Raw genomic sequence first — 57,150 nt, 5'->3', positions numbered from 1 at the left:
ACAGTGATCACGCGGCGAACGTTCATGTTCTCACCGATTTTCGCAACAAGTGTTTCGCGAACTTCTTCAACGGTACCACCGTCGATAGCAGTTGCTTTCAACTTCTCAACGTCAGTTTCTTTGTTAGCGAATGCTGCTTCGATAACTTTGCCGCCAAATGACAAGAAGTTCTCGTCACGTGCAACGAAGTCAGTTTCACAGTTCAATTCAACCAAAGTACCTACGTTGCCTTCAGTTTTCGTCAAGATCACGCCTTCTGCTGCCACGCGACCAGCTTTCTTAGCTGCTTTCGCTTGACCGCTCTTACGCATGTTCTCAATCGCTGCATCGATGTCACCATTGGTTTCTTGCAAAGCTTTTTTGCAATCCATCATGCCAGCGCCAGTGCGCTCGCGCAGTTCTTTAACCAGAGCTGCTGTAATAGCCATCTATCTCGTCCTCTTGGTGGGTGTCTTATTCAGTTTCTTCCGCTTCAACGAAGTCGTCAGCTTTACCTTCGGTTACCGCGCCACGAGCGTCGTTAACTGAAGTTGCTGCAGCGTTCAAGTACAACTGTACTGCACGGATCGCATCGTCGTTACCAGGAATAACGTAATCAACGCCATCTGGGTTAGAGTTAGTATCAACTACCGCGATAACTGGAATACCAAGGTTGTTAGCTTCTTTAATAGCGATGTGCTCGTGATCAGCGTCGATAACGAACAATACGTCTGGCAAGCCAGCCATATCCTTGATACCACCTAAGCTTTTCTCAAGCTTTTCCATTTCACGGGTGTTCACCAAAGCTTCTTTCTTAGTCAGCTTCTCGAACGTGCCGTCTTGGCTCATGGTTTCAAGTTCTTTCAAACGCTTGATTGATTGACGTACGGTTTTCCAGTTCGTCAACATACCGCCCAACCAACGATGGTTTACGTAAAACTGGTTGCAGTTTGCTGCTGCTTCTTTTACCGACTCAGCTGCTGCACGCTTAGTGCCCACAAACAAGATTTTACCTTTGTTTGAAGCAACGTGTTGCAAGAAGTTCAACGCGTCGTTGAACATCGGTACAGTTTTTTCCAAGTTGATGATATGGATTTTATTGCGAGCACCGAAAATAAAAGGCTTCATTTTCGGGTTCCAGAAACGGGTTTGGTGGCCGAAGTGCACACCAGCTTGAAGCATATCACGCATTGATACGTTAGCCATAATTCTCTTTCCTTTTAAGGGGTTATGCCTCCATACATCCCATAGTTCGACCCGCAACTTACGCCTTGGGCACCCCGACCTATGTGTCGATGTATGTGTGTGGTTTAATAAATTTAAGTTTAGAGCAATCGAAATTGCGGGCGCTTTATATCATGAAAACCCTTGTCTGCGCAAGTTTAATTGGCGGTTCGCGACTTCCCCCGAGGTCCTGCAAATGCTACTATGAGCGGCATTGCAATCGCACCTGATGCGACCCTTCAGTAGCACATAGGACAAGGCATGAGTATTACCATTAAAACACCCGAAGAAATCGAAAAAATGCGCGCTGCTGGCAAGCTTGCCGCTGACGTTCTAGAAATGATTGAACCGCACATCAAAGCGGGTGTAACCACTGACGAAATCAACCAAATTTGTCATGACTATATTGTCGCCCATAACGCTGTACCGGCACCGTTGAATTACCACGGTTTCCCTAAGTCAGTCTGTACCTCATTGAATCATGTGGTATGCCACGGCATTCCAAATGAAAAGCCATTAAAAGAAGGCGACATCCTGAACCTCGACGTGACGGTTAAACTCGATGGCTATCACGGTGACACGTCGAAAATGTTCGTGGTAGGTAAACCAAGTATTCTTGCGGAACGATTGATTCGCGTCACCCAAGAAAGCCTATACATGGCAATTAAAATGGTTCGTCCTGGCCTACACATTGGTGATTTCGCAGCTGTTATCCAAAAACATGCAGAATCACACGGCTACTCGATCGTACGTGAATATTGCGGCCACGGTATCGGCGCGATTTTCCACGAAGAACCACAGATTTTACACTACGGCACTCCTGGCACAGGTGACGTGCTCGAAGCTGGCATGTGTTTCACCATCGAGCCGATGGTCAACGCCGGCAAACGTCATACCAAATTAATGCGTGACGGTTGGACGGTACTGACTAAAGACCGCAGCCTCAGTGCACAATGGGAACACACTCTCCTCGTCACCGAGAATGGCGTCGAAGTACTGACGTTACGTAGCGACGAAGATTTGCCACGTATCATCGAACATCCTGCAGGCGCTTAATGAGCGCCTCGGTATCAGGCATTACTTGGCCCAGTCCACTGACCATTGCGACTGGGCGAGCATGTTTAGAGCGTTATCAGCATTGGTCCGCGGAAGCTTTTGTCACCGCTGACATTGAAAGTCTGTTACGTGATCGTTCGGTAATGATTGATGCCCTATTGCAACAGCTGTGGCAACACTTTGAACTGACCGAACAGCCACTGACGTTAATTGCCGTTGGAGGTTTTGGTCGGGGCACCTTGCACCCCCACTCCGACATTGATTTACTGTTCTTGCATCAAGGTCCGCTCAGTGCGCAGGCCAGTGCTGCCATCACACAGTACATCCAGTTTTTGTGGGACCTTCACCTTGATGTTGGTCACAGCGTGCGGACGCTTGATGATTGCGTACGCGAAGCGCAAGCCGACGTCAGTGTCGCCACCAGCTTACTCGAGCAACGCTACATTTGCGGCTGCGCCGATCTTGAGCGCGACTTTCGACAATTCCTGCACAGTGACTTCCCTTGGAGCAGCAGCGAGTTCTACGAAGCCAAGCAAGCCGAGCAAGATCAGCGTCACACGCACTACCACAGCACCTCATATAACCTAGAGCCGAATATTAAAAGTAGCCCCGGAGGGCTGCGTGATATTCAGACCATAGGCTGGATTGCTAAGCGCCACTTTCATACGCAAAGCGACGAAAGTCTGGTGCAGTACAACTTTATTACCGCGGCGGAATTGCTTGAGCTTAGAGATTACCAAGAGTTTCTCTGGCGGATTCGCTTCGCGTTACATCTTGAGGCCAATAAGAAAGAAGATCGACTGCTGTTTGATTATCAACCTGCAGTGGCTGCGCGCATGGGCTACAACGAAACCGGTAAAGCCGCGGTTGAAGCCATGATGAAAGACTACTTTAATGCGGTCGTGGGCGTGAACGAGCTCAACGACATGCTGTTGCAATTCTTCGCGCAAACCATTTTAAGTAACGCCAACGAGCTGGAAAGCTACGCCATTGATGCGAATTTCAAAGTACTGGGCAAAAGTATCGCCGCTCAGCACGACGACGTGTTCGCGCAGCCGGCAACCTTGTTGCGCTTTTTTATTGCAATCGCCAACCATCCCGAAGTGCGTTATGTTCGCGCACACACAATTCGCCTGCTCCGGAACGCTCGTCGTGAACTCACCCATCCACTGAGTGATGATCCTGAGTGTCGACAGCTGTTCCTGCAATTGCTACGTCATCCGAACGGCTGTGGCCTTGCGTTTGAGCGCATGCATCGCCACAAAATTTTGGCGCACTATTTACCGCAATGGGCGCAAATTGTCGGACAAATGCAATTTGACCTTTTCCACGCCTATACCGTCGATGAGCATACCTTCCGTTTAGTACGGAACTTATACAGCTACAATGACCCTGCACTAGCCGATGACTTTCCACTGTGCGCTGAGATTATGGCGGACATGGAAAAGCCAGAGTTATTGTATTTAGCCGGTATTTTTCACGATATCGCCAAAGGTCGTGGCGGCGACCATTCTGAACTCGGCGAGCATGATGCGCGTAATTTCGGGTTGCAACACCAACTGTCTGAGGCAGACACCGACCTTATTGCTTGGTTGGTACGCCACCATTTAATTATGTCGGTGACGGCGCAAAAACGTGATATTCACGATCCTGAAGTAATCGCAACGTTCGCGGAAACGGTAGCGACAGTTGAGCGACTCGAATACCTGTACTGTCTTACCGTGGCCGATATTCGCGCCACCAACAGCAGCCTTTGGAATAATTGGAAAGCCGCCTTATTAGAGAATCTGTATAGCGCAACGCGAGCGGCACTTGAAGAGCAGCAACCGTCCGCCCAACGGCAAGTGCGCCAACGCATCACTGAACATAAGTCACATGCAATGGCGTTACTCCTCAGTGCTGGTTATACCGTCCAACGGATCCAAGAACTCTGGTCACGCTTCACCGCGGACTACTTTCTCCGCCACCAGCCGGAACAGATCGCTTGGCACTCGCAACATATTCTCAGCGTTACCGATGATGACGTGCTGCCACTTATTCTGATTGGTGACGAAAACCGCCAAGGCACCACAGAGCTCTTTATTTACCATCTTGAACATGAGCATTTGTTTGCTGAAGTTGCCGCAGTGCTCGATAATCAGAACCTGAGTATTCATGATGCGCAAATCCTCGCCACCCGCGATGGCTTCGTGATGGATACCTTTGTGGTATTGCAAGATGACGGTCAACCGCTGACCGAGCCACGGCGTATTGAAAGCCTCAAGCAAGACTTACACGACGTGTTACGAGGACGTCGTCCGGCACCAAGCGGTCAACGTCGCTTGCCACGACGCTTGCGCAGCTTTAAAGTCCCGACGGCGGTTACTTTTGTACCCTCGAAGAAAAGTCATCGCACGGCATTTGAATTAACCGCGTTGGACCGCCCAGGCCTCATCGCGCAAATTGCGCGGGTGCTCCAACGCCTTGAATTGAATATTCTTGCCGCCAAAATCACCACTGTTGGTGAGCAAGCCGAAGATTTATTTATTATTGCCACGGAAGACAATACCGCTCTGGATGATGAGCAAAAGGCGCAGCTGCGCCGCCAATTGATAACGACTCTTGACGATGTTTGACCCATTTAGGGTTTTAGCCAAAGGAAATTTTCATGACTGAATTGCAAGCCCGCATTGAGAGCGCTTTTGAACAGCGCGCGAACTTGACTCCTGAAACCATTAGCGCCCAACTCCGTGACGACCTGAACGCCACGCTTGCAGGAATTGACGCTGGTGAACTGCGCGTTGCAGAAAAGATTGACGGTCAATGGCAGGTGCATCAATGGCTGAAGAAAGCCGTCTTGTTATCGTTCCGTGCCAACGACAACGTCGTGATGGAAGGTGGTGAAACGCGCTTTTTCGACAAAGTAGCCAGTAAATTTGCCGACTACGACAATGCCCGCTTCCAAGCGGAAGGCATGCGTGTAGTGCCGCCGGCGATGGTGCGTAAAGGCGCTTACATCGGTCGCAACGTCGTGTTGATGCCATCGTACGTAAATATTGGTGCGTTCGTTGACGACGGTACTATGGTCGACACTTGGGCTACCGTAGGCTCTTGTGCTCAAATTGGTAAAAATGTGCACTTATCTGGCGGCGTCGGTATTGGCGGTGTACTTGAGCCACTCCAAGCGAACCCTACCATCATTGAAGACAACTGCTTTATTGGTGCGCGTTCAGAGATCGTCGAAGGTGTGATTGTGGAAGAAGGCGCAGTGATTTCTATGGGCGTTTACATCAGCCAAAGCACCCGTATTTACGATCGCGAAACCGGTGAAATTCACTTCGGCCGGGTGCCAGCAGGTGCGGTTGTCGTACCTGGTGCCCTCCCAAGTAAAGACGGCACGCACAGTTTGTACGCAGCGATTATCGTGAAGAAAGTCGATGCCCAAACACGCGCGAAAGTAGGCGTGAACGAACTTTTACGTAACGTCGAGTAAGTCTTCGCAAGGAACGCGCGCCTTACGCAAAGGCGCGCAATAACGGTTCTGGAATTGGCAATTGTACTTCCACACGCTGTCCGCTATGCGGGTGCTGAAACGCCAAATAGGTGGCCGCAAGCAATAACCGCTGGCAGTCAAAATGTTCCCGGAAAAAGCGGTTATGGCGGCCATCGCCATGATGGCTGTCACCAATAATCGGGTGCCGCAAATGGGACATGTGGCGACGCAACTGGTGCTTACGCCCCGTCACTGGCCGCAATTCCATCAATGAATAACGACTGGTTGGATGGCGCTTTCCGACCGCGTAAGGCAACTCAATTTGTTGCAAACAGCGATAATGGGTTTGCGCCGGTTGCGCTTCTTTATCTTGATTGGCTTGTTTATCCGCAATTTTGTCGAGTTCTTCACGCAACGGGTAATCTAAAAATCCGTCACCTAAATAGCCTCTTACCACCGCATGGTAGCGTTTCTCAACCTGTCGCTCAGTGAACGCTGTGGTCAGTGCCCGTGCGGTATCAGCATCTTTGGCAAACAGCAACACCCCAGAGGTGGGCCGATCTAAACGGTGGGCTGGGAACACATGTTGACCAATTTGGTCGCGCAGCATTTGCAGCGCAAACTCCTTGGCATCTTTGGCAAGCCAACTACGATGGACTAACAAGCCGCTCGGCTTATCAATCGCGATTAAGCTGTCATCCTCATAGAGGACGCTTAACTCAGACATCGTCAGCCAGTGGATCAGCACCACTGAGCAAGATATCAAACTCACGTAAGCTGGCGATCAAGGCTTCGTGATTCTCCAATTCTTTGCGGTAAACATGGGCCGCCATTGGGCTCACGGCGATGTTCTGCGGCAACGGGTGTTCACCATCAATCACATCCCACATGCGCGGCAACATGATAAATTGCAACCATTGATGAAAATCGAGCTTGTCGATGGCAAAGGGTTCGCGACTTTGCAGTTCATGTGGCGCTGGGCATTCGGTCTGCCACAGGCCTAAACAATGCAATTCAGCTTCGATGCGTTCAAGTAAACGTGCAGCACGTTGTCGTTGGTCCATTACTACCTCCACGACGAGAAAATCGTTATAATGGCGCACATCTTTCAGCAAAATGACCTTTGATGCAAGTTTAATGAGCATTTCTACTCTTTCAGAATTACTTCATGAAGGCCAAAGTGCCTTTCTGTGTTACGACCTTGGTCGCCGTGTGCAGCCGATCAGCACCAATGTTTTCCAAGCCGTCGAACAGCAACGCACGCCCTACCCTTACCCGGTGCAAGGTCACGCCTGCTTCGCGTTGGTATTTTGGCCGCAATTGGCCACCTCTGAACAGGACCCTTATCTGTGGTTTTTAAAGTTTCCGCTGGATGAGCGCGGCTTACTAGAAGCCAGTCACGTCCAACAGTTTATTACCTCGGTGATTACCTTGCTGGGGCAACAAGTGACGCATGCGCTCACGCCAGAGCAAGAACAACAGATACAGCAATCGCCTTATCTCTTTACTCCGATTGAGGCAAAACGTGCCGCCTTGCACGCGCAACTGGCACAAGTGTGGCAACGGCCTGCTTCGGTACACTACGAATTAGCACTCACCGCCTTGCAGCAACCGGAGCACTGGCAGCAGGTCGGTGTGCAAGGTCTACATGATGTCGCAGCTCGCTTAGCTGAACAAACACAGGTCTGTGACGCTATCGCCACGCAATTTCTGACGTATCCGCAGCCGCTGCGCCAAGCGTTGGCCGCAGCCCTTGAGCATCAGCAGCTACCGCCTGGGTTAGCGCAGTCCCTCGGACGGCAACTACAACAGTGCGATGCTGACGCCGCCCGTGTCGATCTGCTTCGCAGCGTCGCAGGTGGTATCGACAACGCCGAGGTCGTCGCCGGGATCCAACATATACTACAACAGCCAAGCCAAGATGAAGTGATTGTGTGTACCGCACGGCTTTGGGATGCCTTTGATCCAGTGCGCCAACATGCGGTGCCATTGCAGCAGCTACTTGACGCTATGGCTCAATTACCGGCAGATTATTTTGCTGGCTTACTCAGCGATCTGTTGCGGTTACCTATGCTGCGTCCGCACCTGCTGAGCACCTTGCAACGCGACGACTTGCCACAGCAGATCAAAGCCGCATGGCAACACTTTACAGGAGTCGCTACGCATGCTCAGTGATGCCATTTTACTGATTGGGGTGTGCTTTGTTGCCATGCTGTTTTGGCAGGGCCGCCGCCAAGCTGAGTTGGCGCGTTTTCACGCCAAACGTTATTGCGAACAACATCAATTGCAGTTGCTCGATATCGCTTGGCTCAATGGTCGTCCACGTCGTATGGGTGGTCATTGGGGCTGGTTCAGCCGCTACCAATTTGCCTTTAGTAGCGACCGAGAACACCGCTATGAAGGTGAAATCCATATGCTGAACTTGCGCTTACAGCATATCGAAACACCGGTCTATCGCTTACCAGACTGAGTCCGTTTTCCCGTCAGTGTACGCTGCCAAAATTCGGCGTACATGACCCAGTCGCCTAACAAGGAATACCAAGGGTGTTTGAAGGTGGCTGGCTTGTTGTGTTCAAAAAAGAAATGCCCCACCCAAGCAAAGCCGTAACCCAGCACGGGTACGGCCAGCAACCACCACCATTGCTGGGTGATCAGCACCGCCACCAAGACCACCAACACCAGGCTACTTCCGATATAATGCAAGCCACGACAGGTCGGGTTGCTGTGCTCTTTTAAGTAATAGGGATAAAACTCTTTAAACGATGCGAACTGCTTAGCCATTCGCCACCTCTGCTGACTGCGCTTGGGCAGGATAAAACAAGAGTTCACCGTTGACAGAGCCGATGGTGAGTTCCTGCACTCGTCGATAACCATGCTGCAAAAACAGTTGCTTATGATGTGGTTGGGTAATGAGCACGGCGATACCTTGCGAGTTAGGTGCATCGGTTAAGGCTTGTTGCGCAGCCCGCACCAGCATATCCCCCCAACCTTGTTGCTGATATTGCGGACCTACCGCAATAAAGGCGAGCATATGATAATTTTCCAGGCCCAATTCTGCTGCAATAAGCGCTTGAATGCGTTCTTCTTTCTCCACCAACTGCTTGGTGCTGACATAACCGGCCGTAAGCAGCATTTTTAAGCGCCAGTGCCAATACCGTCCCGGCCCGAAGCTTTTGCCTGGTTCAGTAAGGCAGACCACCCCCAAGAGCGTATCGCCGCTGAACAAGCCAATCATCGGTTGTTCAGCTTCCCAAAACGCATTGAGTTCTTCACGAATCGCGGCGCGTAAGCGCTTCTCATAATCAGGTTTATCCGCCTGAAACAGCGACATCAATAACGCATCGTCATGGTATGCAAGATAAAGCAGTGATGCCGCTAATTTAAGTTCCGCAGAGACCAAATAACGTAATTCGCCTTGTAGCGTCGGTTCGGTAGCTTGTGTTGTTGTCATTAGTGTACCTTTGAGGTCTGTAGTAATGATTACAAACTAGCCGATTGCTGGTTAATTATCTAGCACTCTTGGCGTGGATTTTTGTAGAAACTCGGTCAGGTTGCTTGCCAACTGCTCGTGCTGGGAGCATCCAACAAACTCTAAGCCAACGGCACCCGTGTCATTATCAAGCGTGATCAGCAGATCATCGGAGGTTTCCGCGAGCCCAAGAAACAAGGTGATCGGTTGTTTTAAACGACGCTTCATCAACACGTGCCCCGCTTGATTTGCGAGCATTCGTTCAGCATCTTCATCGCCGTGCATATGCAACAACCACAATGGATGACCGTCCCAGTCCACCGCTAAATCAGCACTGAACCAACGCGAAAAATAGCTGACAAAGTCCTCATGAAAGGGCGCCTCAAGCGCATTCATTAAATCGGTGAAGTCGAGCGCTTGTTGCTGCCGCACGGGTTGCCAACGCACGCTGTCATCGTCACGTACCGCACCAACATAGATAGGGGCTTGCCAGTCGCCATTGGCCTCGGTCACCAGTGGCACTTCAGCGGCAGTGTAGGCGGCAAGGTAACGGTCGATAAGGTCATCGAGAGCGGTAGTGATCGTCATGGTATCCTCTTTCGTACAAAACGGTTGAACAGCGGCATCGTGCTGGCATCTCGCGAAGTGTGGCGGTATGATGTACGACTGGCTGAAATTTAGAGAAGTGTAACAAGGTAATCCCAAGCAATGAAGCAATCTCCTGCTGATCATCCCCTCGCCCACCTAGAATTAGGTCAAGCGACCGAGTATCCCGAACATTACGACGCCAATTTGTTAAAACCTGTCCCGCGCCAGCTGAATCGTACTCCGATTGGTATTGCTTCAGGCCAGCAATTGCCGTTTCACGGTGACGATTATTGGACCGGATATGAATTGTCTTGGTTATTGCCCAACGGGTTACCACAAGTGGCGATCGGGTACTTTAAAGTACCTGCGAGCAGCCCTAACTTGATCGAATCGAAATCGTTCAAGTTATATCTCAACAGTTTTAACGCCAGCCAATGGCCATCATGGCAAGCGGTGGTACAAACGCTTGAGACAGACCTATCTGCTTGTGCAGGTGGACCTGTGCGTGTGCAATTGCAGCCTGTCGACCATGTCAACGCCCATCAAGTTGGCCAATTTAGCGGGCACAGTATTGACGCCACAGATGTTGCCATCAGTACCTATGACTACGCGCCTGAATTGCTTCAGCACGCAGGTCATGAGCGTGTCACGGAAGTGTTGTACAGTGATTTATTAAAGTCGAACTGCTTAATCACCAATCAACCGGATTGGGGTTCGGTGTACATTCACTACCAAGGACGAGCCATCGACCGGGCAGCACTGCTGCGCTATATTGTCTCGTTCAGAAATCACAACGAGTTTCATGAACAGTGCGTGGAACGCATCTTCATGGATCTCACCCAGCGCCTCGACATCGACAAGTTGTCGGTCTATGCGCGCTACACACGACGCGGCGGGCTTGATATCAACCCGTTTCGCTCGAACTTTGAGGCGGCCCCGGAACTGACAAGATTAAGCCGCCAGTAGGTATAAGAAGAGAAAAGAAAGAAGGAACTCGAATGAAAATAACTATTTCACCTCGCGGTAGCATGAGTTTGCTGTCGCAATTGGAAATTGACCGATTACAAGCCTCAAGTGACGAACAGCTCTATCGCCTTTTCCGTAACTGCTGCCTCGCGGTATTGAATGCGGGCAGTACCACTGATAGCAGTGAAGAAATTTTTAATAAATACGACGATTTTGACGTAAACGTGATCAAATGTGAGCGTGGCGTTCAACTTGAACTGATTAACCCACCAGCCGAAGCTTTTGTTGACGGTAAACTCATTGCCGGTATGCAAGAGTTGGTCGAAGCCGTATTGCGCGATATTTTGTTTACTGGTGAGCGTTATAACGCGCAAACCCTGGAAACCGCTGATACGCATACACTTACCCACGTTGTCTTCGATATTTTGCGTAACGCCCAAGTGGTGCAGCCGAATCTCGATCCGAATATCGTGGTCTGTTGGGGTGGTCACTCAATTAACGAAATTGAATACAAGTACACCAAAGAGGTTGGCTATCATTTAGGTCTGCGTGCTCTGAATATTTGTACCGGTTGTGGTCCTGGCGCAATGAAAGGCCCGATGAAAGGCGCAACCATTGGTCATGCCAAACAACGTATTCCTGATGGCCGCTATTTAGGTTTCACTGAACCAGGCATCATTGCTGCTGAGCCACCGAACCCTATCGTCAATGAACTGGTGATCTTGCCAGATATTGAAAAACGTTTGGAAGCCTTCGTTCGTTGTGCCCATGGTATCGTGATCTTCCCAGGTGGTGCGGGTACAGCTGAAGAGCTGCTTTACCTGCTAGGTATTTTGATGCACCCAGCGAACGAGCGCCAAGTGTTCCCAATCGTGTTGACCGGTCCAGCAAGCAGCAAAGGTTACTTCGAGGCCATTGATGACTTTATTGTGGCGACCCTCGGTGAAGAAGCCTGCAAGCTGTATGAGATTATCATTGACGATCCTGTCACTGTGGCGCGCAGAATGTGTGAAGGCACTCTCGCGGTCAAAGAGTACCGTCGCGCAACTGGCGACTCGTACTGCTTCAACTGGACCTTACACATTGATGAGCCGTTCCAACGTCCGTTCGTGCCAAATCACGACAACGTTAAGAACCTCAACTTACATCGTGAACAAGAACCGCAACTCTTGGCCGCTGACCTCCGTCGTGCGTTCTCCGCAATCGTTGCCGGTAACGTGAAAGATGAAGGTATCCGTGCCATTCGTGCCAACGGCGTGTTCGAAATTCATGGTGAACGTGAGATGATGCGGAAACTCGACGTGTTATTGCAGGCGTTCGTCGAACAAGGGCGAATGAAATTGCCGGGTTCGGTTTATCATCCATGTTACCGTGTGATCACTGACTAAAGCTGTCGTCAGTTGCGAGCTAGATAGAGCAAAAGTAAGAGGCGTTGTTATGTCAAAAATGGCGAAAATTGTCATCATTGGGTTTCTCATTTACCTAGGGCTAACAGCGCTTATCTTAGCAACCTATCAAGCAGATCCGGACAACATGAGTTGGCAGGAAAGGGAAACCTTTAACCTGAAGCAAATAGGTCGTTTCGACCTGGGCTTGCTAAAAGATGATGTGATTCGTCTGTTGGGGTCGCCCGATATTAGCGAAGCCAAAGCAACTGCAGATGGTGAAGAGGTGTTGGTGCTGTTTTATCGCACCCATCATGTGAAGTCTGACGGCATCACCACCCGTGATGAATGCACGCCATTGTTATTTAAGAACGGCTCCCTGATTGCATGGGGAGCCGATGCTTACGAAGATTACCAAAACTTTTAGCGTATTCCGCCGGCGTTAGAGCCAGCGGATGTGTACGGTAATCTCTTCGCGGTCGTGATAAAGCTGCTTAGCTTGTAGCTCAAAGCGTCCACGCCCCTGCTCCATCAGCGTTTGCTTGATGTGCTCAAGGTACTCCGACACCGCTGCATAACGGCGCTTCATTGGTAACTTGAGATTGAAGATCGCTTCTTTGCAGTCCTCAGTCAATAACCAATCGGTCATCAACTCACCCACTCGTGCAGGTTTCTCGACCATATCGCAAACCAACCAAGTGACGTTCTTTTTCTTTGGACGGTACTTAAAGCCGTCTTCTTGAATGTGTTTCACTTGCCCAGTTTCCATCAGCGATTCCGCCATCGGGCCATTGTCGACCGCTTGCACCATCATGCCACGGCGCACCAATTGATAAGTCCAACCGCCTGGCGCAGCGCCTAGATCAACTGCATTCATACCTGAGGTAGCACGTTCTTCACGTTCATGTTCAGGAACAAACACTTGAAAGGCTTCGTCGAGCTTCAAGGTTGAGCGACTTGGCGCGTCACTTGGCATGCGCAAGCGTGGAATGCCCATCAACCAAGGTGACTGATTAAAGCTAAAGGAAAAACCCAAAATCACCGTCTGACTCGACAGGAAAAACGCGTGCAATGTAGGGCGACGATCGCTCTCTTTCGCGGTCATCCAGCCAGCCTGACGAAGGCCCTGCCGTAAGGGCACGGTAAACTTTCGGCAAAACTTCGACAGCTCTTTGCCCTCGTTGGTATCTGGCGTTTCCACTCGCAAGGCTCCAGCTGGTTTAATACTGGCAAACGCTTCGGTGACCTGTTCATCCAGCAACGCCATTTGAATCGCTGAGACGCGATCTTGCGCAGGTAAATCATTGATTTCGGCCAAAATCGTAATAAATTGACGGGTAAAAATAAGGTCTGACAGCGCCAACTTTTTCGCTAAATGCTCAGATTCTTCAACCGCACAACGGTACACCACGTAGCCTTGTTGAGGTTTCGTCTGGCAGTAGCCAAAACTCCCCAACACCGCGGTTTTTTCCTGCAATTCAGCAGCACAGTCGTTCTCAAAGCCCGGACGACAATAGGCGATAATTCCACTCATACTCTTTCACTTTACCTTGCTTGCTGCGTGGTGGCGCGCTGGTGTTCTACCGTGCGTCATCAATAAAGGCAACCACGCGATCAATCGCTTGTTGCCAAAGGGTGCGGCGTTCCAAACCACTCCGCTTGGTTGGCTCAAAACTATGGTCGCCATGCGCCAACCAATGCACGGTGAGGTTTTCAGGCAGATCATAACTTGCCACTTCAGGCGGCTTGCCAAACCCATCACGCTCACCTTGAATAATCAGGTTTTGCTGACAATGGTTCGGCAAATCGTGCAATCGTAACTTGTCCGGTTTACCCAGCGGGTGAAACGGAAAACCAAGGCCAATCGCACCTCGCGCCCCTGCCGCATCCGCCACCCGAAATGCAACCCGTGCACCCATTGACTTGCCCATCAAAAACAATGGCTTACCATCATCAAACTGTGAAATCACAGTTTGCAGAGAGTGTTCAAGTTGCGGCATTGGATTGGGTGGACGACGCACGCCAGTATCCATAAATTTTTGCCAATAAGGAAAATTAAAGCGCACCACATCGATATCATGCAAGGCCAAACCTAAGGCCATAAACTGCATAAAATCACTTTGTAACCCTGCACCTGCACCATGAGCAAAAATGATCCGAACCGCACCATCAGGGTTATCGCGTTGCACCGCAACACGCTGACCATTACTCATACGCGTCTTCTTCCTCTTCGACAACTTTCAGTAACCAATTCCGAAAGGTGGCGATTTTACCGATTTCTGACTGAGAGTCACGGCAAACCAGATAAAAAGACTTACGCCGTGGTAAAACCTCAGGAAAGATTTGCACTAAGTGCCCGGCGTCAATCTCCGGCTTGACCAACACATTATTTGCTAACGCGATGCCTTGACCATGCACCGCCGCTTTGAGTGCTAGATTCGAGTGACTAAAAATAGGTCCGTTATCGCCTTTGTTTTTGTCAATACCGACCAACTTAAACCAGTCTTTCCAAGCATTGCGGGTTTCGTCATGTAACAAGGTATGGTTCAGTAAATCTTTCGGTTCAGTGAGCGGTTTCGCGCCATTCAACAATAAGGGCGAGCACACCGGCAGAAGGTATTCGTTATGGAGCTTATAGGCTTTCAAGCCTGGCCACTTGCCCGCGCCATAATAGATCGCGACATCGACATCATCGGTTAACGAGCCATCAACCTCATCGACGGCGCGAATCCGCACATCGATTTCAGGGTAAGCTTCACGGAAGCGACTCAAGCGTGGCACAAACCACAAAATAGCAAAGCTCGGCGGTAAACTGATGGTCAATGAACCGCGTTCCGAAGCACTTTTCACGCGCTCGGTAGCTTGCAGCATGTGGTCGAAGATTTCTTTCAGTTCGAGGTAGTACGTTTGCCCTTCAGGCGTCAGGAGCAGTGAACGATTACGGCGGATAAATAGTTTTACCCCCAAAAAATCCTCAAGGCTTTTGACTTGGTGACTGACCGCTGCTTGGGTCACATAAAGCTCATCCGCAGCGCGGGTAAAGCTCAAGTGCCGAGCAGCAGCTTCAAACGCCTTTAATGCATTTAATGGGGGTAATTTTCGCATGTCGTTCCAGTTAGAGTCGGACGCCTCCGTCTATTTCTACCACACGACCACTAAAGAAGTCATTCTCAATAATATAACGCGCACTGTGTGCAATCTCATCAGGCTGGCCCCAACGACGCAGTGGCACCATGCTCAACGCCCGCTCAATGGCTTCTGGCTTCATGGTTGCCGTCATTGGTGTTTCGATAAAGCCCGGCGCAATTGCACCACAGCGAATACCGAAGCGACCCAATTCACGGGCCCAAGTGACCGTCATAGCAACCACACCAGCTTTGGTTGCCGCATAGTTGGTTTGGCCAATATTACCTGCTCGAGCCACACTTGAGATATTAATGATCACGCCACCGTTACCGGCTTTCGCCATATGACCTGCCGCTTCACGACCACACAAGAAGGTGCCGCTCAAGTTCACATCCAACACAGACTGGAACTGCTGTAATGGCATTTTGTGCGTTAACTCGCCGTCTTTGCATTTGATCAGCATACCGTCGCGTAAAATACCGGCGTTATTGATCAACACGTTAATTGCGCCAAAATCGGCAACAATACGCTCAAACACAGCTTCAACGGCAGCTTCGTCAGTGACATTCGCAGCGTAGCCTTGCACCTGACGTGCACCTTTGTCGCGACAGATCGTCGTCGCTTCGTCTAGGGTCTCTTGATTCATATCAATCAAGGCAATGGCGGCGCCTGCGGCGGCAAAGTGCTCCGCCATCGCACGGCCGAGCCCTTGTGCACCACCGGTAATTACGATGGTACTTGTTGCTAGTTCCATGGTTCTCTCCTACTTCTTCTGTTGCGGAGTAACATACTTGAAAATACTGGAAAAGTCTTCTCGACCGTGACCTAATTGTGCCCAACTACGGTACAAATTCAAGGTTAACGAGCCCATAGGGGTACTCGCACCACTGCGTAACGCCGCTTGTTGTGCCAAACCTAGATCTTTCGCCATCAAATCAACCATGAAGCCGCCATCGTAGCCGTTACTGGCTGGCACATTTTCCATCACCCCTGGGCACGGATTGTAAACTTCGAGGGTCCAGTTTCGTCCTGAACTTTGCAGCATAATCTCTGACAGCACCTTCGGGTCGAGCCCATGCGCGATACCTAATTGCAAAGCTTCTGACGTACCAGCCATCAGCACCGATAACAGCATGTTGTTGCAGATTTTAGCGACTTGGCCAGCACCAACGTCACCGGCACGAAAGACGTTTTTACCCATCGCCGAGAGTACGTCTCGGGCTTGTTCGACAGCATCGGCGGCACCGCCACAAATAAAGGTCAAGGTGCCCGCTTTCGCGCCACCCACACCACCTGACACCGGTGCGTCAATAAAACGAATGTTGTGCTCAGCGAGTGTACTACCGAGCTTACGCGCAGTTTCTGCACTAATGGTGCTGCAATCAATCACTAAGGTAGCGCTGGACAGTTGCGACTGTAATCCCTTGTCACCGAGGTAGACCCCTTCCACATGGTGATCTGCCGGTAGCATCGAAATCACATAATCCGCACCATCAGCAACGTCAACTAAGTGTTCCGCAGTGCCACATCCCGCCTCTCGCGCTTGCGCAAGCGCCGTTTCTGACAAGTCAAACACGGTCACTTGGTGACCTGCAGTAACAAGGTTGGCCGCCATTGGCCCACCCATGTTACCTAGTCCAATAAATCCAATTTTTGCCATGGTTGCTTCCTCTGTTGTTCTGTCGTTTTATTCGTCGTGTTAGAGATCAGCTAACGGATGTTCTCCCGCCGACCACGGCGAGGTAAAAAAGGCATCCACATCTTCGGCGGCAACATCGGCAACCGAGGCGTGCTGCCATTTAGGTTGTTTGTCTTTATCAATCAGTAAGGCGCGAATCCCTTCAGCAAAATCACCTCGGGCAGCGCATTGTGCCGACAAGGTGGTTTCCAAACGGAAGCAATCTGCCAACGACAAATCTTTACCCACGTGCAATTGATTCCAGACAATATGCGCGGTCATTGGACAGCCGCGCGCTAGCGTTTTCGCGGCGCGGCCGAGCCATTTATCTTCGGTTTCGAGCCCCGTAATGGCGTTCACCACCGTGGTCACTTCGTCGCCGTCGGTCAAGCTTTGGATCAACGCATGATTGGGCTCAACTTGTGCGGCCGGACGCAGTTTGCTGTCCCGGTCGCCTTGCGCGTTAAGCACATCGGAAACTTTTTCGCGGTTAAGACTGGCGGTGTCACCCCAGGTCACTGCGCTGAGGGCATCGAGCACCTCTTGCTTAGCGCTGCTGGCAACAAAATGATCCGCAAGTTTTAGAAACAGTGCGTCGCTGGCATTCATATGTGCGCCGGTGAGCCCTAGAAACAAACCGCAGCCTTTAGGCATCTGATTGAGAAAGTGTGTAGCGCCAACATCAGGGTATAATCCAATGGTAATTTCTGGCATCGCCAACAACGACCGCTCCGTTACGATCCGATGGCTACCGCCGTTCATTAAGCCCATACCGCCGCCCATCACAATCCCATCGCCCCAAACAATAAAAGGTTTAGGGAAGGTATGAATGGCGTAATCAAGGCGATATTCCTGCCCGAAAAACTCAGCCACATCGTCAACCAACTCACCCGGCTGTTCACGCATTGCGTTGTACATGGCAACGATGTCGCCACCGGCACAAAATGCTTTTTCACCTGCGCCCTCAAGCCAAACGCAGGCAATGCCATCGTCCTCTGCCCACGCTTTAAGCTGAGGCAACAACAACTGAATCATCGGCAAACTTAATGCGTTCAATGATTTTTCTGAGTTTAAGCGGGCAATACCGATACGCTTATCGCCACCGGCGGCACGCTCTTCAAACTGAACCACTGTCATCATCACTCCTTGTGTACTGTTGTGGGGGCTTAAGCGCCATTAAAGAATGGCGCGCTCCACGTCAGCGAGCAAACGGCGACCAATGATCACACGCATGATTTCATTAGTGCCTTCGAGAATTTGATGGACCCGCACATCACGCACATGGCGCTCTAACGGATACTCTTTGATGTAACCGTAACCACCGTGAATTTGTAGCGCTTCGTTACAGACTTGGAAGCCAACGTCCGTCGCAAAGCGTTTTGCCATGGCACAGTAGGTCGTTTTGTCAGCATCGTTATTGTCGACTTTGAACGCCGCCAAACGCACCATCTGACGTGCTGCCACCAACTCGGTTGCCATATCTGCGAGTTTGAATTGCAAGGCTTGGAATTGACCAAGCTCTTTGCCGAACTGTTTACGTTCAAGCATGTAGTTGCGCGCAGTGTCGAGCGCAGCCTGCGCGGTACCGACAGAACACACAGCGATATTGATACGACCGCCATCAAGACCCATCATGGCAAATTTGAAGCCTTCGCCTTCCTCACCTAACAGGTTTTCCGCCGGAATACGAACGTCTTCAAAGCTCACCAAACGCGTTGGCTGTGCGTTCCAGCCCATCTTGTCTTCTTTTTTGCCGTAACTAATTCCTGCCGCATCGGCCGGCACGACAAAGGCCGAAATGCCCTTCGGGCCAGCTTCGCCGGTACGCGCCATTACCACCAAGACATCGGTGCTACCTGCGCCCGAGATGAACATTTTCGAGCCATTCAAAATATAGCTATCACCGTCTTTCTTCGCGGTGGTACGCAAACTTGCTGCGTCAGAACCTGAGCCAGGCTCGGTCAAGCAATACGAACCGAGCTTTTCACCGGTGACCAGTTCAGGCACCCATTGCTCAATGACGCTAGGCTTGGCAAACGAGCCGATCATCCAGCTCACCATGTTATGAATGGTCATCATCGCGGTGGTCGCGGTGCAGCCCATCGCTAACTGTTCAAAGATCAATGCGGCGTCCAAGCGGCTCATGCCAAAGCCGCCCGCTTCTTCTGGGGTGTACATGCCCATGAAGCCCATTTCACCGGCTTTGCGTAACACCTCTACCGGAAAGTGGGCGGTTTCGTCCCACTCCGCAGCAAAAGGCGCAAGTTCTTTTTCAGCAAAAGCTTTGGCGGTATCGACAAAGGCTTGTTGATCGTCGGTTAAATTAAAATCCATGGCTCACCTCTTACTTCAAATGGATGGTCATATTGGGGCCGCTCGCGTCAGCGATATCGCTTTCAAACCAACGCGCCGTAATGGTTTTGGTCTCACTGTAGAAACGCACCGCTTGCTTACCATAGGCGTGTAAGTCACCGAAGAACGAGCCTTTCCAACCGGTGAACGAGAAGAATGGCAATGGCACCGGAATTGGAATGTTAATGCCAACCTGACCCACTTCAATTTCGTGTTGGTATTTACGCGCTGCAGCACCGCTGGCGGTAAACAACGACGTGCCGTTCCCGTATGGGTTGGCGTTTACCAACTCAATCGCTTCTTCCAGGGTATCGGTCGTCGTGGTGCAAAGCACTGGACCAAAAATTTCGTTTTTGTAGATTTCCATGTCGGTGGTCACATCGCTAAACATCGTCGGACCAACCCAGTTACCGTTCGGGAAGCCTTCGACCTGGCAATCACGACCATCGACCATCAAGGTTGCGCCTTCTGCCTGACCTTGCGCGATCATGCTTTCCACCCGCTGTTTCGCTTGTGGGCTAATCAATGGCCCATACGCAGCGTCTTTATTGTCCCACGCACCCGGACGTACTTTCTTCAATTCGGCCGCGACTTCAGGGATCCACTCTTTCGCCGCACCAACAAATACTGCAACCGAAATAGCCATACAACGCTGACCAGCAGCACCAACAGAAGCGCCGACCAAGTTGCTGATCACTTGGCTCTTATTCGCGTCAGGCATGATGACACAGTGGTTTTTCGCGCCAGCAAAGGCTTGTACGCGCTTCATATTCTCAGTACCACGACGGTAGATGTATTGACCAACAGGTACCGAACCAACAAATGAAATCGCCTTCACAGCCGGTTCATCAAGAATAAAGTCAACTTGCTCTTTGGCACCGTGAATCACTTGCAGCACCCCTTTCGGTGCGCCAGCTTGTTCAAACAGCTCTACCAAACGTGTTGGCGTCAGTGGATCTTGCTCCGACGGCTTCAAGATGAAGGTGTTGCCGCAAGCAATGGCTAATGGGAACATCCACAATGGGATCATGGCCGGGAAGTTAAATGGCGTAATCCCCGCGCAAACACCTAAAGGTTGCGTGTAACTGTACGTGTCGATACCACGGGCAACGTTCTCAACCGTTTCCCCCATCAGTAAAGATGGGATATTGGCAGCATGCTCAACCACCTCGATACCACGCCACACATCACCTTTGGCATCATCAAAAGTTTTACCGGTTTCGCTGGCAAGAATTTCAGCAATTTCATCGTGGTGCTCTTTCAATAAGGCTTGATAGCGCATCATCACTCGCGCCCGCTCTGAAACCGGTGTTTCTTTCCAGGTTAAGAAGGCTTTCTTAGCGCTGGCAACAGCTGCGGCCATTTCGTCTTGCGTCGCACAAGGGGCTTGGGCGATCACTTCTTGGGTCGCTGGGTTGGTCACATCAATCCACTGCTGTGATTTCGATTGGACGAATTCACCATCAATATAAAGGGGTACTCGCGTAGTCATTAGAAATTACCTCGTTGTTCTCATCTAAGCTCTGACGTTATGTTGGCACGTATTTAAGCACCTAACGCATCGCTTTAACATTGACGTTCTTGCCTCTATAATGGACAAAATTGTTATTTTGAACCGATTCTATGAGCCAACCATCAAGCTGGCCACTGCCTGCTGGCAGCTCGCGTGTCGTCTTACCGCTAGAGCTCACCAGCATGCTGGCCCAACATCCATTAAGCCAACACTTGTATCCATTAGCGTATGGACACTATTTAACTGCGAAAGGTCATCGCGCTAGTCGCGCAAAACCTACCGATCAACTAATTATTTTTTGTCACAGCGGGCGCGGTAGCTACCGGGTGACCACGCCAGCAGGCAAGGTGCAAGGCACACTCGGCGCTGGCCAGTTGTTGCTACTTCCGGCTGGGGCTGCACACACCTATGAAGCGGACAGTAAACAACCGTGGAGCATTTATTGGGCCCACTATGATGGTAAACTTGCCAGCCAAAGCATGGATTTCCTTGCGGTTTCAGAACAAAGTTTCGTGCTCAATTTACCGCACTGGCAAGAGCTCCTGCCTCCCGTCACTGAGCTGCTCAACTTACAACATCAACGCTGGCAACAGCAGCGCGCTCTTCTTGCTGCCACGCTATTACAGCATCTTCTCGCTCAAGTCCTGCAATTGGCGAATCAAACCCAGTATCACCAAGACTTCGATCTGCTTGCGCTAGAACGCTTCATGCAAGACAATAGCCACCGCGATCTTGACCTGAGTGACTTGGCCGCGGTGGCCGGTTTATCGCGCTTTCACTTTGCCAAAAAATTTAAAGCGGTCACCGGCACATCACCGATGCGCTATTTCAGTGAGCTAAAAATACGTTTGGCGTGCCAGCGCTTAGATAACAGTACTGCCAGCATCCGTGCGATTGCACAAGAACTCGGGTTTGAAGACCCTTACTATTTCTCACGCCTGTTTAAAAAAGTGATGGGCGTCGCGCCAAGTAATTATCGCGACAGCCATCAACGTCGACGCTAGGAGCACATTGCATGTGGATTTTATGGGCCGTAACCCTATTTTGGGCAGCCAGTTTTTCACTGATTGGCGAGTTTCTCGCCGGCCGTGTTGACGGCTACGTTGCCGTTTTTATCCGCATGGCGCTGGCTTTAGCGTTGTTCTTGCCGCTGTGGCGACCGGCCCGTTTACCTCTACTCAAGCAGCTCGCTTTGGTCGGCATCGGTGCCATTCAAATCGGTATTATGTACTTATTTCTCTACCATGCCTTTTTGTACTTGAGCGTGGCAGAGGTTTTATTGTTCACTATTTTTACGCCGCTGTACGTGACCCTGGTCGACGAAGTCCTGTTTCAACGTAAAGCTGTGCATCCACGCTGGTGGTTGGCGGCCGCACTCGCCGTCATCGGCGCCGCCGTGATCCGCTTTGACCAGCTCAGTGATGATTTCATCACTGGCTTTTTACTTATTCAGGCGGCCAACCTCTGCTTTGCTGCCGGCCAAGTGTTTTATAAACGCTTACCTTTGGGCTCGAGCCGCCAACAACTGCATGTCTTTGCCCTGTTCTTTATTGGCGCCACCCTCAGTGCTGGTCTGGCGATGCTGGCCTTTGCAAATTTCGACAAACTGCCAACCACCACACTGCAATGGGGCATTTTGGTGTGGCTGGGACTGGGCGCATCAGGCGTTGGCTATCTGGCTTGGAACCTTGCCAGTAAAAAGGTCAACACCGCCCAACTCGCCACCATGAACAATATGTTGATCCCTGCAGGCTTAGTCGTGAACTTCGCCTTCTGGGGTAACCACGTCGATTGGCTCCGCCTAGCTATCGGCGCTGCTATTTTAGCCAGCGCCGTCGTTGTGGCCTCGAAACGAGGCCGCTAAGCAATCCGCGATGGCTTAAACCAGTTCCACGGCAACCGCCACGGCTTCACCACCACCGATACACAGTGAGGTCACGCCGCGTTGCTTGCCATGACGACGCAAGGCATGCAGCAAGGTCACCAGCAAGCGCGCACCGCTCGCACCGATTGGGTGACCTAATGCACAAGCACCACCGTGCACGTTCACTTTGTCATGGGCAATGTCCATTTCTTGCATGGCCAACATCGTCACCATGGCGAAAGCTTCGTTGATTTCCCACAAATCAACATCGTCTTTTTGCCAACCCACTCGCTCCAGCAGCTTGGTCATCGCCCCAATCGGCGCCACGGTAAATTCTGCGGGCGCTTGGGAATGGGTTGCATGCCCCACCACACGTGCAAGCGGCTGTAAGCCACGCGCTTTGGCGTCACTTTCACGCATCAACACTAAGGCGGCAGCACCGTCTGAAATAGAGCTTGAGTTCGCAGCGGTAATGGTCCCGTCTTTGGCAAACGCTGGACGTAAGCCAGGAATTTTCTCCGGCATCGCCTTACCCGGCTGCTCGTCAATGCTTACCGTCACATCACCTTTACGGGTGCTGTAGGTCACCTCGACGATTTCATCGACAAAGGCACCTTCGGTAATGGCGTTTTGCGCACGCGTCAGTGACTCAATCGCGAAGGCATCCATTGCTTCACGACCTAACTTGTAATCATCCGCAGTACTTTGCGCATAACACCCCATGGCTTTACCTTCGTAGGCGTCTTCCAGGCCATCAAGCATCATATGGTCATAAATAGCATCATGGCCCATACGGAAACCGCCACGCGCTTTCTTCAGCAGATAAGGCGCGTTAGTCATGCTTTCCATACCACCGGCAACCACCACATCGGCGGAGCCAACGTGTAACAAATCGTGCGCAAACATCACCGCTTTCAAGCCTGAGCCACAGACCTTATTAATGGTGGTCGCGCCAGCACTACGTGGTAAGCCAGCGTGCAAGGTCGCTTGCCGCGCAGGCGCTTGACCGAGCCCCGCTGGCAACACATTACCCATAATGACTTCATTCACATCTTCGGCACGCAAACCACTGGCAGCTACCGCTGCTTTAATGGCGGTAGCCCCTAAATTCGGTGCATCAACTGCGCTAAGGCTTCCTTGAAAGCCTCCCATCGGCGTACGTTTCGCCGCAACAATGACGACTGCATCAGACATAATATCTCTCTTACCTTTACGTTAACGTCAACTTGATTTAAGCTTACCGTCCAAACCAGACACAATGCAAGTAAAAATGAACGATAGCACCACCTACAGTATTGGCGAACTCGCCCGCGAATTTGATATTACCACGCGTAGTATTCGGTTTTATGAAGACCAAGGTTTGTTAACCCCGCAACGTCAGGGCCAAACCCGTCTATATACCAACAAACACCGCGTCCGTTTAAAGCTTATTTTGCGCGGCAAACGGCTTGGCTTTTCGTTGTCTGAAACCAAACGTTTGTTCGACCTGTACGATGTCGAAAATAGCAGCATTCGTCAATTAGATACCATCTTGGAGTTGATTGAAGAGAAGCGCGCCTCGCTGCATCAACAACTCGAAGATATCAAAGTTTTATTAGTTGAATTGGGGAACCTCGAAGATCGTTGTCGCGACGAGCTTACCGAGCTGCAACACACCTCCCCTAACCAAGAAATGACACCGGAGTAGTTATGATTAGTCAGTTCAGCCAGTTAAATTTCGGCCTCGGCGAAACCGCCAACATGATCCGTGAAACCGTCAATGCCTTCGCGCGTGACGAAATTGCCCCTCGCGCAGCAGCCATCGACGAAGCGAATGAGTTTCCTGCCGACTTATGGCAGAAATTTGGTGAACTAGGACTGCTCGGCATGACCGTGCCGGAGGCATACGGTGGCTCTGGTTTAGGGTACCTTGAGCATGTTATTGCGATGGAAGAAATCAGCCGTGCGTCAGCATCGGTCGGCTTAAGCTATGGTGCTCACTCCAATTTGTGTGTGAATCAAATTGCGCGCAATGGCAATGAAGCACAAAAACAAAAATACCTGCCAAAACTCTGCTCGGGCGAGCATGTCGGCGCCTTAGCAATGAGCGAACCTAACGCCGGTTCTGATGTGGTCAGCATGAAACTGCGCGCTGAATTGCAAGGCGACCATTACGTGCTAAACGGCAACAAAATGTGGATCACCAATGGTCCCGATGCCGATGTGCTAGTGGTGTATGCGAAAACCAATCCAGAAAAAAATTCACGCGGCATTACCGCCTTTATTATTGAAAAAGACTTCCCTGGATTCCGTACTGCACAAAAACTCGACAAACTCGGTATGCGTGGTTCAAACACTTGTGAGCTGGTGTTTGAAGATTGCAAAGTGCCGGCCGAGAATATTCTCGGCCAGCTCGACGGCGGCGTCGAAGTGTTAATGAGCGGCCTTGACTACGAACGCGCCGTGCTTGCCGCAGGTCCACTTGGCATTATGCAAGCCTGCCTTGACGTGGTGGTGCCGTATCTGCACGATCGTAAGCAGTTCGGTCAGAGCATTGGCCAGTTCCAATTGGTGCAAGGTAAAGTCGCCGATATGTACACCCGCACCAACGCTGCGCGCGCCTATGTTTACGCCGTTGCGCAAAGCTGTGACCGTGGTGAAACAACCCGTAAAGACGCGGCCGGTGCGATTTTGTATGCCGCCGAACTAGCCACTCAGTTGGCGCTAGACGCCATTCAGTTACTCGGTGGTAACGGCTACATTAATGAGTACCCCACGGGACGTTTGCTGCGTGACGCCAAATTGTATGAAATTGGTGCCGGAACTTCTGAAATTCGCCGTATGCTGATCGGTCGTGAACTGTTCAGCGAATCCGCCTAAACAGGAGCCTAATCGTGACGGTTCTCAACAGCACAGTGAATACCAAAGACGCCACTTATCTTGCCAACGCAAAAGCAATGCAAGCGGTGGTCGATGAACTTTATCAAGACGTCGAAACCATTAAGCAAGGCGGTGGTGCCAAGTACCAAGAGCGCCACCTCGCGCGCGGTAAATTACTCGCTCGGCAACGGATCGAGAAGCTCCTCGACAGTGGTTCGCCGTTTCTTGAAATCGGCCAATTCGCCGCCTGGGAATGCTACAGCGACAATGTGCCTGCAGCGGGTGTGGTCGCAGGTATAGGTCAGGTTGAAGGCGTGCAATGCATGATTGTCGCCAACGATGCGACCGTCAAAGGTGGCACCTACTACCCGTTGACGGTGAAAAAACATTTACGTGCACAAGAAATTGCCGAACGTTGTCACTTGCCCTGTATCTACTTGGTCGACTCGGGTGGTGCGTTCTTGCCACGGCAAGACGAAGTGTTCCCGGATCGTGACCATTTTGGACGTATCTTCTTTAACCAAGCCAATATGTCGGCCAAAGGCATTCCACAAATTGCAGTGGTGATGGGCCTTTGTACCGCAGGCGGCGCTTATGTGCCGGCAATGGCTGATGAAAGCATTATCGTGAAAGAGCAAGGCACCATTTTCTTAGCCGGACCGCCTTTGGTGAAAGCGGCCACGGGCGAAGAAGTGAGCGCTGAAGAACTCGGTGGTGCTGATGTGCACACGCGCGTGTCTGGCGTTGCCGACCATTTCGCCATGAATGATGAACACGCCCTCGCCCTTGCCCGCCGCTCTGTCGCGCGGTTAAATTATCAGGGCGCACAAGCGGCAACCCCAGAGCCGGTCAAACCACCACGTTACGATGCCGAAGAGTTGTATGGCATTGTCGGTACTGATTTACGCAAACCTTATGACGTGCGTGAAGTCATTGCGCGGGTGGTCGACGATTCTGACTTTGATGAATTCAAACAAAACTACGGCAACACCCTCGTCACCGGGTTTGCCCGCATTCATGGCTACCCGGTAGGTATTGTTGCGAACAACGGCATTTTGTTCTCTGAATCGGCACAAAAAGGTGCACATTTCATTGAGCTATGCGCGCAGCGTAAAATTCCATTGGTGTTCTTACAAAACATTACCGGCTTTATGGTCGGCAAAAAATACGAAGCTGAAGGCATTGCCAAACACGGTGCCAAAATGGTGACCGCAGTCAGTTGTGCCCAAGTACCTAAGTTTACTGTGCTTATCGGCGGTAGTTACGGTGCTGGCAACTACGGCATGTGTGGTCGTGCGTACGACCCGACCTTAATGTTCATGTGGCCAAATGCACGCATCTCGGTCATGGGTGGCGAGCAAGCCGCAGGCGTGATGGCGCAAGTCACCAAAGACAACCTCGCTCGCAAAGGCGAGACGATGTCGGCAGAAGACGAGCAAAAGCTAAAACAGCCAATCATTGAGCAGTACGAACAGCAAGGGCATCCTTACTATGCCTCAGCGCGCCTGTGGGACGATGGCATTATCGATCCGGCACAAACGCGTACCGTGTTAGGACTTAGCCTAGCAGCCGCCAACAATGCACCTATTGCGGACACCAAGTTTGGTGTCTTCCGCATGTAAGGAGGCTCTATGTCGTATCGTTATATTACCCTTACCATCGCGCAACAGGTGGCAACCTTGACGTTGAATCGTCCTGAAGTGCACAACGCCTTTGACGATGTCATGATTGCCGAACTGTTGGATGCCTTGGCGCAAGTCGAGCGTGATGACAGCGCCCGTGTACTGGTACTGCGCTCGAAGGGGCGCAACTTTTCAGCAGGGGCAGATCTCGGTTGGATGCGTTCGATGGCTGAGAAGAATTATGATGAGAATATTGCCGACGCTGGTGAGCTCGCGCAGCTCATGGCGCAGCTCGACACGCTCAGCAAACCCACCATCGCAGTAGTGCAAGGTGCGGCCTTCGGCGGGGCTGTTGGTCTCGCCGCCTGTAGCGATATTGTTATCGCCGAGCCCGGCGCGAGTTTTTGTTTAAGCGAAGTCAAAATTGGCCTCATTCCAGCCGTCATTAGCCCCTACGTGATGCGCGCCATTGGTGCCCGTCAATCACGTCGTTACATGCTCACCGCCGAGCGCTTCGATGCCGAACAAGCGCAAGCAATGGGGTTGGTACACAGCATTAGTAGCGATACAGACAGCTGCTTAGAGGATTTTCTGGCGGCGTTTCACGCCAACAGCCCTGCTGCCGTGAGCGCTTGTAAGGAACTCATTGCTGCCGTGGAACAACAACCTGATGTGCACGCGCAACAACAGCTTACCATTGAGCGTATCGCTCACATCCGCGTCTCGGCGGAAGGCCAAGAAGGCCTGTCCGCATTTCTTGAGAAACGCCGTCCGCATTGGATTAAGGACTCGCAATGATCAACAAATTGCTAATTGCCAACCGTGGCGAGATTGCTTGCCGCATCATCCGTACCGCACAAGCCATGGGGATCAGTACCGTAGCTGTTTACTCCGATGCTGATGCCAATGCCCAGCATGTACAACACGCGGACGAAAGTATTCATATTGGTCCCGCTGCCAGCGCTGACAGCTACTTGGTGGTTGAGAAAATTATCGCGGCGGCAAAAACGACTGGCGCTGATGCCATTCACCCTGGCTATGGTTTTTTATCTGAAAACGAAACTTTTGCTGACGCATGTGCCGCAAATAACCTGATTTTTGTCGGCCCACCGACCAGCGCCATTGCCGCGATGGGCTCAAAAAGCGCCGCGAAAGCCATCATGAGTGACGCCAAGGTGCCTTTAGTGCCCGGCTACCATGGTGAAGCGCAAGATCGTGAACTGCTTGCCGCTGAAGCCAATGCGATCGGTTACCCCGTCCTGCTGAAAGCAGCCTACGGTGGTGGCGGCAAAGGCATGCGTGTGGTCGAACAGAGCAACGACTTTAACGACGCCTTGGCCTCAGCGAAACGCGAAGCAAAAGCTGCTTTTGGCAACGATAAAATGTTGGTGGAAAAGTACATCACCCGCCCCCGTCATGTTGAAATTCAAGTGTTTTGCGATAGTCACGGCAATGCTGTTTATCTAGCTGAGCGTGATTGCTCGGTCCAGCGTCGCCACCAAAAGGTGATTGAAGAAGCTCCGGCCCCAATGCTCAGTGAAAGCACACGCCAAGCCATGGGAGAAGCTGCCATTCGCGCCGCCCAAGCCATTGATTATGTTGGTGCAGGTACCGTCGAGTTCTTACTGGATACCGACAACAGCTTCTACTTTATGGAAATGAACACGCGCCTGCAGGTCGAGCACCCAGTTACCGAGATGGTGACCGGCCAAGATTTGGTGGAATGGCAACTGCGTGTTGCCAGTGGCGAAGTACTGCCACTCACGCAAGACCAAATTCAGTTGCGCGGCCATGCCTTTGAAGCACGGATTTACGCGGAAGACCCTGATCATGATTTCTTGCCAAGCACCGGCGTACTGCACCACTTACGTACCCCAGCGACCGACGCCCATGTACGTATTGATAGCGGTGTCATTGAAGGTGACGAAGTTAGTACGTTCTATGATCCAATGATCGCCAAGCTGGTGGTGTGGGGCGAAGACCGCACCATCGCCCTGCGCCGATTGTTGCGCGCTCTTGATGATTATCGTATTGCTGGCGTGCGCACCAACATCGATTTCTTGCGCAAAATTGGCCGTCATCAAGACTTTCAGCAGGCAGAACTGACGACCCGTTTTATCGAAACCCACGAAGCGGCTCTGTTTGCCACCTTAAGCGACGCTGAGATCAATGATTACGCCGTACTGGCATGTTTAGCAGAGAACTTGATTGAGCAGCCAAACAGCACCTCGGTGTGGCAACACGCGCGCAACTTCCGCCTCAACCAGCCCGCCTGTTTCAGTTTGCAGTTGCAGCATGGCGAGCGTGAGCTGACGGTTGCCCTAACCCGCCGCGGCAACGCTTGGCAAAGTAACTTTGACGACAGCCGTTGGCACGCCAGCCTCGACGGCGATCGCCTCACAGTGTCCCGAAACGGCCATCAGTTCAGTGTCTATGTGATGGCCACTGCACATGACATCACCGTTATGTCGGAGCAGGCAAGCGTGCGTTTTGCGCGCCACTTAGTGGCCGATACCTTAAGCCAAACCGCCACTGAAGGCAGTATGGCAGCACCGATGAACGGCACTATTGTCGAGGTATTGGTGGCTGCCGGTGACACGGTTGAAGCAGATCAAGCCTTGGTTATCATGGAAGCGATGAAGATGGAATACACCATTCGCGCCGCTCATGCGGGTACTGTTGAGCAAGTATTCTACGCCGCCGGCGACTTAGTCAGTGATGGTGCCGAACTACTCACCTTGCAAGCAGACGAGGCAAACGCATGAGCAACGCGATCAAGTTAGTTGAAGTCGGTCCACGTGACGGCTTGCAAAATGAGCAAGCCGTACCCACGGCGGCTAAGATTCAGTTGGTGAATGATCTCGCAGAAGCTGGCGTAAACTACATTGAAACCGGCGCCTTTGTGAGTCCTAAGTGGGTGCCACAAATGGCTGACAGCGGTGAGGTATTCGCTGGCATCGCGCGTCACCCCGGCGTGACCTATGCCGCACTCACACCAAACCTTAAAGGTTTTGAAGCAGCATTGGCGGCAGAGGCTAACGAAGTCGCGATCTTTGGTGCCGCCTCAGAAGCTTTTAGCCAAAAAAACATCAACTGCTCCATCGCTGCAAGCCTTGAACGCTTTGCCCCAGTGATTGAAGCTGCGCGCGCGGCGAACCTGCCCGTACGCGGTTATGTCAGTTGTGTCCTAGGGTGTCCTTACGAGGGCGAGATTGCCCCTGAACAGGTCGCTTGGGTGGCCGAAAAACTCTATCAAATGGGTTGTTACGAGATCTCGTTAGGCGATACCATCGGGGTCGGCACCCCAAGCAAAGCACAACGCATGCTTGAGGCAGTTGCCAGCCAGGTGCCGATGCAGCACCTCGCCTTGCACTTTCACAATACCTACGGTCAAGCACTAGCGAATATCGCCAGCTGCCTGCCCATGGGGGTACGGACCATTGATAGCGCTGTGGCAGGCCTTGGCGGCTGCCCTTACGCGAAAGGAGCAAGCGGCAACGTAGCCAGTGAAGATGTGGTCTACATGCTTGATGGAATGGGCTACACTACCGGCATCGACTTAGCGCGTCTGATCGACGCTGGTGCGGCCATTTGTCGTACCCTCGGACACGCACCACGTTCTAACGTGGCCAATGCGGAATTGGCAAAACAGCAGCACGCTTAAGCGCAGGAGCCCAAGAATGACAACAACACAACTGTGGCAACCCTCAGCAGAACAAATTCAACAAGCGCGCATGAGCGACTTCTTACAGCGCGTCAACCAGCAGTTCGGGTTGGGGCTGGCGAATTACCACGACTTGCATCAATGGTCGGTGCAGCATAGTGCCGATTTCTGGCGTTACTTATGGGACTATTTCGACGTCATCGGAGTACCTGGCAATACCGTCGTTACCGATGCCGACAAACTTCCTGGAGCGCAGTGGTTTCCTGAGGCGACGCTGAACTTCGCCGAGAACTTATTACGCTACAACGACAACCACACAGCGCTGATTTTCCGCGGTGAAAATGGTGCTCGACAAGCCATCAGTTATCAGGAATTGCACCGCCAAGTCGCCCTCGTTGCCGCGCACTTGCGAGCGCTTGGAGTTGGCAAAGGTGATCGTGTTGCCGCAATGATGCCGAATTGTTGTGAGACCATTGTGGCGATGCTGGCCACCACTTCACTTGGGGCGATTTGGTCGTCGTGTTCGCCTGATTTTGGTGTCCAAGGTGTGCTCGATCGGTTCGGTCAAATTAGTCCAAAAGTATTTTTAACCGTCGATGGGTATTACTACAACGGCAAGACCCTCGCTATCAGTGAAAAAACCAATGCCATTCGGGCAGAACTGACGTCGCTGGAGCATACCTTGCTGGTGAACTTTGCCGACACAGGTGCGGTACTTCCGACGCAAAGCAGTTGGTGGCACGAGGTGATTTCAGACCATCACCCTACCCCAGCGCTCACTTTTACACCGATGGCCTTTAACGATCCGCTCTACATCATGTTTAGCTCGGGTACCACTGGGGTGCCCAAGTGTATTGTCCATGGCGTTGGCGGCACCTTGTTGCAACACCTCAAAGAACACGGTCTACATACCGACATCGACCGCGATGATGTGCTGTTCTATTTTACCACCTGCGGTTGGATGATGTGGAACTGGCTGGTCTCGGGACTGGCACAAGGCACGACCTTGGTATTGTTTGACGGCTCACCGTTTTATCCAGCGCCTGACATTTTGTGGGACATCGCTGACGAAGAACAGATTTCGGTCTTTGGTACCAGTGCTAAGTACCTTTCAGCACTGGAGAAAGCTGATAGTAAACCGGCTCAAAGTCATCAACTTAAAGCGTTACGCGCCATTTTAACCACCGGCTCAGTACTTGCGCCTGAAAGCTTTGACTACGTGTACCGTGAGATTAAATCCGATCTTTGTTTGTCGTCGATTTCGGGCGGTACGGATATTGTGTCGTGTTTTGCTCTCGGCTGCCCCATTTTGCCGGTGTATCGCGGTGAGTTGCAGTGCCGAGGCCTTGGTCTTGACGTGCAAGTTTTCAATGCACAAGGCGAAGCTGTGCTACGCGAAAAAGGTGAGCTAGTCTGCCGCAATAGTTTCCCTTGCATGCCGCTAGGCTTTTGGCACGATGACGATGGCGAGCGGTACTTCCAAGCCTACTTCGCGCGCTTCGACAACATCTGGGCCCATGGTGACTATGCCGAGCTGACCGAGCATGACGGTGTCATCATCTATGGTCGCTCCGATGCCGTGCTTAACCCCGGTGGGGTCCGCATTGGTACCGCCGAGATTTACCGGCAAGTGGAAAAAGTTGATGCGGTACTGGAAAGCATCGCGGTCGGCCAACGTTGGCAAGACGATGAGCGTGTCGTGCTGTTTGTCCGCTTACGTGACGGACTTGTGTTGGATGATGAGCTGCAACAACAGATTCGTCGTACCATTCGCGCCAATGCCACGCCACGTCATGTGCCAGCGGTCATTGCGCAGGTGACGGACATTCCGCGCACCATCAGTGGCAAAATAGTAGAACTGGCGGTACGTCAGATGATCCACGGTGAAACCGTGAAAAACACCGACGCACTGGCCAACCCTGAAGCCTTGTCACAATTCGCCAACCGACCGGAGCTTGAGGTTTAAGTATGGATACACGGCGCTGGCGCTTACTGCGGAGATTACTGGTTATTGCGGTCGTGGGGGTATTGCTCACCATCGTTTCCACCCGCTTTATTCTCAGCGCCGAGGAAGCCACCATTCGTGAACGTCTTAGCGAAGATACACGGCAATTGGAACACCAGTTCCGGCAAATGATGTTGAACTACGCCTTTGCCGCCGAGTGGAGCGCGAGAAACCTTGAACGTGACCCATCAGCAACGCTCGATAGTCTTGATGAAGAAGCAACCACGTTGTTTTTATACTATCCGTCGTTACGCCGATTGTTAGTGCTTGACGACAACTTTCGCACCCTTGAACAACGCAATAATCGCCGTGCTGACGAGCTTGCGGAGCAACTCTTTACGGAAACCTTGATCGCGACGAAACTGCGCACCTATCCAGATCTACCGCATGCCTTAAGCGCGCCGGCGGAGCTGTTTTCACATTCTGAAGTCGATATCGTCTTTGGCGTTAACTTCACCGCCCAAGAACGCGTCAGTCATCTCATCTTCGTAATTGACGTGTATCGATTGCTTGATGCACTCGTGCGCAGTGAATTGGCCGAAGGCTATCAAGTTGAGATTACCATGCCAGATAGCGACACTGCGATTTACCGTTTTGCCGGCAATGATGAACTCCGCCAAGAATGGGGCTCCAAACAGCCACTAAAATTTGCATCGAACCAATGGCAAATCGAGTTATGGCCAACGCGTGAGCGTCTTGAACAAATGTACTCAGTGAGCTCTGAATTGGTCTTCTTCGGCGGCCTTTTGCTTACCCTTGGCGGCCTCTTTTTAGGCTGGCGTTCAGACAATTTGCACCGGCGCCTTCTCAGTGCAAAACAGCAGGTGAAGGATGCCGAGCAACAGTTACAAAAAATGCACGCCACGGAAGCGCAGTTGGTATTTCTCTCCGATCATGATGCGCTTACTGAGCTGCCAAACCGCAATGGTCTGGTACATTACCTTACCGAACAGTTACCTAAAGCCGCCGAACGCCATCAACAACTGACCCTCATCATTCTCAGTATTGATGCCTTTCGCGAGCTCAACCATGCGCTCGGCCACCCCATCGGGGATGAAATTGTCAAACGCATCGCCATGCGGATCCGCAAACAGCTCCCGAACCATAGTTATTTGGCCCGCACCTCAATCGACACCTTTGCCGTGGTCTATCATCATCACGATGAACCTCTCACCACCGCAGAGCAACTGGCGCACCAACTACTTGAGGCAATTAGTCCCCAGCTGTTTATCGAGCAACATGAAATTTATTGCTCCGCTTCAGTCGGCATTGTCAGCGCCGGTGACGCGTCCTACGATATTGATGGCTTATTGCATAATGCGGATACCGCGCTCTATCGCGCCAAGCAACAGGGCTTTTTTGGCATCGAGCGCTACCACGCCGGGCAGCAATATGAACTGCGCCAACGCAAAGAAAAACTGCTCGCCTTACGTGAAGCTTTAGAGCAACAGCAGCTAGAACTGCACTATCAACCCATCGTCCATTTGCGTGACCACAGTGCGCAAGCGGTGGAAGGTCTGTTGCGCTGGCGCATCCAACCGAATGAATTTGTGCAACCCGATGCGTTTTTAGGGCTAATGGAACAAACTGGGCTGATTTTTTCACTCACTGAATTCATTATTAAAACAGCCTGCCAACAACTCAAAACCTTGCAGGAGCAATTGCAACGACCACTGTTGCTTGGCATTAACTTGTCCCTACGACAACTAACCATGCCGGAGATCGCCGAGCTGTTATCGCAGCACCTGAAACGTGCTCAGCTCGCGCCCGAACACTTACAAATTGAAGTGGATGAGCAGGTCTACCTGCAACTATGTGGCAGTCATCAACGTACGGTGGCGGATTTAAAGAAATCCTCGTTACGCCTGTGTGTTACGGTCTCTAGTGTCAGCAGTGAACTGCTGCGGGCGATGCGCAACTGCCCTCCTCAAGCCTTTAAGATTGCACCTGAATTACTCGCTGATGTCCCCGAACAAGCCGTGCAAAAAGAACTGGTTGAAAGTATTATTCGACTGGCGCACCACAGTAATGTGCAAGTGATTGGCGTGGCCGTTGAGAACCAGCAACAAGTCGACTTTTTGAAACAACGCAACTGTGTGCTAGCGCAAGGACGTTTTTTAGCACCTGTGTTACCCCCAGAACAACTCGGCGAGCAACTCGCTCAGCCGTTTGCAGATCGCAGCTAAGCACTGCATCGCTATAAAGGAGTCCAATATGCAACGCGAAAGCATGGAATTTGATGTCGTTATCGTTGGCGCAGGCCCTGCAGGCCTCTCAAGTGCCATTAAACTCGCCCAATTGGCGCAAGCACAAGAACAAGAGCTGATGATCTGTGTGGTCGAGAAAGGCTCTGAAGTCGGTGCCCATATTCTCTCCGGTGCGGTCTTTGAACCGCGTGCACTGAACGAACTTTTTCCCGACTGGAAAGAGCGCGGCGCACCACTGAAAACGGCGGTGACTGACGATCATATTTTCTACTTTAACGATGCCACCTCGGCCCGTCGGCTGCCTAACTTCATGGTGCCAAAAACCTTGCATAACCAAGGCAACTACATTGCCAGTATGGGGAATCTGTGCCGTTGGCTCGCGGAGCAAGCGGAAAGCCTAGGTGTTGAGATCTTCCCTGGTTTCCCTGCCGCGGATGTCATCATTGAAGACGGTAAAGTCGCCGGGATCATTACCGGTGACATGGGTGTTGGCGCCAACGGCGAGCCTAAAGATAGTTTTGAGCCAGGTATGGAGCTACGCGCAAAATACACCGTCTTTGCCGAAGGCTGCCGAGGCCATTTAGGCAAGCGTCTGCAAGCCGAGTTTAATCTTAATGATGAACGCTCGCCGCAACACTACGGCATTGGCTTTAAAGAGATTTGGGATATTCCTGCTGAACATCATCAAGAAGGCCTCGTGGTACACAGCGCGGGCTGGCCATTGAATGATAACGCCACCGGCGGTGGCTACTTGTACCACGCTGAAGACGGACAGGTTTACGTGGGCTTAATTGTCGATCTGAACTATGCCAACCCTTATGTGAACCCGTTCCAAGAATTTCAGCGTTTTAAAACGCATCCAGAGATTGCAAAAGTGTTGCAACACGGCAAGCGTGTCACCTATGGCGCACGTGCTATCGCCAAAGGCGGTTTGTACTCACTGCCGAAAATGACTTTCCCGGGCGGTGTGTTAGCAGGCTGTAATGCTGGCACCTTAAACGTGGCCAAAATCAAAGGGAACCATGCTGCGATGAAATCTGGCATCTTGGCCGCAGAAACCATTTTTGAGGCGATAAAGGCCGGTGAAAGCCACTCTGACCTAATTCAGTTTGACGAGCATTTCAAAGCATCTTGGCTCTATGATGAATTATATCGGTCACGTAATTTCGGACCAGCAATTCATAAATTCGGCACTTGGTTTGGCGGCGCATATAATACGCTGGATCAGAATTGGTTTGGCGGTAAATTACCTTTCACCATTAAAGATAATAAAGCTGATTACGCCTGCACAAATAAAGCATCAAATTATGCAACAATTAATTATCCTAAACCGGATAATAAATTAACATTTGATCGTTTATCTTCCGTGTATTTATCAAATACAAATCACGAAGAAGATCAGCCATGTCATTTAAAATTAAAAGACGCTGCTATCCCGTTAACGGTGAATCTGCCTGAATACGCAGAGCCCGCGCAGCGCTACTGCCCTGCCGGTGTTTATGAAGTGGTTGAAGAGAACGGTGAGAACGTTTTCAAAATTAACTCGCAAAACTGTATTCACTGTAAAACCTGCGATATTAAAGATCCAAGTCAGAATATCACTTGGGTCACACCTGAAGGAACAGGTGGTCCAAATTACCCGAATATGTAAAAAACTTTTCTCAATTCCTAATTAGGATGTAAGATAAAGCCGACGACAAATTAATATTGTCGCCGGCTTTTATTTTAGCTTTAATTCAAATACCCCTTCCTTAAACAATTAGGAACTATATATGAGTGAATTTCTAGATATCCTCACGCACGGACGCCGTCTCAAAGCTGCGGTAAAGGATTTATCTATCGATGAATTAAAAGAAGTTGAACAAAAATTGGCAAAAGTGATTGCGGACCGCGAAGAAGAAGAAGCGGAATTGCGCCAATTAGAAGCTGAGAAAAAACGTAAAATTGAAGAATTCCGTCAAGCCATGGCAGAAGCTGGAATTGATGCTGAAGAATTGTTAGATGGTAGCGTCGTAAGTCAGGACAAACCGAAACGCAAACGCGCACCAAAGCCACCTAAGTATGCTATTGAAAGCAACGGTGAACGTATTACCTGGACCGGCCAAGGGCGTATGCCAAATGCGTTGAAACACGCAATCGAAAACGGCACGCCATTAACTGCGTTTTTGATCAAGTAAAGAAAAAAGGCGACGCACTGAACCTGCGCCGCCTTTTCTTTGGTTAGTAATGCGGTTATTTGATACGTACGGTGATATCACCAATGCCGGTATCAATATTAATGCGCGCATCACCTTTACCCTTCGCGCGACTTGAAGCACTGATAAATGCCCGGTCATTTGAGTTTTCTTCCGCGCCTGACACATGGGTGTCGCCAATACCGACGTCTGTCTTCACTGAATCGACATCGCCATAGACCTCAAGGTCAATATCACCAATACCGAGATTGATATCCATATCGCTGGCATACACATCTCCAGCAATTTGGCCGACGCCTAAATCAACATTCAACTCAGCAATACGTGGTACCCGAATCACCCATTGCAACGTTACTCCGTCTTGCTCGGGAACAGTTAACACTAATCGATCGCCATCCTGTTCGGCATTTAACTCCACCGCTTCAAGGTTGGCTTTACCAAACCACTTCTTTTCGCTTGGCTTGGCGATCATTTCTACTTCAATGCTATCGTCTGAGCTGCGTTCAAAGGTCACCGAACCCACGCCAAACTCTAATTTGAATGCTGTGTCATCATTGACACTATAGGTCGCATTGAACTCACGTTCACCAGCATTAGCGGTGCTGGCAAAAGGCACACTCATTGCCGTTACTGAGGCAATTAACATTAAAGCTGAAACCCAAACCGATTGTTGGCGTGTCATGGGAACTACTCCTTTCGTTGTTCATTATTCGTTAGTTGTTCTTTGTGATTCGTTGTGTCTTATGACGCTGCAAGTGTTGATAAGGTTGACAACGATGTTTTTAATCTTCTTTAAACCTTATGCAGGAGCCATGCCAACTTTTACAAAGCCATATAAATCAATACGTTATATAAAAACATACTGAGCAAGGATGTTGCTAACGTTGGTAAAATTCACAAAATTATGTTGAAATTCACCAATCTCACCTCAACTCGAATAGCGCTTCTGACCATGCAACATGTGATCCAAGCTATAGGAACGATTCACTCGCCCTACCCGCAGAAATTTGCCATTCCCCGACAACCGGGACTGGTCACCGCGGCCACCGCGCAGATTGAGCTCACTGGCGCTTATGGCCACCCAGATACGACGCGTGGACTGCAGGGCTTTAGCCATATTTGGGTCAGCTTCTTATTTCACCAGAACTTGGCGCAAGGTTGGCAAGCCTTGGTACGTCCGCCGCGCTTGGGCGGCAATGAAAAGGTTGGCGTGTTCGCCAGTCGTTCGACCTTTCGTCCCAATGGCATCGGTTTATCGGTAGTGAAACTCTTAAGTATTGAACAAGGTAACGGTGGTACCCTGCTCCACGTGCAAGGCGGTGACTGGGTCGATGGCACCCCGGTGCTGGATATTAAGCCCTATCTACCTTACGTCGATGCAGTACCCGATGCGTTGGGCGGCTATGCAAACAGTGCGCCTGACGCAGCCATGACCGTGCATTTCAGCGCCCAAGCGCAGCAGCAACTGATGCACTTGGGTGAGCAATACCCGCAACTCGCACTGTTGATTGAACAAGTTTTACAGCAAGACCCTCGTCCGGCATACCACAAAGCCAAAAGCAGTGATAAAGTCTACGGCATGCAACTGTTCGATTTAAATATTCAATGGCAGGTGCGTGATCACGAAAATCACGTGGTAAACATCAGTAAAGGCTTTTGACCAAGCCGCGCTACTGATAGAATTCCGCTTAATCAACGCATTTCGCATCAACATGGCATAAGGAATTTTGGAAACCATGCGTACCAGTCACTATTTGTTGGGCACATTGAAAGAAACCCCTGCTGACGCAGAAGTTATTAGTCATCAACTCATGCTGCGCGCTGGGATGATCCGTAAAGTCGCTTCAGGTCTCTATACGTGGACGCCCAGTGGCTTGCGCGTGCTGCGTAAGGTTGAGGCCGTGGTGCGTGAAGAGATGGAACGCGCAGGCTCGCTTGAAGTGTTAATGCCGATGGTACAACCGGCAGATCTTTGGGAAGAATCAGGTCGCTGGGAAGATTACGGCCCTGAACTTCTACGTTTGAAAGATCGCCATCAACGTGACTTTGTCCTCGGTCCAACCCACGAAGAAGTTATCTCAGAATTGGTACGTAAAGAAGTCAGCAGCTATAAGCAGTTACCGCTGAACTTGTTCCAAATCCAAACCAAATTCCGCGACGAAATTCGTCCGCGTTTTGGGGTCATGCGTGCGCGTGAGTTCATCATGAAAGATGCTTACTCATTCCACCTCGACCAAGCAAGCTTGCAAGAAAGCTACGATAGCATGCATGCCGCCTACTGCCGTATTTTCGAGCGCTTGGGTCTAGATTACCGTCCTGTTATTGCTGATACCGGCTCGATCGGTGGTAGCTCGTCACATGAATTCCATGTGCTAGCATCTTCTGGTGAAGATGATATCGCCTTCTCGGACAGCTCAGACTACGCAGCTAACGTTGAAATGGCAGAAGCAGTGGCGCCGGCGGGTGAACGCCCAACAGCAACGGCCGCGATGGAAAAAGTTGCCACCCCGAATGCGAAAACCATCGACGCTTTAGTGGAACAGTTTGGTCTTGAGATTACCCAAACGGTCAAAACCTTGATCGTGCACGGTGCTGAAGAAGGTAAATTGGTCGCACTGATGGTCCGTGGCGATCACACCTTGAACGAAATTAAAGCGGCAAAACTTCCACAAGTGGCAAGCCCACTTGAATTCGCTAGTGACGAAGCTATTCGAGCTGCGGTAGGCGCTGGTCCAGGCTCACTTGGTCCAGTTAACTTGCCAATGGACATCATTGTCGATCGCAGTGTTGCGGTGATGGCAGACTTTGGTGCTGGTGCCAACGAAGATGGCTTCCACTTCTTCAACATCAATTGGGAACGTGACGTTGCCCTGCCAGAAGTTGCCGATTTACGTAACGTTGTCGAAGGCGATCCTAGCCCATGTGGCCAAGGTAGCTTACTGATCAAACGTGGCATCGAAGTCGGTCACATCTTCCAGCTCGGTAAAAAGTACTCTGACGCGATGAAGGTTGGCGTACTAACCGACAGCGGGAAACACGAAACCTTAATGATGGGTTGTTACGGTATTGGTGTGTCGCGTATCGTCGCAGCTGCTGTTGAGCAAAACCACGATCAATACGGCATTACTTGGCCAGACGCCCTCGCCCCGTTCCAAGTGGCCATTGTGCCAATGAACATGCACAAATCTGCGCGTGTACAAGAAGTTGCTGAACAACTTTATGCGGAGCTTAAAGCCGCTGGCATTGATGTGTTATTTGACGACCGTAAAGAGCGCCCAGGCGTGATGTTTGCCGATATGGAATTGGTCGGTATTCCGCATCAAATCGTCATCGGTGAGCGTAACCTCGATGAACAAGCGGTTGAATACAAACACCGTAAGTCTGGCGACAAAACTAAAATCGCCATCAGCGACGTTGTTGCCACAGTGCAAAAAGCACTCGCCTAACCGCTACCCCAACGAAAAAGCCGAGCACAAGCTCGGCTTTTTTAACTGCGCTGCGGACCAAAACAGTCTGGATACTTTGCAGCAACGCTGTGAATTCTTTTTTGTATACCCTCGACACCGCTCAGCAACCCAATATTTATGAAGGCCAACAAAGCAATATTATTACTTCCCTTCAATAACTGCTCATAAAGCTGCTCAGGTACACTAAGTTGCGTCCAAACCACACTCTGATGACCTGAGTGCACAAACGAGTTAAGGAATGACCACGAACTCCCTTTAAACTCACGCAAACTGACCATAAGATGCGCTAAATGGGGAGACTCGTCTAATTGCTCTAACATCTTGCTTAACATGGGTAATTTGCTACTTGACGAGTCCATTAAAGTTTCAAGAGGCGGTGAAAGTTTCTTTACCTGATCATCCGTCGCAACATGGAACGCCCACACACTGCGTACGATACTTTCAAATTGCGCGCGTAAAAGTACAGCTCCTGCAACAAAATGCTTTTGCTGAGCCAGCACAAAAATCGATTGATTCAATTGCAGTACGTTGTACGAGAGGGCTAAACTTACATCAATCCTCTTTGAAGATTGATGATTAAGTCCCTCAATGACATCGTACAGCTCTGAGAATAATTGCTGAACACGCGTCACTTCCATCATGAACTCTCTTCACTCGGGTTAAACCTCTAGCGCACGCGCCGTAAGGTGCCAAACTCGCTTGCAAACGTACTGTTGTTGACTCGCGTAAAACGAACCGAGTGGCCTTCCGCAATACCACTCTCATACGTAACGTAGATATCGTTCCCATCATGCCGATACGAAACGTTACTGATAATTCCCATCGATTCTTCCGTAGTTTCAGTGTAAATGACAGTCATCGGTATCAGTCCTCCCTCAAGGCGCCACTTCCCTTCAAGAGGGCCTGGTCCCGAGGGACTACATGCAGAAAGACCAAACATCATCGACACCAAAATGAAGACATAAAAAGGTTTCACACAGCTCTCCTTGTTCGTCATTAAAGTCGGTTTCTTCATCATCAAATAGCGCATATCTCATCCCTTTCAGGATACTAAAATACAACTTACATACTTAATCACAACAAAAATATAAAGCAACAAAAAAGCCGGGACACAGCCCGGCTTCTCAAGAACTAAGTGACTCGTGCGGAATTAGTTATCTTGTCCGGCGAGTGGTTCTACGTAGTGCAAGTGCATGTCCCATGGGAAATGAATCCAGGTTTCCTGCTCGAGATCAGCGACGTAATCGTTGACCAGATCCATACCGGCCGGCTTGGCATAGACCGTAATGAATTTTGCTTTTGGCAAACGTTGACGCAAAAACTTCAAGGTATTGCCGGTGTCGACCAAGTCATCAATAACTAAGAAGCCTTCACCGTCGTCGGTACAGTGCACGTCTTTTAAAAGTGTCACCTTGTCACGCTGGCTGTCGTGATCATAGGAGCTGACACAGACGCTTTCGACCAAACGAATGTTGAGCTCGCGCGCGACAATGGCCGCAGGCACTAAACCGCCGCGACTTACCGCAATAATGCCCTGCCACTGTTCGGCCGGCAATTGGCGCCGGGCGAGCTCTTTTGTTGCACGATGCAGTTCTTCCCAAGAAACGAAAAATTCGCGATTTGTATGCCATCCCATGATGTCTTACCCCAACCAAATAAATTTAGCGACAAAGAGCGCGGCCAGAATGACCACACTCCAATTCAATTCGTGATAGCGCCCACCAAGAGCTTTGATCATCACAAAGCTAATAAAGCCGAGCGCAATGCCGTCAGCAATCGAGTACGTTAGCGGTGTCATCAACAACACCACAGCGACCGGCGCAGCTTCGGTAATATCGTCCCAGTTCACTGATTTTAACGTGAACAACATTAACACCGAAACATAAATAATCGCTCCAGCGGTAGCATAGTTCGGCACCATTTTTGCCAGTGGCGCGAAAAATATCGCTAAGACAAATAACAGTCCAACCACCACCGCAGTGAGGCCAGTTTTACCACCAGAAGCAACACCCGAGGCGGATTCGATATAGCTGGTCGTGGTCGAAGTACCCAACATCGACCCTGCCACCGAAGCTGTTGAGTCCGCCATCAAAGCGCGCTCAAGACGTGGTAACTTGCCATTTTTATCAGTGATCCCTGCGCGCTGAGCCACCGCCATCAAAGTGCCTGAGGTATCAAACAAATCAACAAACAAGAATGCAAAAATAACGCTCAACATGGCCACATTAAACGCACCAGCGATGTCGAGTTGCATAAAGGTCGGCGCTAGACTTGGCGGTGCAGAGACAATGCCGGTGTAGGCAACATCGCCAAACAGCCAACCAAGGAAGGTGATAAATAAAATACTGAGTAGCGCCGCCCCTTGGATCTGACGCGCCACCAAGCCAATGATCAAAAAGAAACCTAGGCTTGCCAGCACCACCGACAAACTCGTCATGTCACCCAAAGTAACAAGGGTTTGATCATGCCCAACAATAATACCGGCGTTTTGTAAGCCAATCAGCGCTAAGAACGCACCAATACCGGCGGCGATTGCAAGGCGTAAGGTTGGCGGTATGGAATTAATAATCCACGCGCGCACCTTAAAGGCTGATAAAACAAAGAAAATAATGCCAGAAAAGAACACTGCGCCCAAGGCTACTTGCCATGTATAACCCATGCCAATCACCACGCTATGGGTAAACATAGCATTCAAGCCCATCCCTGGCGCTAAGGCGACCGGATAGTTTGCCCAGACGCCCATAATTAAACAGCCGATACCAGCTGCTAAACAGGTCGCCACAAACACCGCACCGTAATCCATTCCGGTCAGGGCGAGAATTGATGGGTTGATGAAAATAATGTAGGCCATGGTCAGGAACGTTGTTGCCCCGCCAATCACCTCAGCTTTTACCGAGCTTCCTTGCGCTTTGATTTTAAAAAGCTTTTCTAAAAAGGTATCAAAGCCACTCACCAGTTGTGTGCTCCAGCTGCAAAAAAGTGGCGGTAGTTTACCTGAACAAGGGGCGATTTGCATAAATTTACCGCGTAAAACTATGGTAGAATCGTTGTGAAAAAATCACGTCACAATGAAGGAGATAGCATGCCACGCGCGATTTACATTGATGCGAAAGGTAATCAGTTTGAAGCCGATATTCCAGTAGGACAAAACCTGATGGAAGGTGCCGTGGACAACATGATCGATGGTATTCTTGGTGAGTGTGGTGGCGTTATGGCTTGCGCGACCTGCCATGTTTATGTGGCGAAAGAGTGGCAAGATAAACTCCCACCCGCGAGCGAACGCGAAGATGACATGATTGATATGGCGATTGAGCCAGAAGAGAACAGTCGTTTAAGCTGCCAAATTGAGATGACTGAAGAACTCGACGGCATTACCGTCTACTTACCGCGTTCGCAATTCTAACCGCTCGACAACGTCGATGCGTTACGGCGCATCGACCTGCACAAAGACTTCATCATGATAGCCCGTAGTGACCCGCATGAGTCCACATAAGCTATCATCCACCATCGGATCACCACTATCGACCAGCAGCGGCTTGCCTTCGAGATGTTGTAGTTTACGTTTGGTGGCGATGACCTGAATATTTTGCTTACCTAAGTGCGCTAACAGCCGACTACTCAACTGTTGGTTCCCTCGACCAAAAATATGTCCTTGTCCGCCTATTACCGTCACGATCAAATGCGCTGCTTGGCCTTCATCGATCACCCACTGTTCAAGCTGTCGGGCGGTAACATCAGCGGCCACAAGTTCACCATTTTTAACTACGTCAACGCCAAGTAAGGTATTCGGCAACCCCAGCTCGTCCATCACCGCCGCAACGGTTGAGCCTGAGCCCATGATGTACAGCACATCGTCTTCCATGCGCTCGACCACATCAGCCGCAATGTCCGCCAACACCATTTCATCGCTTTCACGGCCGCCCATTTTTACCGCTTGCACAAACCGCAATTCTTCCGGCACTAGCATTTCACCGTAACGTTTGGCGCGCACAGTACCCTGCCGAAAGGCAACCTCATCGATGTCCATTACATCGGCATGCGTCACCGTTGCAAGTTCGCCGCGGACCAATTGCGCGACCACTTTACCTGCCGCGCGAGGGCTAACCGCGTACACCCCCGAGTGGATCTTTACCCCAGCGGGCACGCCCAAAACTGGTTGATCTTCGGCAACCACCGCGTAGACATCGCGCGCGGTCCCATCGCCCCCGGCGAACAATACGAGGTCAACCTGATGTTGCTCGCACAGGCATTGCACCAAAGCTTGGGTATCGGCGGCGGTCGAAATACTATGCTGATGATAGACCACCTCACAGTCGAGTCCTGCCAGTTCACAACTTTGTGCGCCAAGACCAGCGCTACCAGTGTAAATCGTCAGTTGATCGGCAACTTCCCGTAACTCTTGCAACGCGTACGCAGCACGTTGCGGCGCTTTTGCTTCTGCCCCGAGCTGTTGCGCCAAGGCCGCTGTTTCAGCACCATCACTGCCCTTTAAGGCGACACTGCCGCCTAGACCGGCGAGTGGATTGACCACTAAACCTAAACGAAAGGTACTCATGCTGCTCCTCGTAACTGTTCAGCCTGCGGCCAAGGTTGCTGATAATAGTTGGCAAGCGCTCGCGCAAAACGTTCGGCCCGCGCTGGGACGCCTTCGCGCAGATAGCATTGCAATTGCGCACGCACCTTAGCCGTGAAGGCCGCGCGATCCACTGCAACACCATTGAGATTATCGACACTCACCTGAAACGGCACGCCAGCACACAATGAAAACAACCATTCCAATGCTTGGGGCTTCACTTCTACCTGTTCAAATTGAGCTTGTTGCTGGGCATTACGGCCATCGGGTTCGTACCAATAGCCATAATCCTCGAGCAATCGGCGCTGCTCACCGGCAATGCACCAATGCGCAATTTCATGCAAGGCTGAGGCGAAGAAGCCATGGGCAAAAATAATTTGGTGATCGCCATCGGCGTTGCTGGCAGGACGGTACAACGGCTCATCGTCACCCGCCACAAGACGGGTGCGATAGCGTGCATAAAAACATTCAGAAAAAAGTTTGATCAGGGGTTGGTACGACATAACACCTAAAGTTTTTGCGCCCGTTGGCGCAACCAATGATCCACAATCACTAGGGCTGCCATAGCTTCGACAATGGGCACGCCGCGAATGCCGACGCAAGGGTCGTGACGGCCACGGGTAATGACCGTTTGCGGTTGCCCGTGCACATCAATGGTCTGGCCCGGTAAAGTAATACTGGAAGTCGGTTTAAACGCGACTTCAGCGGTGACGGTTTGACCGCTACTGATGCCACCCAGTACGCCACCAGCATGGTTGCTGGTAAAGCCCTCTGGTGTCAGCGCGTCACGATGCTCACTACCTTTTTGTGCGGCGACGGCAAAACCATCACCAATACTCACAGCTTTGACTGCATTAATGCTCATTAACGCTTTGGCTAAATCTGCGTCAAAACGATCAAACACCGGCTCACCTAAACCAACCGGCACGCCCTCGACCTCCAGACGCACCCGTGCGCCCACCGAATCGCCCTCTTTGAGCAAGTTTTTCAAATACTCACTGGCTTGTTCGGCAACACTCGCATCGGGCATAAAGAGCGCGTTTTCTCGCGCTTGCGCCCAGTCAAAACTTGCCATGCTAGCCTCAGTTTGATGGGGACCGATTTGCACCACACCGGCCTTAAACGCTACGCCAAGCTGCTCCTGTAAAAGCTTTTTAGCAATGGCGCCAGCCGCCACCCGCATCGCAGTTTCGCGTGCCGACGAACGACCGCCGCCACGATAGTCACGAATGCCATATTTATGATGATAGGTATAATCTGCATGGCCAGGACGGAACAAATCTTTGATATCCGAATAATCTTTGCTGCGCTGGTCGGTGTTTTCAATCAACAAGCCAATCGGCGTTCCTGTGGTTACGCCTTCGAAAACCCCGGATAGAATCTTCACCTGATCGGGTTCACGACGGGCGGTGGTATAGCGGCTCTGGCCCGGTTTGCGACGATCGAGTTCGATCTGTAAGTCTGCTTCGGTTAGTTTGAGCCCTGCCGGGCAACCATCCACAATGGCGCCTAAGGCTGCACCGTGACTTTCACCAAAAGTGGTAACGCGAAACAATTCTCCAAAGCTATTGCCGGGCATGAGGGTTCCTAAAATTTATCGTGATACTCAACCAATTCTTGTCGGGTCATCAAAAAGACACCGTCGCCACCGCGTTCAAACGACAGCCAAGTAAATGGTACATCGGGGTACAAGTGCATCATATGTACCATTGAGTTGCCCACTTCACAAATCAAAATACCATTCTCGGTCAAATGCTCAGGCGCTTCGCGCAAAATTGTGCGGACTAAATCCAAGCCATCGTCGCCAGCCGCAAGACCAAGTTCAGGTTCATGATGAAACTCAGCCGGTAAATCTGCCATGTCTTCGGCATCAACATAAGGTGGGTTGGTGACGATAAGATCGTACTTTTGGCCTTTCACTGCGCTGTACAAATCTGATTGAATTGGAAACACACGATGCTCGAGTTGGTGTGCCGCAATGTTCTCTTCGGCAACTTCTAAAGCGTCGCTGGAAATATCCAACGCATCGACTTCGGCATCCTCAAACGCGTAGGCACAAGCAATCGCAATACAGGCACTGCCCGTACACAAATCGAGAATATGCTTCGGGGCAGCAACTAACCAAGGCTGAAACTCGCTCTCGATCAATTCAGCAATCGGTGAACGCGGCACTAATACGCGTTCATCAACCTTAAACGGCAAGCCCGCAAACCAAGCTTGGCCGGTCAAATAGGCGGCAGGTTTACGTTCACTGATGCGCTGCTCAAGCAACGCAAGAAAGTTTTCGCGTTCGCCGCTGGTTAAGCGCGCACCACGAAAGTCAGCCAGTTGCAGCACATCAAGATGCAACACGTGCGCCAACAGTACTTGGGTCTCGGTATCGGCATTATCAGTACCGTGGCCAAAAAACACCTCGGCATTGTGTAATTGACTCACACCCCAACGCCAATAATCTTCAATCGTTTTCAATTCTTTTAGCACTGAACTCATGTTCGTTCTCCACAAAAGTGCGTTCGCTTATTGGGGCGGTTCGGCTACGGCCATGCGTTCAAAGTGCCCCTGCCAGTCTTCTGGCTGCAGGGTAAGCTCAGCAATGCCTGCCGTAGGAAACATTATCGGGGTAGCGGCTTTGTCTAACGCTGCGACTAAAAAGCTAACAAATGGCATGTGCGACACAATGGCGACCTGTTTCACCTGAGAGCCTAAATGTTGCAACTCAGCGAACAACCAATCCGCAAACTGCTCGGCATTCCCCTCTGGGGTAATGTCGGTACACACTTGCTCATGCTTGGTCTGTACCACGCTAGTTAGCACCGAGGCTGTTTGTCGCGCACGTACCAAAGGACTGACCAAGAGTAAGTCGAGCGCTGGGTGCGCTTGCGCATTCAGGTAGTGCGCCAACCACTGCGCGTTGACCATCACTTCCTGTTCACCGAAGGGGGTCAACGGACGAATTGCATCCCCTTGCAAAGCCTGTGCTGGCATCGCTTCGCCGTGGCGAATCACATAAAGCTTAACCTGCTGTTTCAAGACTCACCTGCTGTTTCATCATCATCGCTGCGACGGCGGCGACCACCCGTTACTGGATCGGCACGACCATCGTCTTTGGCGCGTTCGGCCCGCTTCCGACGAATGGCTTTCGGATCGGCAATTAACGGCCGATAAATTTCAATGCGATCACCGTCACGTGGCACATGATCAAGTTTGACCGCTTTGCTCCATATGCCAACTTTCTGTTCGCTTAAGTCGATTTCCGGGAAGTAACGCACAATATTGGATTGGGCGATACATGCTTCCACCGTTAACCCTTCGCGCACCCGTAACGGAATAATCTGCTGTTTATCCGGCGTGGCATAGGCCACTTCAATCTGAATGTGCTGCTGACTTTGTGGACTCATACGGAAGTTCCATAAACGCTTTCAGCGCGTTTGACAAAGGCATCGACCATGCGACTTTGTAGCTCGTTAAAAATATTACCAAAGGCCAAACCTAATAAGCGATTGGCAAATTCGAATTCAAGCTGTAAGACAATTTTACAGGCATTTTCATCCAAACGATGAAAGGTCCAGCCACCACGTAAATAGCGGAAGGGTCCATCAACCAGTTCCATCCCAATGCGCCCTGGCGGCTCGAGGGTATTACGCGTGGTAAACGACTTGCCTACGCCAGCCTTGCTGATATCCAAGCGTGCTACTTTGCTGGTTTCGGTTTGCTCGATCACCTGCGCAGCGCGACAGCCCGGCACAAACTCCGGGTAGCTATCGATATCATTGACGAGCGCGTACATTTGTTCGTCGCTGAAAGGTACCAGCGCACTTCGTTCAATGCTTGGCATTCAATTTCCTTGCCTTACTTGAAAATTTCCGCATGATACCTCACTTTCAAACGCTGATCATCCATTGTCAACTTTGGCTGATAAACAAATTTTCTTTTGATTTTTGATGCGTATAATAGCCGCCATGAGCAAAAATAAGTCCAAAGTAAATTCCAACACCATCGCGCTGAACAAAAAAGCGCGTCACGAGTATTTTCTCGAAGATAAATTCGAGGCCGGTATCGCCCTGCAAGGCTGGGAAGTGAAAAGTATTCGCGCTGGCAAAGTCAATATTGCCGATACCTACGTGATCATTAAAGATGGTGAAGCCTATCTATTAGGTGCCCAAATTCAGCCGCTGCTGTCAGCGTCATCGCACGTTGTGTGTGATGCAGAGCGGACCCGTAAACTGTTATTGAAAAAGCGTGAGCTGGACAAATTGATTGGCGCCAGTGAGCGTGAAGGCTACGCCATTGTTGCAACCGCCATGTATTGGAAGCGCCATTTGGTGAAGCTAGAAATCTACCTTGGTAAAGGTAAAAAATCGCACGATAAACGTGACACCATTAAAGAGCGTGATTGGCAGCGCCAAAAATCGCGCATTATGAAACATAGCGTACGCTAGGTAACACGCGGCGAAAGCGGCAAAAAAGGGTTGACAACTTTAACCGCTTTCCGTTAGCTTAAAAATACACGAACAAGAGAAGATTTCGACAATGATCAATAACGTACAAATTCTTAAAAGCGTACAGTGGTGGTGGCATTTCCCGAGCTAGCGGGCGATGCATCTGTGCGTATTCGATACGTTATTTGATGAAAACCCGCTGATGGCGGGTTTTTTTGTGCCCGCCGGTCTGCAACCAAAAATGGCTTAGAAAACCGGGGTAACAACGTGCAATTTGAACAACAACCAGGCTATTACCACTCGCTGCACATGCAGCTTCCATACAGCGAAGCGACGCAGCAATTGTTTGCCAGTCTTTGCGGTGACAAACCACATACACTGCTGCTCGACTCGGCTGAAATTCAGTCGCGGCAGCACATGAAAAGCTTGATCATGACACAAGCTGCATTACAACTGACCTGTCAGGGCCAACGCGTCGTCATTAACGCGCTTACTGCCAACGGTGCCCAGCTGTTACCATTTTTAGCGTCACGCCTGCAGGCACTGGCTAGCATCAGCGCAACACCGACGCAACTAACCTGCGACTTTACGCCAACCGATACCACCTGCCTCGATGAAGCGAATCGGCTGCGCCAAGTCAGTACCGAACATCCATTACGCCTGATCCAACAGCAGTTGCAACTGCTAGATGATAGCCGACAACATGACTTTGCCTTGTTTATTGGTGGCGTGTTTGGCTACGACTACCTGACCAGTATGGAGGCTTTGCCTGAGGTACCTTGTGGCGACAACAGCTGCCCTGACTATCAGTTCTACCTTGCCGAAACTCTGGTGATTGTTGACCATCAAAACCGTACTACCGAATTACTTGCGACCTTGCTCAGCGGCCCCGACTCAGAACACTACTACCCGCAACTGGCCAAACAAATGGGTGAAATTGCCGCTCACTGCCAACTACCAGCCTTGGCTCCGGCCACGCAGCAAGTGTCAAACCCGGTTCCAGCAGTTCTGGCTCAACCCGAGCGCGACACCTACGCGCAATGGATTACCGCGCTCAAAGAACACATTGCCGATGGCGATATTTTTCAAGTGGTGCCATCACGCCAATTTAGTTTGGCCTGCCCGGATAGTTTTGCGGCTTATCAACAACTCAAAGCAGCGAATCCGTCGCCGTATATGTTTTACCTGCAAACCGATGACTTTGTTCTGTTCGGTGCCTCTCCAGAGTCGGCACTGAAATACACCGCCAGCAGTAATCAAGTTGAACTATATCCGATTGCTGGCACGCGTCCCCGCGGCAAGAATGCTGATGGCACGCTCAATCGCGACCTTGATAGTCGCTTAGAGCTGGAACTGCGTTGTGACCAAAAAGAACTTTCTGAACACCTCATGCTGGTCGATTTAGCACGGAACGATCTTGCCCGTATTGCAGTTCCAGGCAGCCGCTATGTGGCCGACTTACTGCAAGTCGACCGCTACTCGCACGTGATGCACTTGGTCTCCCGAGTGGTCGCGCAATTAGCGCCTGACCTTGACGCACTGCATGCCTACCGTGCATGTATGAACATGGGTACCTTGGTTGGCGCACCCAAAGTAAGTGCTGCGCGGCTCATTCGGCAATTCGAGCAACAACGTCGTGGCAGTTACGGGGGCGCGGTAGGCTATCTCAATAGTGCCGGTGATATGGATACCTGCATTGTCATTCGTGCCGCCTTCGTGCGCGATGGTATCGCGCATGTGCAAGCCGGGGCCGGCATCGTTGCTGACTCTCAAGCCGATGCTGAAATCGCTGAAACCGAAAACAAAGCGCAGGCGGTGATTAGCGCCATTCAAGCCACATTCTCAGACGCGGAGGCAAAGTAATGGCTGCACCACGCATTATTCTTATCGATAATATTGATTCGTTTAGCTACAACTTAGTGGATGAACTTAGCCAACTTGGCTACCCGCTGTTGGTGTATCGCAACACGGTTACTTTGGCGGCCCTGCGAGCTGAACTTGAAAGCTATCAAGGCCCGCAATTACTTTGTCTCTCGCCTGGCCCAGGCCACCCGCGCGACGCTGGCCAGCTAATGGCAATCATCGCATACGCCCGAGGCCGTTACCCCATGCTAGGAATTTGTTTAGGTATGCAAGCGCTGTTAGAAGCCAACGGTGCCACCGTGAAGCGTTGCGGCGAAACCCTACACGGTAAAGCCTCTGCCATTCGCTGTGTGGAGCATAGCGTTTTCGATGCCCTGCCCAACCCTTTGACCGTCGCACGATACCACAGCTTAGCGGGCTACGAGTTACCACAAACCATTGAAGTACTTGCCGACGTCGATGCGGCAGGCGCACGCATTCCAATGGCCTGCTATTTTGCCGACGATCAGGCGATCGGCTACCAATTTCATCCGGAATCCATTTTGACTGGACGCGGTACTCAGTTGCTGCAACAAACCCTCTCTTTCTTATTTGCACAGGAGTCGTTCTATGGAAACAATTAAACAACTACTCGCTGGCGAAACCTTATCGATGGCAGCGACCGAGCGACTGTTCGATCGTTTAGTTAAAGGTGAACTCAACGAAATTCAAATTACCGCGCTCCTAACAAGCATGAAAATGCGTGGTGAAACGCCGCCGGAAATGGCTGGGGCAGCCCTCGCCTTGCGCCGCGCTGCCAAGACCTTTCAACGCCCAGACCGCGTGGTCGTAGACAGTTGCGGTACCGGTGGCGATGGCAGTAACACCATTAATATCTCGACCACCGCAGCGCTAGTAGCGGCCAGTATGGGGCTCACAGTTGCTAAGCATGGCAATCGCAGCGTGTCGTCGCGCTCAGGCTCGGCAGACGTGTTAGAAAGCCTCGGCTTGTCCGTTACCCAGGACCCAGCCGTTGCAGCCAAGCAATTAGACGCGCTTAATTTTTGCTTTTTATTTGCACCGCACTATCATCCTGGCATTCGTTACGCCATGCCGGTACGGCAAACACTGAAAACCCGAACGTTGTTCAACTTACTTGGGCCTTTGGTGAATCCGGCGCGGCCGAACATTCAGGTGCTGGGCGTCTATGACCCAGCGTGGGTCAAGCCACTGGCGCAAACCTTGCAATTGCTCGGTTGTGAGCGCGCGATGGTACTACATGGCTCTGGTTTAGATGAATTTGCCTTACACGGACCGACCCAAGTGGTCGAGTTGCGTGACGCTACCTTGCATGAGTACCAGTTGACGCCCGAAGACTTTGGGGTACAACATGCCGAGATCAGTGAACTGCGCGGCGGTGATGCCGACTTTAATGCCCATGCATTGATTCAAGTGCTTAAAGGCAAAGCGCCACGCGCCCACCAACAGGCCGTGGCGATGAGCACCGCCGGCTTATTGTACCTAACCGGACGTTTCGCGACACTCAAGGAGGCGACCAGCGCCGTTTTAGAACATCTCGCCAGCGGACAGGCGTATACCCATCTACAGCAACTTCAGGAGTTTAATCGTGGCTGTTAGTAGTACTCTTATGACCATCGTCGCCAAGCGCCGTGAGCGCATCGCTGAATTGGCGCAGCAGTATGACGTCGACACGCTCGCGGCAACGCTTACCCCAAGCACCCGTAGTTTAGCCAAGGCGCTATCGGCGCCAGCAAGTGGCTTTATTCTCGAGTGTAAAAAAGCATCGCCTTCAAAAGGCTTGATTCGCGATGACTTTCATCCCGTTAACATTGCCAAGACCTACAGCCGCTATGCTGCGGCGATCTCAGTCTTAACTGAACCAGACTACTTTCAAGGCGACTTTGCCTACTTAAGCGCAGTTAGTGCCAGCGTCTCGATACCAGTCTTGTGTAAAGACTTTATCGTTGACCCCTTGCAAGTCCTGCTCGCACGCCATTACGGTGCCGATGCTATCTTGCTGATGTTGTCCGTGCTCGACGATGCGACTTACCAAGAGCTCGTGCAATTAGCGGCACGTTATCAGCTTGACGTTTTGACCGAAGTCAGTACCCCTGACGAAATGCAACGCGCTGCCGCCCTCGGCGCCAAGATTATTGGTATCAACAACCGTAACTTGCATGACCTCAGTATTGATATTACCCGCAGTCGCACCCTCAGCCAACAGGCCCCCAAAGGCGCGTTGTTGGTGGCGGAATCAGGTTACAGTGACCATGCGACCGTGCGCGCAACCGCGCCTTATGTTGACGGTTTCCTGGTCGGCAGTGCACTCACCAGTCAGCCGTGTATTGATCAGGCCTGTCGCGAGCTCATTTACGGCCAGCATAAAGTTTGTGGGCTGACCCGTCCCAGCGATGCCATGGTCGTACGTGCCAGTGGTGCAGCCTATGGCGGCTTGATTTTCGTACCACAATCACCGCGTGCGGTCACTCTGGCACAAGCCGCAGCGCTTATCGCCTGTGAGCCGGAACTGGCGTTTGTCGGCGTCTTTGCCGACAGCCCTTTGCAGTACGTTGTTGATACCGCCACCGAGTTAGATCTGCATGCAGTACAACTGCATGGCCATGAAGATATCGATTACATCGCACAACTGCGCCAGCAACTGCCGCGCGGTATTGAGATCTGGCAAGCCTGCGCTGTCGAGGCCCCTTTGCAACTCCCGGACAGCCGTTGCGACCGCTATTTGCTCGATCATGGTGCAGGCGGCACTGGACAAGCATTCGACTGGCAGTTACTCGACCAACTCAGCGCGCACCAACGCCAGCAATGTATTCTTGCCGGCGGCTTAGGACTCGAAAACCTCGCCGGCGCACAAGCGACCGGCCTAACGCGTTTCGACTTTAACTCGCAGCTAGAGCACAGCAAAGGCGTGAAAGACGCGGGTAAAATTATTCAGCTTTTTCAACACATTCGACACTATGGGAAGCACACATCATGAGTCAATCTGCAGCCTATTTTGGTGATTTCGGCGGACAATTTGTCCCTGAAATCCTCCTCCCAGCGCTTGACCAACTCGAGCAAGCGTTCAATGACGCACAGGCCGATCCTGCCTTTCAGGCTGAATTCGCCGACCTGTTAAAAAATTACCTTGGCCGCCCAACGCCGGTCTCCTTGTGTCGCAACTTACCCGTGGACAGCCCTAATGGCTGTAAGATTTATCTCAAACGTGAAGATCTCCTTCATGGTGGTGCGCACAAAACCAATCAGGTATTAGGTCAAGCGTTACTGGCAAAGCGTATGGGGAAACGTCGTATTATCGCCGAGACCGGTGCCGGCCAGCATGGCACGGCAACAGCCTTGGCCTGCGCATTGTTGGATCTTGATTGCACCATTTACATGGGCAAAAAAGACGTTGAGCGACAACAACCCAACGTGTTTCGCATGGAACTTATGGGCGCGAAAGTGGTAGCTGTCGATACCGGTAGTGGCACCTTAAAAGATGCCGTCAACGAAGCCCTACGGGACTGGACCGCAAGCTATCAATGCACCCACTATTTGCTCGGTACCGCAGCCGGCCCACACCCCTTTCCAACCATCGTTCGCGAATTTCACCGGATGATTGGTGCCGAAGCCAAACGTCAGATGATTGAGCAAGCAGGCCGCTTACCCGATGAAGTGATTGCTTGTGTTGGCGGCGGCTCCAACGCGATCGGCATTTTTGCAGAATTTATTGACGAGCCTGACGTTGCTTTGGTCGGGGTTGAACCGGCAGGTAAAGGCCTCAACAGCCACGAACACGGCGCGACACTTGCCGCTGGCAAACCGGGTATTTTACATGGCTGTAAATCCTATTTGATGCAAACCAGCGAAGGTCAAATTGAAGAAAGTTACTCGGTTTCGGCTGGGCTCGATTACCCAGGCGTTGGTCCGCAACATGCGCATTTAAAAAGTATTGGTCGCGCGAGTTATGCCTCCGTCACTGACGAGGAAGCGCTCGCTGCCTTTAAACTCTTGGCAGAAAAAGAAGGCATTATTCCTGCGTTAGAGTCCGCACATGCCTTGGCTTATGCTTTTAAGCGCGCGCAACAAGCCGACGCTCCAGAAATTCTATTGGTGAACCTTTCTGGGCGTGGCGACAAAGATATTGATCATGTACGTCGTATTTTCCAACAACAGGAGCAGCAATCATGAGCCGTTATGCCGCGATGTTTGAACGTTTAGATGCCGCTGATCAAGGTGCTTTTGTCCCTTTTATTACCCTTGGCGACCCGGATTACGATACTAGCTTAGCCATCATTGATGCCCTCGTTGCAGGCGGTGCTGATGCGCTCGAACTTGGCTTCCCATTTTCTGATCCTGTCGCCGATGGCCCAACCATTCAGCGTGCCGCCATTCGTGCACTCGAACATGGTATGACGATTGCGAAGTGCTTCACCTTATTAACAGAGGTGCGCAAGCGCTACCCAGATTTACCGATCGGTTTATTGGTCTACGCTAACTTAGTGATTGGTGGTGATGATAATGCTGATAATGGGTTTTATCGTCGCTGCGCTGCTGCGGGCGTCGACTCGGTATTGATTGCCGATGTGCCGACACGCGAAAGTGCGCCCTTTATTGCAGCGGCCAAACAACACGGCATCGCGCCAATCTTCATTGCGCCGCCCGATGCTGATAACACGCGTTTACAAGAGGTCGCGGCACTGAGTGAAGGCTATGTGTACTTACTCAGTCGCGCGGGTGTTACCGGTGCTGAAACCGGTATGCAAACGCCTGCAAGCGCAGTCATTGAGGCCCTACAACAGGCGCAGAGTGCTCCGCCGTTGTTAGGTTTTGGCATTGCCAAGCCGGAACATGTGCAAGCGGCTATTGGGGCAGGTGCCGCTGGTGCCATCAGTGGCTCGGCGGTGGTCAATATTATTGCCGAGCACCAGCACGACCGTCAGGCGCTCGTTACCGCGTTGCAAGACTTTGTTAGTCAGATGAAGGCGGCAACAAACAATCGCGCAGCGCTGCGTCAGCAGTCGGATAGTTAAAGGTAAAACCCGCATCTTGTAACCGCGCTGGCACCACTCGCTGGCCGGTTAACAAGACCTGCGCCATTTCACCTAATGCCAGCTTCAAAACCCACGCAGGTACGCGCATAAAGTGCGACTTGCGGAGAGTTTTTGCGATGCTTCGACTGAATACTTCCTGCGTGACAGGTTCAGGGGCGGTGGCGTTATACACACCCTCACAGCTCTCCTGCTCGAGCAAAAAGGTTAACGCCCGCACCATATCCTCAAGATGAATCCACGAAAAATACTGCTCGCCGCTCCCAAGTGGGCCACCTAAACCGAGCAAATACGGCGGCAACATTTTCTGTAAGGCACTGCCCTCTTTTGCCAATACCACGCCCGTCCGTACAATGCAGACGCGCGTACGCTCAGATGCCGCAGCCCGTGCCCGGTGCTCCCATTCAGCACAAAGTTGCTGAGCAAAATCATCCGGATAATTGACCTGCGTATTTTCGGTCATTTCGGTGGCATCCTGAGCGCCGTAATAGCCAATTGCCGAACCACTGATCAGCACCTTGGGTGGTGTTTCACAG

At 51.3% G+C, this 57,150-nt stretch carries 58 protein-coding genes and 1 pseudogene (2 of these 59 running past the window's edge); 30 read left to right on the top strand and 29 right to left on the bottom strand.

Going from position 1 to position 57,150, the window contains the following annotated elements; all coding sequences use genetic code 11:
• Together tsf and rpsB are read right to left on the bottom strand one after the other, a co-directional pair.
• Positions 1-428, bottom strand: partial view of a translation elongation factor Ts gene (gene tsf, locus G535_RS0110760; RefSeq protein ID WP_026862064.1) — the start only. 451 nt of this gene lie to the left of the window's left edge; only the first 428 of its 879 coding nucleotides appear in the window; the start codon lies at positions 426-428; the stop codon falls past the left edge of the window.
• Positions 429-453: 25 nt separating this feature from the next.
• Positions 454-1,185, bottom strand: coding sequence for a 30S ribosomal protein S2 (gene rpsB, locus G535_RS0110755; protein ID WP_026862063.1), 732 nt, complete (start codon positions 1,183-1,185; stop codon positions 454-456).
• A 279-nt stretch (positions 1,186-1,464) separates the two neighbouring features.
• Between rpsB and map the strand changes: the two genes are divergently transcribed.
• From map to dapD, 3 genes are read left to right on the top strand one after another with little or no spacing between them, the layout of a single operon-like run.
• Positions 1,465-2,259 carry a type I methionyl aminopeptidase gene (gene map / locus G535_RS0110750; RefSeq protein WP_026862062.1) on the top strand — a complete coding sequence of 265 codons (795 nt, stop codon included), beginning with the start codon at positions 1,465-1,467 and terminating at the stop codon, positions 2,257-2,259.
• A complete protein-coding gene (gene glnD, locus G535_RS0110745; RefSeq protein WP_026862061.1) occupies positions 2,259-4,874 on the top strand; it encodes a [protein-PII] uridylyltransferase in 2,616 nt (871 codons plus the stop codon). The genes map and glnD overlap by 1 nt, the downstream gene beginning before the upstream one ends.
• Positions 4,875-4,906: 32 nt before the next feature.
• Entirely contained in the window at positions 4,907-5,731 is an 825-nt protein-coding gene (dapD, locus tag G535_RS0110740; protein ID WP_026862060.1) for a 2,3,4,5-tetrahydropyridine-2,6-dicarboxylate N-succinyltransferase, read from the top strand.
• A 22-nt stretch (positions 5,732-5,753) separates the two neighbouring features.
• Here dapD and truC read toward each other — a convergent pair whose 3' ends face one another.
• Together truC and G535_RS14400 are read right to left on the bottom strand one after the other, a co-directional pair.
• A complete protein-coding gene (truC, locus tag G535_RS0110735; RefSeq protein ID WP_026862059.1) occupies positions 5,754-6,458 on the bottom strand; it encodes a tRNA pseudouridine(65) synthase TruC in 705 nt (234 codons plus the stop codon).
• Positions 6,451-6,876, bottom strand: coding sequence for a YqcC family protein (locus G535_RS14400; RefSeq protein WP_241970438.1), 426 nt, complete (start codon positions 6,874-6,876; stop codon positions 6,451-6,453). Before G535_RS14400 ends, truC begins: the two co-directional genes overlap by 8 nt.
• Between G535_RS14400 and G535_RS13500 the strand changes: the two genes are divergently transcribed.
• A complete protein-coding gene (locus G535_RS13500; RefSeq protein ID WP_051207153.1) occupies positions 6,869-7,906 on the top strand; it encodes a DUF3549 family protein in 1,038 nt (345 codons plus the stop codon). The two genes, G535_RS14400 and G535_RS13500, sit on opposite strands and share 8 nt — an antisense overlap.
• Positions 7,896-8,201, top strand: a complete 306-nt coding sequence (locus G535_RS0110720) for a DUF3301 domain-containing protein (protein ID WP_026862057.1) — start codon at positions 7,896-7,898, stop codon at positions 8,199-8,201. The genes G535_RS13500 and G535_RS0110720 overlap by 11 nt, the downstream gene beginning before the upstream one ends.
• Here G535_RS0110720 and G535_RS0110715 read toward each other — a convergent pair.
• From G535_RS0110715 to G535_RS0110705, 3 genes are read right to left on the bottom strand one after another with little or no spacing between them, the layout of a single operon-like run.
• Positions 8,183-8,512 (bottom strand): Mpo1-like protein, encoded by a 330-nt coding sequence (locus G535_RS0110715; protein WP_026862056.1) that lies wholly within the window; start codon positions 8,510-8,512, stop codon positions 8,183-8,185. The genes G535_RS0110720 and G535_RS0110715 overlap by 19 nt on opposite strands.
• Positions 8,505-9,182 carry a GNAT family N-acetyltransferase gene (locus tag G535_RS13495; RefSeq protein ID WP_034728061.1) on the bottom strand — a complete coding sequence of 226 codons (678 nt, stop codon included), beginning with the start codon at positions 9,180-9,182 and terminating at the stop codon, positions 8,505-8,507. The genes G535_RS0110715 and G535_RS13495 overlap by 8 nt, the downstream gene beginning before the upstream one ends.
• A gap of 51 nt (positions 9,183-9,233) precedes the next feature.
• Positions 9,234-9,788 (bottom strand): SecY-interacting protein Syd, encoded by a 555-nt coding sequence (locus G535_RS0110705; protein ID WP_026862055.1) that lies wholly within the window; start codon positions 9,786-9,788, stop codon positions 9,234-9,236.
• A 120-nt stretch (positions 9,789-9,908) separates the two neighbouring features.
• Between G535_RS0110705 and queF the strand changes: the two genes are divergently transcribed.
• Genes queF through G535_RS0110690 form a run of 3 tightly spaced genes read left to right on the top strand, consistent with a single transcriptional unit; the run spans position 9,909 to position 12,566 of the window.
• Positions 9,909-10,754, top strand: coding sequence for an NADPH-dependent 7-cyano-7-deazaguanine reductase QueF (queF, locus tag G535_RS0110700; RefSeq protein ID WP_026862054.1), 846 nt, complete (start codon positions 9,909-9,911; stop codon positions 10,752-10,754).
• 32 nt (positions 10,755-10,786) lie between these two features.
• Positions 10,787-12,142, top strand: a complete 1,356-nt coding sequence (ppnN, locus tag G535_RS0110695; RefSeq protein WP_026862053.1) for a nucleotide 5'-monophosphate nucleosidase PpnN — start codon at positions 10,787-10,789, stop codon at positions 12,140-12,142.
• A 49-nt stretch (positions 12,143-12,191) separates the two neighbouring features.
• Complete coding sequence (locus G535_RS0110690) at positions 12,192-12,566, top strand: DUF3192 domain-containing protein (RefSeq protein WP_026862052.1); 375 nt, start codon at positions 12,192-12,194, stop codon at positions 12,564-12,566.
• 15 nt (positions 12,567-12,581) lie between these two features.
• Here the strand turns inward: G535_RS0110690 and rlmM are convergent, their stop codons facing one another.
• From rlmM to G535_RS0110650, 8 genes and pseudogenes are all read right to left on the bottom strand, one after another.
• Positions 12,582-13,673 (bottom strand): 23S rRNA (cytidine(2498)-2'-O)-methyltransferase RlmM, encoded by a 1,092-nt coding sequence (gene rlmM / locus G535_RS0110685; RefSeq protein WP_026862051.1) that lies wholly within the window; start codon positions 13,671-13,673, stop codon positions 12,582-12,584.
• Positions 13,674-13,719: 46 nt separating this feature from the next.
• The gene (locus tag G535_RS0110680) at positions 13,720-14,352 is read right to left on the bottom strand and encodes an alpha/beta family hydrolase (protein WP_034728058.1); all 633 of its coding nucleotides are present in this window, start codon (positions 14,350-14,352) and stop codon (positions 13,720-13,722) included.
• Positions 14,345-15,244, bottom strand: coding sequence for a transcriptional regulator GcvA (locus G535_RS0110675; protein ID WP_026862049.1), 900 nt, complete (start codon positions 15,242-15,244; stop codon positions 14,345-14,347). Before G535_RS0110675 ends, G535_RS0110680 begins: the two co-directional genes overlap by 8 nt.
• Positions 15,245-15,254: 10 nt before the next feature.
• On the bottom strand, positions 15,255-16,019 hold the full coding sequence (locus G535_RS0110670; RefSeq protein ID WP_026862048.1) for an SDR family oxidoreductase: 765 nt from the start codon (positions 16,017-16,019) through the stop codon (positions 15,255-15,257).
• Positions 16,020-16,028: 9 nt separating this feature from the next.
• Positions 16,029-16,928, bottom strand: a pseudogene (gene mmsB, locus G535_RS0110665) (3-hydroxyisobutyrate dehydrogenase); the annotation flags it as partial.
• Between the two features lie 36 nt (positions 16,929-16,964).
• Positions 16,965-18,083 carry an enoyl-CoA hydratase/isomerase family protein gene (locus G535_RS0110660; RefSeq protein WP_026862046.1) on the bottom strand — a complete coding sequence of 373 codons (1,119 nt, stop codon included), beginning with the start codon at positions 18,081-18,083 and terminating at the stop codon, positions 16,965-16,967.
• A 36-nt stretch (positions 18,084-18,119) separates the two neighbouring features.
• Complete coding sequence (locus G535_RS0110655; RefSeq protein WP_026862045.1) at positions 18,120-19,277, bottom strand: acyl-CoA dehydrogenase family protein; 1,158 nt, start codon at positions 19,275-19,277, stop codon at positions 18,120-18,122.
• 10 nt (positions 19,278-19,287) lie between these two features.
• The gene (locus G535_RS0110650) at positions 19,288-20,787 is read right to left on the bottom strand and encodes a CoA-acylating methylmalonate-semialdehyde dehydrogenase (RefSeq protein ID WP_026862044.1); all 1,500 of its coding nucleotides are present in this window, start codon (positions 20,785-20,787) and stop codon (positions 19,288-19,290) included.
• A 131-nt stretch (positions 20,788-20,918) separates the two neighbouring features.
• On the opposite strand from G535_RS0110650, the gene G535_RS0110645 reads away from it, so the two are divergent.
• Positions 20,919-21,812 carry an AraC family transcriptional regulator gene (locus tag G535_RS0110645; RefSeq protein ID WP_026862043.1) on the top strand — a complete coding sequence of 298 codons (894 nt, stop codon included), beginning with the start codon at positions 20,919-20,921 and terminating at the stop codon, positions 21,810-21,812.
• Positions 21,813-21,823: 11 nt separating this feature from the next.
• On the top strand, positions 21,824-22,672 hold the full coding sequence (locus tag G535_RS0110640; RefSeq protein ID WP_026862042.1) for an EamA family transporter: 849 nt from the start codon (positions 21,824-21,826) through the stop codon (positions 22,670-22,672).
• Positions 22,673-22,687: 15 nt separating this feature from the next.
• Here the strand turns inward: G535_RS0110640 and G535_RS0110635 are convergent, their stop codons facing one another.
• Positions 22,688-23,869, bottom strand: coding sequence for an acetyl-CoA C-acyltransferase (locus G535_RS0110635; RefSeq protein WP_026862041.1), 1,182 nt, complete (start codon positions 23,867-23,869; stop codon positions 22,688-22,690).
• Between the two features lie 61 nt (positions 23,870-23,930).
• Between G535_RS0110635 and G535_RS0110630 the strand changes: the two genes are divergently transcribed.
• The 10 genes from G535_RS0110630 (at position 23,931) to G535_RS0110585 (ending at position 37,206) form a co-directional block, all read left to right on the top strand.
• Positions 23,931-24,359 carry a MerR family transcriptional regulator gene (locus G535_RS0110630; RefSeq protein WP_420834819.1) on the top strand — a complete coding sequence of 143 codons (429 nt, stop codon included), beginning with the start codon at positions 23,931-23,933 and terminating at the stop codon, positions 24,357-24,359.
• Positions 24,360-24,361: 2 nt separating this feature from the next.
• Entirely contained in the window at positions 24,362-25,531 is a 1,170-nt protein-coding gene (locus G535_RS0110625; RefSeq protein ID WP_026862039.1) for an isovaleryl-CoA dehydrogenase, read from the top strand.
• Positions 25,532-25,545: 14 nt separating this feature from the next.
• The gene (locus G535_RS0110620; protein ID WP_026862038.1) at positions 25,546-27,153 is read left to right on the top strand and encodes a carboxyl transferase domain-containing protein; all 1,608 of its coding nucleotides are present in this window, start codon (positions 25,546-25,548) and stop codon (positions 27,151-27,153) included.
• A gap of 9 nt (positions 27,154-27,162) precedes the next feature.
• Positions 27,163-27,951, top strand: coding sequence for an enoyl-CoA hydratase-related protein (locus tag G535_RS0110615; protein ID WP_026862037.1), 789 nt, complete (start codon positions 27,163-27,165; stop codon positions 27,949-27,951).
• Positions 27,948-29,918, top strand: a complete 1,971-nt coding sequence (locus G535_RS0110610; RefSeq protein WP_026862036.1) for an acetyl-CoA carboxylase biotin carboxylase subunit — start codon at positions 27,948-27,950, stop codon at positions 29,916-29,918. The genes G535_RS0110615 and G535_RS0110610 overlap by 4 nt, the downstream gene beginning before the upstream one ends.
• On the top strand, positions 29,915-30,817 hold the full coding sequence (locus tag G535_RS0110605; RefSeq protein ID WP_026862035.1) for a hydroxymethylglutaryl-CoA lyase: 903 nt from the start codon (positions 29,915-29,917) through the stop codon (positions 30,815-30,817). The genes G535_RS0110610 and G535_RS0110605 overlap by 4 nt, the downstream gene beginning before the upstream one ends.
• 16 nt (positions 30,818-30,833) lie before the next feature.
• Positions 30,834-32,783, top strand: coding sequence for an acetoacetate--CoA ligase (locus G535_RS0110600; protein ID WP_026862034.1), 1,950 nt, complete (start codon positions 30,834-30,836; stop codon positions 32,781-32,783).
• Positions 32,784-32,785: 2 nt separating this feature from the next.
• The gene (locus G535_RS0110595) at positions 32,786-35,008 is read left to right on the top strand and encodes a putative bifunctional diguanylate cyclase/phosphodiesterase (protein WP_026862033.1); all 2,223 of its coding nucleotides are present in this window, start codon (positions 32,786-32,788) and stop codon (positions 35,006-35,008) included.
• Between the two features lie 28 nt (positions 35,009-35,036).
• Complete coding sequence (locus G535_RS0110590) at positions 35,037-36,680, top strand: electron transfer flavoprotein-ubiquinone oxidoreductase (RefSeq protein ID WP_026862032.1); 1,644 nt, start codon at positions 35,037-35,039, stop codon at positions 36,678-36,680.
• 121 nt (positions 36,681-36,801) lie between these two features.
• Positions 36,802-37,206: an H-NS family histone-like protein gene (locus G535_RS0110585; protein ID WP_026862031.1), complete on the top strand. Its 405-nt coding sequence runs from the start codon at positions 36,802-36,804 to the stop codon at positions 37,204-37,206.
• Between the two features lie 55 nt (positions 37,207-37,261).
• Here G535_RS0110585 and G535_RS0110580 read toward each other — a convergent pair whose 3' ends face one another.
• Positions 37,262-37,906: a hypothetical protein gene (locus G535_RS0110580; RefSeq protein WP_026862030.1), complete on the bottom strand. Its 645-nt coding sequence runs from the start codon at positions 37,904-37,906 to the stop codon at positions 37,262-37,264.
• A 270-nt stretch (positions 37,907-38,176) separates the two neighbouring features.
• On the opposite strand from G535_RS0110580, the gene tsaA reads away from it, so the two are divergent.
• Both tsaA and G535_RS0110570 read left to right on the top strand, forming a co-directional pair.
• Positions 38,177-38,884: a tRNA (N6-threonylcarbamoyladenosine(37)-N6)-methyltransferase TrmO gene (gene tsaA / locus G535_RS0110575; RefSeq protein ID WP_026862029.1), complete on the top strand. Its 708-nt coding sequence runs from the start codon at positions 38,177-38,179 to the stop codon at positions 38,882-38,884.
• A 76-nt stretch (positions 38,885-38,960) separates the two neighbouring features.
• Positions 38,961-40,670, top strand: a complete 1,710-nt coding sequence (locus G535_RS0110570) for a proline--tRNA ligase (RefSeq protein WP_026862028.1) — start codon at positions 38,961-38,963, stop codon at positions 40,668-40,670.
• Between the two features lie 41 nt (positions 40,671-40,711).
• Here the strand turns inward: G535_RS0110570 and G535_RS0110565 are convergent, their stop codons facing one another.
• The 4 genes from G535_RS0110565 to G535_RS0110550 form a co-directional block, all read right to left on the bottom strand.
• Positions 40,712-41,332, bottom strand: a complete 621-nt coding sequence (locus tag G535_RS0110565; RefSeq protein ID WP_051207151.1) for a DUF6988 family protein — start codon at positions 41,330-41,332, stop codon at positions 40,712-40,714.
• 26 nt (positions 41,333-41,358) lie between these two features.
• Positions 41,359-41,667 (bottom strand): hypothetical protein, encoded by a 309-nt coding sequence (locus tag G535_RS13945; protein WP_126775137.1) that lies wholly within the window; start codon positions 41,665-41,667, stop codon positions 41,359-41,361.
• Positions 41,668-41,841: 174 nt separating this feature from the next.
• Complete coding sequence (gene gpt, locus G535_RS0110555; RefSeq protein ID WP_026862025.1) at positions 41,842-42,327, bottom strand: xanthine phosphoribosyltransferase; 486 nt, start codon at positions 42,325-42,327, stop codon at positions 41,842-41,844.
• A gap of 6 nt (positions 42,328-42,333) precedes the next feature.
• Positions 42,334-43,644 (bottom strand): NCS2 family permease, encoded by a 1,311-nt coding sequence (locus G535_RS0110550; RefSeq protein ID WP_034728438.1) that lies wholly within the window; start codon positions 43,642-43,644, stop codon positions 42,334-42,336.
• Between the two features lie 129 nt (positions 43,645-43,773).
• On the opposite strand from G535_RS0110550, the gene G535_RS0110545 reads away from it, so the two are divergent.
• Entirely contained in the window at positions 43,774-44,094 is a 321-nt protein-coding gene (locus tag G535_RS0110545; RefSeq protein WP_026862023.1) for a 2Fe-2S iron-sulfur cluster-binding protein, read from the top strand.
• A gap of 21 nt (positions 44,095-44,115) precedes the next feature.
• Here the strand turns inward: G535_RS0110545 and G535_RS0110540 are convergent, their stop codons facing one another.
• From G535_RS0110540 to G535_RS0110510, 7 genes are read right to left on the bottom strand one after another with little or no spacing between them, the layout of a single operon-like run.
• Positions 44,116-45,246 carry an ATP-NAD kinase family protein gene (locus tag G535_RS0110540; protein WP_026862022.1) on the bottom strand — a complete coding sequence of 377 codons (1,131 nt, stop codon included), beginning with the start codon at positions 45,244-45,246 and terminating at the stop codon, positions 44,116-44,118.
• Positions 45,243-45,767, bottom strand: coding sequence for an elongation factor P hydroxylase (locus G535_RS0110535; RefSeq protein ID WP_026862021.1), 525 nt, complete (start codon positions 45,765-45,767; stop codon positions 45,243-45,245). The genes G535_RS0110540 and G535_RS0110535 overlap by 4 nt, the downstream gene beginning before the upstream one ends.
• Before the next feature lie 5 nt (positions 45,768-45,772).
• Positions 45,773-46,843 (bottom strand): chorismate synthase, encoded by a 1,071-nt coding sequence (aroC, locus tag G535_RS0110530; protein ID WP_026862020.1) that lies wholly within the window; start codon positions 46,841-46,843, stop codon positions 45,773-45,775.
• 8 nt (positions 46,844-46,851) lie between these two features.
• Positions 46,852-47,754 (bottom strand): 50S ribosomal protein L3 N(5)-glutamine methyltransferase, encoded by a 903-nt coding sequence (gene prmB, locus G535_RS0110525; protein WP_034728052.1) that lies wholly within the window; start codon positions 47,752-47,754, stop codon positions 46,852-46,854.
• Between the two features lie 27 nt (positions 47,755-47,781).
• Positions 47,782-48,294, bottom strand: a complete 513-nt coding sequence (gene sixA, locus G535_RS0110520; protein ID WP_026862018.1) for a phosphohistidine phosphatase SixA — start codon at positions 48,292-48,294, stop codon at positions 47,782-47,784.
• Positions 48,291-48,662, bottom strand: coding sequence for an RnfH family protein (locus tag G535_RS0110515; protein ID WP_026862017.1), 372 nt, complete (start codon positions 48,660-48,662; stop codon positions 48,291-48,293). Before G535_RS0110515 ends, sixA begins: the two co-directional genes overlap by 4 nt.
• A complete protein-coding gene (locus G535_RS0110510) occupies positions 48,659-49,099 on the bottom strand; it encodes a type II toxin-antitoxin system RatA family toxin (RefSeq protein ID WP_026862016.1) in 441 nt (146 codons plus the stop codon). Before G535_RS0110510 ends, G535_RS0110515 begins: the two co-directional genes overlap by 4 nt.
• Before the next feature lie 124 nt (positions 49,100-49,223).
• Here G535_RS0110510 and smpB point away from each other — a divergent pair, with 124 nt between their 5' ends.
• The 7 genes from smpB to trpA all read left to right on the top strand — a co-directional run bounded on the left by smpB (position 49,224) and on the right by trpA (position 56,596).
• On the top strand, positions 49,224-49,703 hold the full coding sequence (gene smpB, locus G535_RS0110505) for an SsrA-binding protein SmpB (protein ID WP_026862015.1): 480 nt from the start codon (positions 49,224-49,226) through the stop codon (positions 49,701-49,703).
• A 267-nt stretch (positions 49,704-49,970) separates the two neighbouring features.
• Positions 49,971-51,566 carry an anthranilate synthase component 1 gene (locus G535_RS0110500; RefSeq protein ID WP_026862014.1) on the top strand — a complete coding sequence of 532 codons (1,596 nt, stop codon included), beginning with the start codon at positions 49,971-49,973 and terminating at the stop codon, positions 51,564-51,566.
• Entirely contained in the window at positions 51,566-52,189 is a 624-nt protein-coding gene (locus tag G535_RS0110495; RefSeq protein ID WP_026862013.1) for a glutamine amidotransferase-related protein, read from the top strand. The genes G535_RS0110500 and G535_RS0110495 overlap by 1 nt, the downstream gene beginning before the upstream one ends.
• Complete coding sequence (gene trpD / locus G535_RS0110490; protein ID WP_026862012.1) at positions 52,176-53,183, top strand: anthranilate phosphoribosyltransferase; 1,008 nt, start codon at positions 52,176-52,178, stop codon at positions 53,181-53,183. The genes G535_RS0110495 and trpD overlap by 14 nt, the downstream gene beginning before the upstream one ends.
• Positions 53,173-54,561 carry a bifunctional indole-3-glycerol-phosphate synthase TrpC/phosphoribosylanthranilate isomerase TrpF gene (gene trpCF, locus G535_RS0110485; protein ID WP_026862011.1) on the top strand — a complete coding sequence of 463 codons (1,389 nt, stop codon included), beginning with the start codon at positions 53,173-53,175 and terminating at the stop codon, positions 54,559-54,561. Before trpD ends, trpCF begins: the two co-directional genes overlap by 11 nt.
• Positions 54,558-55,754 carry a tryptophan synthase subunit beta gene (gene trpB / locus G535_RS0110480; protein ID WP_026862010.1) on the top strand — a complete coding sequence of 399 codons (1,197 nt, stop codon included), beginning with the start codon at positions 54,558-54,560 and terminating at the stop codon, positions 55,752-55,754. Before trpCF ends, trpB begins: the two co-directional genes overlap by 4 nt.
• Positions 55,751-56,596 (top strand): tryptophan synthase subunit alpha, encoded by an 846-nt coding sequence (trpA, locus tag G535_RS13490; RefSeq protein WP_051207145.1) that lies wholly within the window; start codon positions 55,751-55,753, stop codon positions 56,594-56,596. Before trpB ends, trpA begins: the two co-directional genes overlap by 4 nt.
• Here trpA and G535_RS0110470 read toward each other — a convergent pair.
• Positions 56,535-57,150, bottom strand: the 3' portion of a protein-coding gene (locus G535_RS0110470) for a TIGR01777 family oxidoreductase (protein ID WP_034728048.1). It continues 302 nt past the right edge of the window; only the last 616 of its 918 coding nucleotides appear in the window; the start codon falls outside the window, past its right edge; its stop codon occupies positions 56,535-56,537. The two genes, trpA and G535_RS0110470, sit on opposite strands and share 62 nt — an antisense overlap.

This window comes from Pseudidiomarina sediminum DSM 21906, from assembly GCF_000423165.1.
Lineage (GTDB): Bacteria > Pseudomonadota > Gammaproteobacteria > Enterobacterales > Alteromonadaceae > Pseudidiomarina > Pseudidiomarina sediminum.
This window is presented reverse-complemented; position numbering and strand designations above follow the sequence as displayed.

Coding starts and splice junctions, on each gene's coding strand:
- trpD (WP_026862012.1), top strand. CDS start 52,176: ATGGAAACAATTAAACAACTACTCGCTGGCGAAACCTTATCGATGGCA.
- glnD (WP_026862061.1), top strand. CDS start 2,259: ATGAGCGCCTCGGTATCAGGCATTACTTGGCCCAGTCCACTGACCATT.
- G535_RS0110715 (WP_026862056.1), bottom strand. CDS start 8,512: ATGGCTAAGCAGTTCGCATCGTTTAAAGAGTTTTATCCCTATTACTTA.
- G535_RS0110545 (WP_026862023.1), top strand. CDS start 43,774: ATGCCACGCGCGATTTACATTGATGCGAAAGGTAATCAGTTTGAAGCC.
- G535_RS14400 (WP_241970438.1), bottom strand. CDS start 6,876: ATGCTCATTAAACTTGCATCAAAGGTCATTTTGCTGAAAGATGTGCGC.
- G535_RS0110660 (WP_026862046.1), bottom strand. CDS start 18,083: ATGATGACAGTGGTTCAGTTTGAAGAGCGTGCCGCCGGTGGCGATAAG.
- queF (WP_026862054.1), top strand. CDS start 9,909: ATGAAGCAATCTCCTGCTGATCATCCCCTCGCCCACCTAGAATTAGGT.
- G535_RS0110515 (WP_026862017.1), bottom strand. CDS start 48,662: ATGAGTCCACAAAGTCAGCAGCACATTCAGATTGAAGTGGCCTATGCC.
- G535_RS0110670 (WP_026862048.1), bottom strand. CDS start 16,019: ATGGAACTAGCAACAAGTACCATCGTAATTACCGGTGGTGCACAAGGG.
- G535_RS0110720 (WP_026862057.1), top strand. CDS start 7,896: ATGCTCAGTGATGCCATTTTACTGATTGGGGTGTGCTTTGTTGCCATG.
- G535_RS0110540 (WP_026862022.1), bottom strand. CDS start 45,246: ATGAGTACCTTTCGTTTAGGTTTAGTGGTCAATCCACTCGCCGGTCTA.
- G535_RS0110680 (WP_034728058.1), bottom strand. CDS start 14,352: ATGAGTAATGGTCAGCGTGTTGCGGTGCAACGCGATAACCCTGATGGT.
- G535_RS0110495 (WP_026862013.1), top strand. CDS start 51,566: ATGGCTGCACCACGCATTATTCTTATCGATAATATTGATTCGTTTAGC.
- trpB (WP_026862010.1), top strand. CDS start 54,558: ATGAGTCAATCTGCAGCCTATTTTGGTGATTTCGGCGGACAATTTGTC.
- G535_RS0110600 (WP_026862034.1), top strand. CDS start 30,834: ATGACAACAACACAACTGTGGCAACCCTCAGCAGAACAAATTCAACAA.
- smpB (WP_026862015.1), top strand. CDS start 49,224: ATGAGCAAAAATAAGTCCAAAGTAAATTCCAACACCATCGCGCTGAAC.
- G535_RS0110535 (WP_026862021.1), bottom strand. CDS start 45,767: ATGTCGTACCAACCCCTGATCAAACTTTTTTCTGAATGTTTTTATGCA.
- G535_RS13495 (WP_034728061.1), bottom strand. CDS start 9,182: ATGACAACAACACAAGCTACCGAACCGACGCTACAAGGCGAATTACGT.
- G535_RS0110580 (WP_026862030.1), bottom strand. CDS start 37,906: ATGACACGCCAACAATCGGTTTGGGTTTCAGCTTTAATGTTAATTGCC.
- G535_RS0110615 (WP_026862037.1), top strand. CDS start 27,163: ATGTCGTATCGTTATATTACCCTTACCATCGCGCAACAGGTGGCAACC.
- G535_RS13500 (WP_051207153.1), top strand. CDS start 6,869: ATGAGCATTTCTACTCTTTCAGAATTACTTCATGAAGGCCAAAGTGCC.
- G535_RS0110590 (WP_026862032.1), top strand. CDS start 35,037: ATGCAACGCGAAAGCATGGAATTTGATGTCGTTATCGTTGGCGCAGGC.
- prmB (WP_034728052.1), bottom strand. CDS start 47,754: ATGAGTTCAGTGCTAAAAGAATTGAAAACGATTGAAGATTATTGGCGT.
- ppnN (WP_026862053.1), top strand. CDS start 10,787: ATGAAAATAACTATTTCACCTCGCGGTAGCATGAGTTTGCTGTCGCAA.
- G535_RS0110675 (WP_026862049.1), bottom strand. CDS start 15,244: ATGCGAAAATTACCCCCATTAAATGCATTAAAGGCGTTTGAAGCTGCT.
- G535_RS0110625 (WP_026862039.1), top strand. CDS start 24,362: ATGATTAGTCAGTTCAGCCAGTTAAATTTCGGCCTCGGCGAAACCGCC.
- truC (WP_026862059.1), bottom strand. CDS start 6,458: ATGTCTGAGTTAAGCGTCCTCTATGAGGATGACAGCTTAATCGCGATT.
- G535_RS0110630 (WP_420834819.1), top strand. CDS start 23,931: ATGCAAGTAAAAATGAACGATAGCACCACCTACAGTATTGGCGAACTC.
- G535_RS0110655 (WP_026862045.1), bottom strand. CDS start 19,277: ATGGATTTTAATTTAACCGACGATCAACAAGCCTTTGTCGATACCGCC.
- rlmM (WP_026862051.1), bottom strand. CDS start 13,673: ATGAGTGGAATTATCGCCTATTGTCGTCCGGGCTTTGAGAACGACTGT.
- G535_RS0110585 (WP_026862031.1), top strand. CDS start 36,802: ATGAGTGAATTTCTAGATATCCTCACGCACGGACGCCGTCTCAAAGCT.
- G535_RS0110510 (WP_026862016.1), bottom strand. CDS start 49,099: ATGCCAAGCATTGAACGAAGTGCGCTGGTACCTTTCAGCGACGAACAA.
- dapD (WP_026862060.1), top strand. CDS start 4,907: ATGACTGAATTGCAAGCCCGCATTGAGAGCGCTTTTGAACAGCGCGCG.
- G535_RS0110595 (WP_026862033.1), top strand. CDS start 32,786: ATGGATACACGGCGCTGGCGCTTACTGCGGAGATTACTGGTTATTGCG.
- G535_RS0110705 (WP_026862055.1), bottom strand. CDS start 9,788: ATGACGATCACTACCGCTCTCGATGACCTTATCGACCGTTACCTTGCC.
- G535_RS0110650 (WP_026862044.1), bottom strand. CDS start 20,787: ATGACTACGCGAGTACCCCTTTATATTGATGGTGAATTCGTCCAATCG.
- G535_RS0110570 (WP_026862028.1), top strand. CDS start 38,961: ATGCGTACCAGTCACTATTTGTTGGGCACATTGAAAGAAACCCCTGCT.
- G535_RS0110565 (WP_051207151.1), bottom strand. CDS start 41,332: ATGATGGAAGTGACGCGTGTTCAGCAATTATTCTCAGAGCTGTACGAT.
- G535_RS0110640 (WP_026862042.1), top strand. CDS start 21,824: ATGTGGATTTTATGGGCCGTAACCCTATTTTGGGCAGCCAGTTTTTCA.
- trpA (WP_051207145.1), top strand. CDS start 55,751: ATGAGCCGTTATGCCGCGATGTTTGAACGTTTAGATGCCGCTGATCAA.
- G535_RS0110610 (WP_026862036.1), top strand. CDS start 27,948: ATGATCAACAAATTGCTAATTGCCAACCGTGGCGAGATTGCTTGCCGC.
- tsaA (WP_026862029.1), top strand. CDS start 38,177: ATGCAACATGTGATCCAAGCTATAGGAACGATTCACTCGCCCTACCCG.
- G535_RS0110605 (WP_026862035.1), top strand. CDS start 29,915: ATGAGCAACGCGATCAAGTTAGTTGAAGTCGGTCCACGTGACGGCTTG.
- G535_RS0110690 (WP_026862052.1), top strand. CDS start 12,192: ATGTCAAAAATGGCGAAAATTGTCATCATTGGGTTTCTCATTTACCTA.
- gpt (WP_026862025.1), bottom strand. CDS start 42,327: ATGGGATGGCATACAAATCGCGAATTTTTCGTTTCTTGGGAAGAACTG.
- map (WP_026862062.1), top strand. CDS start 1,465: ATGAGTATTACCATTAAAACACCCGAAGAAATCGAAAAAATGCGCGCT.
- G535_RS0110645 (WP_026862043.1), top strand. CDS start 20,919: ATGAGCCAACCATCAAGCTGGCCACTGCCTGCTGGCAGCTCGCGTGTC.
- rpsB (WP_026862063.1), bottom strand. CDS start 1,185: ATGGCTAACGTATCAATGCGTGATATGCTTCAAGCTGGTGTGCACTTC.
- aroC (WP_026862020.1), bottom strand. CDS start 46,843: ATGCCCGGCAATAGCTTTGGAGAATTGTTTCGCGTTACCACTTTTGGT.